This is a genomic window from Halovulum sp. GXIMD14793 (assembly GCF_054457435.1).
This window is the reverse complement of record NZ_JBTLNE010000031.1, coordinates 1-45,437: the sequence shown is the minus strand read 5'-3', so window position 1 is coordinate 45,437 and position 45,437 is coordinate 1. Positions and strand designations below refer to the sequence as shown.

44 protein-coding genes and 1 pseudogene are annotated in these 45,437 nt (G+C 61.1%); 25 read left to right on the top strand and 20 right to left on the bottom strand.

All coding sequences use genetic code 11. From position 1 onward, the window contains the following. Positions 1–118 (bottom strand): GTP-binding protein (locus ACW9UQ_RS10625; RefSeq protein ID WP_458930999.1); only part of this gene is annotated, 118 nt, incomplete at its 3' end. A 202-nt stretch (positions 119–320) separates the two neighbouring features. Between ACW9UQ_RS10625 and ACW9UQ_RS10620 the strand changes: the two genes are divergently transcribed. From ACW9UQ_RS10620 to ACW9UQ_RS10610, 3 genes are all read left to right on the top strand, one after another. Continuing rightward, the gene (locus tag ACW9UQ_RS10620; RefSeq protein WP_458930995.1) at positions 321–1,463 is read left to right on the top strand and encodes a rhodanese-like domain-containing protein; all 1,143 of its coding nucleotides are present in this window, start codon (positions 321–323) and stop codon (positions 1,461–1,463) included. A gap of 63 nt (positions 1,464–1,526) precedes the next feature. After that, positions 1,527–3,242: a methionine--tRNA ligase gene (gene metG, locus ACW9UQ_RS10615; RefSeq protein ID WP_458930994.1), complete on the top strand. Its 1,716-nt coding sequence runs from the start codon at positions 1,527–1,529 to the stop codon at positions 3,240–3,242. Then, positions 3,226–3,759, top strand: coding sequence for an RNA 2'-phosphotransferase (locus tag ACW9UQ_RS10610; protein WP_458930993.1), 534 nt, complete (start codon positions 3,226–3,228; stop codon positions 3,757–3,759). Before metG ends, ACW9UQ_RS10610 begins: the two co-directional genes overlap by 17 nt. A 316-nt stretch (positions 3,760–4,075) precedes the next feature. Here the strand turns inward: ACW9UQ_RS10610 and ACW9UQ_RS10605 are convergent, their stop codons facing one another. From ACW9UQ_RS10605 to ACW9UQ_RS10595, 3 genes are all read right to left on the bottom strand, one after another. Continuing rightward, positions 4,076–5,128 (bottom strand): GGDEF domain-containing protein, encoded by a 1,053-nt coding sequence (locus ACW9UQ_RS10605; RefSeq protein ID WP_458930992.1) that lies wholly within the window; start codon positions 5,126–5,128, stop codon positions 4,076–4,078. A 105-nt stretch (positions 5,129–5,233) separates the two neighbouring features. After that, positions 5,234–6,163, bottom strand: a complete 930-nt coding sequence (gene argF / locus ACW9UQ_RS10600; RefSeq protein WP_458930991.1) for an ornithine carbamoyltransferase — start codon at positions 6,161–6,163, stop codon at positions 5,234–5,236. Then, positions 6,160–7,335, bottom strand: a complete 1,176-nt coding sequence (locus tag ACW9UQ_RS10595) for an acetylornithine transaminase (protein ID WP_458930990.1) — start codon at positions 7,333–7,335, stop codon at positions 6,160–6,162. The genes argF and ACW9UQ_RS10595 overlap by 4 nt, the downstream gene beginning before the upstream one ends. A 175-nt stretch (positions 7,336–7,510) precedes the next feature. On the opposite strand from ACW9UQ_RS10595, the gene ACW9UQ_RS10590 reads away from it, so the two are divergent. The 6 genes from ACW9UQ_RS10590 (at position 7,511) to xylB (ending at position 11,691) form a co-directional block, all read left to right on the top strand. Beyond that, complete coding sequence (locus ACW9UQ_RS10590; protein WP_458930989.1) at positions 7,511–8,146, top strand: SH3 domain-containing protein; 636 nt, start codon at positions 7,511–7,513, stop codon at positions 8,144–8,146. A 118-nt stretch (positions 8,147–8,264) separates the two neighbouring features. Further along, positions 8,265–8,861 (top strand): GcrA family cell cycle regulator, encoded by a 597-nt coding sequence (locus ACW9UQ_RS10585; RefSeq protein ID WP_458930988.1) that lies wholly within the window; start codon positions 8,265–8,267, stop codon positions 8,859–8,861. Between the two features lie 3 nt (positions 8,862–8,864). Continuing rightward, positions 8,865–9,107, top strand: coding sequence for a hypothetical protein (locus tag ACW9UQ_RS10580; RefSeq protein ID WP_458930987.1), 243 nt, complete (start codon positions 8,865–8,867; stop codon positions 9,105–9,107). 91 nt (positions 9,108–9,198) lie between these two features. After that, positions 9,199–9,672 (top strand): SsrA-binding protein SmpB, encoded by a 474-nt coding sequence (gene smpB, locus ACW9UQ_RS10575; protein WP_458930986.1) that lies wholly within the window; start codon positions 9,199–9,201, stop codon positions 9,670–9,672. Between the two features lie 240 nt (positions 9,673–9,912). After that, positions 9,913–10,197, top strand: a complete 285-nt coding sequence (locus ACW9UQ_RS10570; RefSeq protein WP_458930985.1) for a hypothetical protein — start codon at positions 9,913–9,915, stop codon at positions 10,195–10,197. Between the two features lie 54 nt (positions 10,198–10,251). Next, on the top strand, positions 10,252–11,691 hold the full coding sequence (gene xylB, locus ACW9UQ_RS10565) for a xylulokinase (protein ID WP_458930984.1): 1,440 nt from the start codon (positions 10,252–10,254) through the stop codon (positions 11,689–11,691). A 242-nt stretch (positions 11,692–11,933) separates the two neighbouring features. Here the strand turns inward: xylB and ACW9UQ_RS10560 are convergent, their stop codons facing one another. Next, a complete protein-coding gene (locus ACW9UQ_RS10560) occupies positions 11,934–13,019 on the bottom strand; it encodes a hypothetical protein (RefSeq protein WP_458930983.1) in 1,086 nt (361 codons plus the stop codon). A 180-nt stretch (positions 13,020–13,199) separates the two neighbouring features. On the opposite strand from ACW9UQ_RS10560, the gene ACW9UQ_RS10555 reads away from it, so the two are divergent. Beyond that, positions 13,200–14,873, top strand: a complete 1,674-nt coding sequence (locus ACW9UQ_RS10555) for a hypothetical protein (protein WP_458930982.1) — start codon at positions 13,200–13,202, stop codon at positions 14,871–14,873. Here the strand turns inward: ACW9UQ_RS10555 and pcaB are convergent. Both pcaB and pcaD read right to left on the bottom strand, forming a co-directional pair. Beyond that, entirely contained in the window at positions 14,858–16,186 is a 1,329-nt protein-coding gene (pcaB, locus tag ACW9UQ_RS10550) for a 3-carboxy-cis,cis-muconate cycloisomerase (protein ID WP_458930981.1), read from the bottom strand. The two genes, ACW9UQ_RS10555 and pcaB, sit on opposite strands and share 16 nt — an antisense overlap. A gap of 1 nt (position 16,187) precedes the next feature. Continuing rightward, entirely contained in the window at positions 16,188–16,973 is a 786-nt protein-coding gene (gene pcaD / locus ACW9UQ_RS10545; protein WP_458930980.1) for a 3-oxoadipate enol-lactonase, read from the bottom strand. A gap of 80 nt (positions 16,974–17,053) precedes the next feature. Between pcaD and ACW9UQ_RS10540 the strand changes: the two genes are divergently transcribed. Further along, positions 17,054–17,953, top strand: coding sequence for a DMT family transporter (locus ACW9UQ_RS10540; RefSeq protein ID WP_458930979.1), 900 nt, complete (start codon positions 17,054–17,056; stop codon positions 17,951–17,953). Positions 17,954–17,978: 25 nt separating this feature from the next. Here ACW9UQ_RS10540 and truA read toward each other — a convergent pair whose 3' ends face one another. After that, positions 17,979–18,758, bottom strand: coding sequence for a tRNA pseudouridine(38-40) synthase TruA (truA, locus tag ACW9UQ_RS10535; RefSeq protein ID WP_458930978.1), 780 nt, complete (start codon positions 18,756–18,758; stop codon positions 17,979–17,981). A 77-nt stretch (positions 18,759–18,835) separates the two neighbouring features. Here truA and ACW9UQ_RS10530 point away from each other — a divergent pair, with 77 nt between their 5' ends. The 8 genes from ACW9UQ_RS10530 to ACW9UQ_RS10495 all read left to right on the top strand — a co-directional run bounded on the left by ACW9UQ_RS10530 (position 18,836) and on the right by ACW9UQ_RS10495 (position 29,497). Further along, entirely contained in the window at positions 18,836–20,257 is a 1,422-nt protein-coding gene (locus tag ACW9UQ_RS10530) for a YcjX family GTP-binding protein (protein WP_458930998.1), read from the top strand. Continuing rightward, on the top strand, positions 20,254–20,697 hold the full coding sequence (locus tag ACW9UQ_RS10525) for a GNAT family N-acetyltransferase (protein WP_458930977.1): 444 nt from the start codon (positions 20,254–20,256) through the stop codon (positions 20,695–20,697). Before ACW9UQ_RS10530 ends, ACW9UQ_RS10525 begins: the two co-directional genes overlap by 4 nt. Then, positions 20,694–21,677, top strand: a complete 984-nt coding sequence (locus ACW9UQ_RS10520) for a YcjF family protein (RefSeq protein ID WP_458930976.1) — start codon at positions 20,694–20,696, stop codon at positions 21,675–21,677. Before ACW9UQ_RS10525 ends, ACW9UQ_RS10520 begins: the two co-directional genes overlap by 4 nt. A 108-nt stretch (positions 21,678–21,785) precedes the next feature. Next, complete coding sequence (locus ACW9UQ_RS10515; protein ID WP_458930975.1) at positions 21,786–24,497, top strand: DUF2339 domain-containing protein; 2,712 nt, start codon at positions 21,786–21,788, stop codon at positions 24,495–24,497. A gap of 145 nt (positions 24,498–24,642) precedes the next feature. Further along, positions 24,643–27,675 carry an isoleucine--tRNA ligase gene (gene ileS / locus ACW9UQ_RS10510; RefSeq protein WP_458930974.1) on the top strand — a complete coding sequence of 1,011 codons (3,033 nt, stop codon included), beginning with the start codon at positions 24,643–24,645 and terminating at the stop codon, positions 27,673–27,675. Further along, positions 27,672–28,127, top strand: a complete 456-nt coding sequence (locus tag ACW9UQ_RS10505; RefSeq protein ID WP_458930973.1) for a methylated-DNA--[protein]-cysteine S-methyltransferase — start codon at positions 27,672–27,674, stop codon at positions 28,125–28,127. Before ileS ends, ACW9UQ_RS10505 begins: the two co-directional genes overlap by 4 nt. Positions 28,128–28,454: 327 nt before the next feature. Further along, positions 28,455–28,868 carry a hypothetical protein gene (locus ACW9UQ_RS10500; protein ID WP_458930972.1) on the top strand — a complete coding sequence of 138 codons (414 nt, stop codon included), beginning with the start codon at positions 28,455–28,457 and terminating at the stop codon, positions 28,866–28,868. After that, positions 28,865–29,497, top strand: a complete 633-nt coding sequence (locus ACW9UQ_RS10495) for a TIR domain-containing protein (RefSeq protein ID WP_458930971.1) — start codon at positions 28,865–28,867, stop codon at positions 29,495–29,497. Before ACW9UQ_RS10500 ends, ACW9UQ_RS10495 begins: the two co-directional genes overlap by 4 nt. 426 nt (positions 29,498–29,923) lie before the next feature. On the opposite strand, the gene ACW9UQ_RS10490 is transcribed toward ACW9UQ_RS10495, so the two are convergent. Continuing rightward, complete coding sequence (locus tag ACW9UQ_RS10490) at positions 29,924–30,619, bottom strand: CDP-alcohol phosphatidyltransferase family protein (protein ID WP_458930970.1); 696 nt, start codon at positions 30,617–30,619, stop codon at positions 29,924–29,926. 22 nt (positions 30,620–30,641) lie between these two features. Further along, a complete protein-coding gene (locus tag ACW9UQ_RS10485) occupies positions 30,642–31,457 on the bottom strand; it encodes an amino acid ABC transporter permease (protein WP_458930969.1) in 816 nt (271 codons plus the stop codon). A gap of 66 nt (positions 31,458–31,523) precedes the next feature. On the opposite strand from ACW9UQ_RS10485, the gene ACW9UQ_RS10480 reads away from it, so the two are divergent. After that, on the top strand, positions 31,524–32,024 hold the full coding sequence (locus ACW9UQ_RS10480) for an AAA family ATPase (protein ID WP_458930968.1): 501 nt from the start codon (positions 31,524–31,526) through the stop codon (positions 32,022–32,024). Positions 32,025–32,030: 6 nt separating this feature from the next. Here ACW9UQ_RS10480 and ACW9UQ_RS10475 read toward each other — a convergent pair whose 3' ends face one another. Beyond that, on the bottom strand, positions 32,031–32,813 hold the full coding sequence (locus tag ACW9UQ_RS10475) for a transporter substrate-binding domain-containing protein (protein WP_458930967.1): 783 nt from the start codon (positions 32,811–32,813) through the stop codon (positions 32,031–32,033). Positions 32,814–33,242: 429 nt separating this feature from the next. Here ACW9UQ_RS10475 and ACW9UQ_RS10470 point away from each other — a divergent pair. After that, a pseudogene (locus ACW9UQ_RS10470) lies at positions 33,243–33,656 on the top strand (IS5 family transposase); the annotation flags it as partial. Here the strand turns inward: ACW9UQ_RS10470 and ACW9UQ_RS10465 are convergent. From ACW9UQ_RS10465 to fsa, 4 genes are all read right to left on the bottom strand, one after another. Next, positions 33,653–34,219, bottom strand: a complete 567-nt coding sequence (locus ACW9UQ_RS10465) for a cytochrome P460 family protein (protein WP_458930966.1) — start codon at positions 34,217–34,219, stop codon at positions 33,653–33,655. The pseudogene ACW9UQ_RS10470 and the gene ACW9UQ_RS10465 sit on opposite strands and share 4 nt — an antisense overlap. A 113-nt stretch (positions 34,220–34,332) precedes the next feature. After that, positions 34,333–35,223: a tyrosine recombinase XerC gene (locus ACW9UQ_RS10460; protein WP_458930997.1), complete on the bottom strand. Its 891-nt coding sequence runs from the start codon at positions 35,221–35,223 to the stop codon at positions 34,333–34,335. Positions 35,224–35,258: 35 nt separating this feature from the next. Beyond that, entirely contained in the window at positions 35,259–35,990 is a 732-nt protein-coding gene (locus ACW9UQ_RS10455; protein WP_458930965.1) for a DUF484 family protein, read from the bottom strand. Further along, positions 35,983–36,636, bottom strand: coding sequence for a fructose-6-phosphate aldolase (fsa, locus tag ACW9UQ_RS10450; RefSeq protein WP_458930964.1), 654 nt, complete (start codon positions 36,634–36,636; stop codon positions 35,983–35,985). Before fsa ends, ACW9UQ_RS10455 begins: the two co-directional genes overlap by 8 nt. Before the next feature lie 81 nt (positions 36,637–36,717). Here fsa and ACW9UQ_RS10445 point away from each other — a divergent pair, with 81 nt between their 5' ends. Next, positions 36,718–38,913, top strand: a complete 2,196-nt coding sequence (locus ACW9UQ_RS10445; RefSeq protein WP_458930963.1) for a primosomal protein N' — start codon at positions 36,718–36,720, stop codon at positions 38,911–38,913. A gap of 36 nt (positions 38,914–38,949) precedes the next feature. After that, a complete protein-coding gene (locus ACW9UQ_RS10440; protein ID WP_458930962.1) occupies positions 38,950–39,453 on the top strand; it encodes a hypothetical protein in 504 nt (167 codons plus the stop codon). Between the two features lie 46 nt (positions 39,454–39,499). Here the strand turns inward: ACW9UQ_RS10440 and hisG are convergent, their stop codons facing one another. The 3 genes from hisG to hisS are packed head-to-tail and all read right to left on the bottom strand — an operon-like array spanning position 39,500 to position 42,779. After that, positions 39,500–40,165, bottom strand: a complete 666-nt coding sequence (gene hisG, locus ACW9UQ_RS10435) for an ATP phosphoribosyltransferase (RefSeq protein ID WP_458930996.1) — start codon at positions 40,163–40,165, stop codon at positions 39,500–39,502. Beyond that, positions 40,156–41,253, bottom strand: coding sequence for an ATP phosphoribosyltransferase regulatory subunit (locus ACW9UQ_RS10430; RefSeq protein WP_458930961.1), 1,098 nt, complete (start codon positions 41,251–41,253; stop codon positions 40,156–40,158). Before ACW9UQ_RS10430 ends, hisG begins: the two co-directional genes overlap by 10 nt. Beyond that, a complete protein-coding gene (hisS, locus tag ACW9UQ_RS10425; protein WP_458930960.1) occupies positions 41,253–42,779 on the bottom strand; it encodes a histidine--tRNA ligase in 1,527 nt (508 codons plus the stop codon). The genes ACW9UQ_RS10430 and hisS overlap by 1 nt, the downstream gene beginning before the upstream one ends. Positions 42,780–42,927: 148 nt before the next feature. Here hisS and ACW9UQ_RS10420 point away from each other — a divergent pair, with 148 nt between their 5' ends. Further along, complete coding sequence (locus tag ACW9UQ_RS10420; protein ID WP_458930959.1) at positions 42,928–43,413, top strand: cell wall hydrolase; 486 nt, start codon at positions 42,928–42,930, stop codon at positions 43,411–43,413. After that, positions 43,406–43,615: a SlyX family protein gene (locus ACW9UQ_RS10415; RefSeq protein WP_458930958.1), complete on the top strand. Its 210-nt coding sequence runs from the start codon at positions 43,406–43,408 to the stop codon at positions 43,613–43,615. Before ACW9UQ_RS10420 ends, ACW9UQ_RS10415 begins: the two co-directional genes overlap by 8 nt. A gap of 58 nt (positions 43,616–43,673) precedes the next feature. On the opposite strand, the gene ACW9UQ_RS10410 is transcribed toward ACW9UQ_RS10415, so the two are convergent. Both ACW9UQ_RS10410 and ACW9UQ_RS10405 read right to left on the bottom strand, forming a co-directional pair. After that, a complete protein-coding gene (locus tag ACW9UQ_RS10410) occupies positions 43,674–44,543 on the bottom strand; it encodes a 50S ribosomal protein L11 methyltransferase (protein ID WP_458930957.1) in 870 nt (289 codons plus the stop codon). A gap of 123 nt (positions 44,544–44,666) precedes the next feature. After that, positions 44,667–45,233 (bottom strand): hypothetical protein, encoded by a 567-nt coding sequence (locus ACW9UQ_RS10405; protein ID WP_458930956.1) that lies wholly within the window; start codon positions 45,231–45,233, stop codon positions 44,667–44,669. Positions 45,234–45,437: the final 204 nt, after the last annotated feature.

Here is a 45,437-nt window from a genome sequence, read left to right as displayed (position 1 = left end):
GAAACTCGCCAAACTGCTTCGTGATCGCCGCCGTCAGCGTCGTCTTCCCGTGGTCAACGTGACCAATCGTGCCGATGTTGCAATGCGGCTTTGACCGCTCAAACTTTTCCTTTGCCATGTCTTAACGTCCTTAGATGCCTTTGGCGGTTTGATTTTCCGGCGCTAATTAGGGAAGGCCAGCCCCAAAAGCAAGAGGTTTGGCACCTGATGGCACAAGCTAATGTGACCAGATGTGTGACAAGGCCGACAGACTCAACCCAAATGCTGGTGTAGAGTTGTCGACAGTAGAGTGACGATTGCAAGTTTATCGGAGGATGAAAGTGCTTGATTTGTCATTGCGCCTTTGCGGCGTTGCGTTGCTTATTTCATGCGGGACCGGCGCTGGAGCGCAGGACTGCAACAGTGTCTATACGGTGCGCGAAGGCGACACGTTAAGCAAGATCGCCGGAACGGTTTACGGCGATGTGCTGGCCTGGGACACACTTTATCAATCAAATCGCTCCACCGTCGGCGACGATCCCTCCCGCATCCGGGCAGGCCAGAAATTGGTCATCACCTGTGATCAGGATCTGCCCGAGGCGATGAACGATTTGCAATATGTGTCCGTCACGCCAATCGCTCAGCCCTGGGATTTGCAGCCCAGCCCGGCTGCCTTGTCCGATCTGCTGACAGTGCGAGGCACCCAGGTCGTCGATATCCGCTCTGAAAAACAACAGGCTGAGGGCCTGATCCCCGGTGCGCTTTCGATGCCCTTCTCACGCTGGCGCGGACCGCAATCCAATCCGGGCCAACCCGCCGATGACGCAAAACTGTCCCAACTGATCGGCGAGGCGGGTCTGCGGCTGGACCAACCTATTGTTATCGTTCACGCAAAAGGGGATGCGTTTGACACCGGTCGTGGGGCCTATGTCTATTGGGTCCTCAAATCCGCCGGGGCGCAGAAACTGGCCCTGCTTGATGGTGGGCACAAATCCTGGGTCAGCGCGGGACTGCCCCTTGATCCCGCCCCCGCCCAGCAACGCCCATATGCCGCCAAGATCAGCCTAAGCGAAACCTGGCTGGCCACCACCGGCGATGTTCAGGATATCGTCGATGGCGCGACACCCGGCATCCTTATAGATGCGCGCCCCAGCAGCATCTGGAACAAACACGACAAGTCAGGTGCCCAGGTCGCATCGACCCTCCCCGGTGCCAGCAATATAGCCGTACCGGCCTCCCACAAGCTTATGCAGGGCAGCGACAATGACGTCGTCCCGCTGTTGCAGCGGCTCAAAAACCAAGGCATCAACTGGGAAAACGAGCCTGTGGTTCATTTCTGCAATACAGGCGAACTGGCCGCGCTGAACTGGTTCCATGCATCCGAAGTTAGCGGCATCAGCAACGTCAAGCTATACCCCGATTCCTCGCATGGCTGGAAAGCCGGCGGCGGCGCACTGGCCTCACCACCCGAAGCTTTGGAATAACGCCGTCTGGCCAAGCCCGGATGCCTGCGTTATAGGCATTCGGCGCATGAAAAGGCTTGGACAATGGCACGGATTCTGATCACCTCTGCCCTTCCCTATATCAACGGGATCAAACATCTTGGCACGCTGGTCGGCTCTCAGCTGCCCTCGGACGTCTATGCCCGCTACATGCGGGGGCGCGGGCATGAGGTTTTGCATATCTGCGCGACGGACGAACATGGCGCCCCGGCCGAGATTGCGGCCGCCAAGGCAGGCCAACCGGTCGAGGCGTTCTGCGCCGATATGTGGCAGACGCAAAAGGATCTGGCAGACGGGTTTCGCCTTGGATTTGATTTCTATGGCCGCTCCTCATCGGACAGGAACCACAAGCTGACCCAGCATTTCGCAGGCAAACTGGCCGAGGCCGGGCTGATCCGCGAAGTCGCCAACAAGATGATCTATTCCAAGGCGGATGGCCGCTTCCTGCCGGACCGCTATGTCGAAGGCACCTGCCCGAATTGCGGCTATGACAGCGCGCGCGGCGATCAGTGCGAGAATTGCACCAAGCTGCTGGACCCAACCGATCTGCTCAATCCCCGCTCGGCGATATCCGGGTCCAGCGATCTGGAACTGCGCGAGACCCGGCATCTTTACCTGTGCCAGTCGACGCTGAAGGATCAGCTGGATACCTGGATCGACGCCCAGGCCGACTGGCCGGTGCTGACCACCTCCATCGCCAAGAAATGGCTGCATGATGGGGATGGATTGCAGGATCGCGGCATCACCCGCGATCTGGACTGGGGCATTCCGGTAAAGAAGGGCGATGAGGATTGGCCGGGCATGGAAGGCAAGGTCTTCTATGTCTGGTTCGATGCGCCTATCGAATATATCGCGGCCACTGCCGAATGGGCCGATGCCGAGGGGCTGGACGATACCGCCTGGCAGCGCTGGTGGCGCACGGATCAGGGTGCGGACGATGTGCGCTATGTCCAGTTCATGGGCAAGGATAACGTGCCGTTCCACACGCTCAGCTTCCCCGCGACGCTGATGGGCTCGGGCGAGCCGTGGAAGCTGGTCGATTACATCAAGTCCTTCAACTACCTGAACTATCAGGGCGGGCAATTCTCCACCTCTAAGGGACGGGGCGTGTTTCTGGATCAGGCGCTGGAGATCCTGCCCGCCGATTACTGGCGCTGGTGGCTGATGGCCAATTGTCCGGAAAGCAACGATACCGATTTCACGTGGGAACTGTTTCAGTCTGGCGTGAATAAGGATCTGGCGGACGTCTTGGGCAATTTCGTGTCCCGCGTGACCAAATTCTGCCGCTCGAAATTCGGCGAAGTGGTGCCCGAAGGCGGGACCTATGGCCCGGTCGAAGAGGCCCTGACCGCAGAACTGCAGACCCGCTTTGCCACCTATCAGGCGCATATGGACGCGATGGAGTTCCGCAAAGCCGCGGGGGAATTGCGGGCGATCTGGGTTGCGGGCAACGAGTATCTGCAATCCGCCGCCCCCTGGGCCGTGTTCAAAGAGGACGAAGACCGCGCCGCCGCCATCGTGCGTTTTGCGCTGAACCTCGCCCGGCTTTATGGCGTGCTGTCCGCGCCTTTCATCCCGGATGCCGCATCTGCGATCCTGACGGCGATGGGGGCATCGGATGCGGACTGGCCGGATGATATTGCAAAGGCCCTGACGGCCCTGCCCGGCGGCCATGCCTTTGCCGTGCCGGACAATCTTTTTGCCAAGATCACCGACGAGCAGCGCGAGGGCTGGGAGGCGCGCTTTGCCGGGGCCGGATGACAAGCAGATATCGAAATACCTGAGCCTTGTGTTGCGACATGCCCCGGAAAAAGCCGGGGTTACTCTGGACGCGCAGGGCTGGGTTTCTGTTGACGCGCTTCTGGCCGGATCGACCCTGCCAATCACCCGCAGCGATCTCGACCGCGTGGTACGCGACAGCGACAAACAACGCTTCGCCATATCGCCCGACGGTTCACGCATCCGGGCCAATCAGGGCCATTCGGTGCCGGTTGAGCTGGATCTCGAAGAGGTCACACCCCCGGAGCTTCTGTATCACGGCACCGTTGCCAAAGCCCTTGAGGTGATCCGAGCCGAAGGCCTGAAGCCGATGAAGCGCCATCACGTTCACCTGTCACCGGATATCGAAACGGCACAAACCGTCGGCGCCCGCCGCGGAAAACCCGTGATCCTGACCATCCTGGCAGGACAGATGGCCGCAGATGGCCTGCGTTTCTGGCGGTCTGAAAACGGTGTCTGGCTGACCGATGCCGTCGCCGCACCCTATATCCGCTTCTAAGGCGTCATACAAAAAACCTGACGTCACGCAGCAGCCTGCGCACCTGACACCGCCTGACTTCAAACCTCTCAACACTTCAAATTGAGACCAAATGTGTCGGTCATTTCGCAGGACGCAGCTACGGCCATCTTACCAGGCGTGTCATCCGACAGCACTGCTAAAGCGTCATGCGAAGAACCTGACTCATCTAACGCTGCCTGAAATCAGAGATTCCAACGCGCCCGATGTTGCCTGATGTCTCAGGTATTTCGCGAAACACTATAGGCGCGCCATCCGACCCCCTGCCAAGCCCACGACCAGAATCGCTCCAAAGGCATCACCCGATATAGGTTTCGTCAGCCCCCTCTCGCTGCGCCTTCAAAAGCAGGTTGTCGGCGCGGCTGACCAGGTCGTCCTTGGTTTCGCTTGGTTTCAAAAGCGCACCGCCAAAGCTGATGGACAGGGTGCCGATCTCTTCACCGCTTCGCTCTGCCACCCAGTCCAGCCGTTTGAACCCCTTGCGCACGCGCTCGGCGATGGCAAACGCCTCCCTGTCGCCAGTGTCGGGCAGCAGCACGGCAAAGCGTGCACCGGCAAATCGTGCGGCGACCTGATTGCCGCGCAACTGTCGGCGCAGTTCTTCGGCAAACAGCTTCATCACATTGTCGCCCGCCGTCAGCCCGTGCCGCGCTGTCACCTCGCTCAGCCCGTCAATCGCGCCCATCATGAAGGCAAGCTTCTGCTTTTTCTGACGCGCATCAAACAGGGCGCTATCCATGAAATCATCCAGCATGCGGCGGTTTGCCAACCCCGTCAGATAGTCGGTGTTGGAGGCACGCCGCACCTCGATCAGCTCACTTTTCAGCTTTGATATCTGCGCGCGGCTTTTCTCAAGCTGCACGGTCAGTTTCTGGGAAGAGGCGACATGGTTCTGGTTCATCTTGTGCAAGCGCGTAATGACACTCGACACCTCCTGCTTGGAGGTGCCTAACGCCAGCGACTGCTTTACGGATCGCAACGACCCGGAATACTCGGTCTGATCTTTCAGGTTTTTCTCAACCGCATCCGTGACCGAGCCGATCGTCGTCTGCAGGTCCTCGCCGATATCACTCAACTGATCATTCATGGATCGCGTCGACAGATGATCGTGGTACAGCGTCGTCAGCATGTCCGAGGTCATCGGCGCACCGGTATTCATCGCCGTGTCCAACGCGGTGTTGATCTCTTGCGATTCGCGGGCGCAGTAGGTGTACCAGACCTCAAACACCTGTGGCGTCAGTGGCGTGTTGTTCTTTTGTGCAAAGGCTATTGCCCGTGCGGCGACCGCGTCTCCGGCCACCGTGGCCTCGACCATTTCGCTGCCGTCCTGTCCCGTCCGCATATGCTGCATTGATACACCCGATTGTCTTGCTACCCCGGATGCCATTGATAGGCGGCCCGCCTTACCGAAGTGTAAAGCGGGCCGCGTTTTGGTGCCGAATTTCAGTCGGATTTTTTACAATGCGCCGATGCACCAGCGCATGATGGCCTTTTGCGCGTGCAGGCGGTTCTCGGCCTCGTCAAAAATCACCGATTGCGGGCCGTCCATCACCTCGGATGTCACCTCTTCCTCGCGATGTGCGGGAAGGCAGTGCATGAACAAGGCCTGCTCGCCCGCCTCGCGCATCAACTCGGCATTCACCTGATAGGGTTTCAGCAGGTTGTGACGGCGCGCGCGGGTGCTTTCGCCATCGTGCATCGACACCCATGTATCGGCCACCACCAGATCAGCCCCGGCCGCCGCCTTGGCCGGGTCACGCTCAATCGTCACCTGTGCGCCCATATTGCGCGCAACGCCAATCGCCTCTGCCGACGGGTCCAGTTGCTGCGGCCCGCTGAAGGTCACGTCAAAGCCAAACGGACCAGCGGCATGCAGGAACGACGCGCAGACATTGTTGCCATCGCCCATCCAGACCACCTTTTTGCCGCGCATATCGCCGCGATGCTCTTCGAAGGTCTGGATATCGGCCATGATTTGGCAGGGATGGCTCTGATTGGTCAGGCCATTGACCACTGGGACGCTGGCATGGTCGGCCAGTTCGGTCAGCGTTTCCTCCTCAAAGGTGCGGATCATGATCATGTCGACATATCGCGACATGACACGCGCCGTATCTGCCACCGACTCGCCATGGCCCAACTGCATCTCGGCCCCAGTCAGCACCATGGTTTCCCCACCCATCTGGCGCACACCAACATCGAACGAGGTGCGCGTGCGGGTCGAGGGCTTTTCGAAGATCAGTGCGACCATCTTGCCCGCCAAAGGCTGCGCGGCATCCTTTTCCGCGCGCCCCTTGCCTAGACGGGCCTGCTTGACGGATTTGGCATCGTCGATGATCGCCCGCAGAACCTCGGGCGGGGTGGTGTGGATATCAAGAAAATGGTTCATGATGCCTCCAATGCCTGGGCCGCGGCGTCCAGCCGCTTCAGACCTTCGGTAATTTCGTCCTCGGTGATGTTCAGTGGCGGCATGACACGCACGACATTATCCGCCGCCGGAACGACGATAACCTCAGCATCAAACCCCGCCTTGACCACATCAGGCACCGGCTTTCGGCACATCAGGCCCAGCATCAACCCCTCGCCCCGGACACCTTCAAAGACATCCGGATGGGCCGCAACCAGCCCCTCAAGCCCCTGACGTAAACGCCCCGACAGGCGGGAGACGTTGTCAAGGAACCCGTCCTCCGTCACCGCCTTCATCACCTCCAGCCCCACGGCACAGGCCAGAGGATTGCCGCCATAGGTGGAGCCATGGGTGCCGACGGTCATGCCATCCGCCGCCGCCTCGGTCGCCAGCGCAGCGCCAAGGGGGAAGCCGCCGCCAATACCCTTGGCGACCGTCATGATATCCGGCGCGATCCCGGCCCATTCATGGGCGAACAACCGGCCGGTCCGGCCCATGCCGCACTGAACCTCATCCAGGATCAGCAAGGCACCCGCCTCATCACATATCCGGCGCAACGCCTGCAGGTCCTCAGCCGGCAAAGGACGGATCCCCCCCTCGCCCTGAATAGGCTCCAGCATGATCGCCGCAGTGCAATCACTAACCGCCGTGCGCACCGCATCCATGTCGCCCCAGTCCAGATGCACGAAACCGGGCATCATCGGACCGAAACCGCCGACCATCTTTTCAGACCCCTGCGCGGCAATCGCACCGGTGGAGCGCCCGTGGAACGACCCGGAAAACGTGATGATCTCCAACCGTTCGGGCTGATCATTCTGGCTGAAATGCTTGCGCGCCATCTTGATCGCCAGTTCGACAGCCTCAGTCCCCGAATTAGTGAAGAACACCGTATCGGCAAAACTCGCCTCTACCAAGGCCTCGGCCAGCGCCTGCTGATTGGGAATCTGATACAGGTTAGAGGTATGCCAAAGTCGTCGTGCCTGCCCTTCCAATGCGGCGACGAGACGGGGGTTCGCATGGCCCAGGATGGTCACGGCAATGCCGCTGCCCAGGTCCAGAAAACGCTCACCAGTCTCGGTTATCAGCCAGGGGCCCTCACCTTCCACAAAGGAAAGAGGTGCCCGCGCATAGGTTGGCAATACGGGCGAAATCACGACGATCTCCTTTCTTGCGGCCAAAAAACAAAACGCCCCACCTGCGGCCGCACAGATGGGGAAAGATGTTTGTGACGCAGGGCTGGGGGATTTGTCAAACTTTAAGCATCGAATCGCTCGAACAGCGCGCAGTACGGCGGTAACGTAGGGACAACTGTCTTATTAAGGGGATGCCATGCGCCGTCATATCTGGTCCGCAATCGCCGCAACAATTCTTTTGCCCACGTCCCTTGCCGCGCAGACGCTGAAGGCCCCACCGGTTGATGAGGCCACGCTGAACCCCGCATTTGCCAGCTACCGCGCGCAGCTGATCCAGGCCGTTGATAGCCGCGATCCTGATGGGGTCGTGGCGGCCAGCTGCCCTGATATCAAGCTAAGCTTTGGCGGGGCCAGCGGTCATGCGGAACTGCGCAAGATGTTGGCGGATCCGAACAACCCGCTCTGGCAGGAGTTGCAGCAGGTTCTTGTCCTCGGCGGCCGCTTCGAAGGCACAGATGTGTTCACCGCACCGCATATGTGGAGCTTTGAACTGCCCGAGCAATACGATCCCTATCTCACCTATTTCGTGACCGGCACCGATGTGCTTATGCGCAATGGGCCCAGCAGCGATGCGGTTGCGATTGATGCCCTTTCCCATGATGTCGTTCTGGTGCCGGACTATTCCCAGGACGCCTATCTGCCCGTCACGCTGGCCGATGGCCGCAAAGGGTTTGTCAGCCGGGACTTTCTGCGCAGCGCGATTGATTACCGCGCAATCTTCACGCTTGAAGGCGGGCGTTGGCAGATGTGTGTCTTTATTGCAGGCGACTGAACGCCTCGGACCAGCCGTGTTACACACACGTCAGGTTCAGCAATTCTACACTCTCCCCTTGTAACCCCCCAGCGCAAGCGTCATATTGTGGCCTTGCCCGTGAGAGCCGGAGAAACAGATGTCCTGGACAGACGAACGCGTCGAAACCCTGAAAACCATGTGGAATGAAGGCAAATCCGCCAGCCAGATCGCGAAAGAGCTGGGCGGCGTGACCCGCAATGCCGTGATCGGCAAGGTGCATCGTCTCGGGCTGTCGAACCGGACAACAGCCGCCAAGGCCCCGGCAAAAGAACCTGCCAAGGCGAAGCCAGCCCCAAAGGCCAAGGCGAAACCGGCCAAGCCAGCCGCCGCCAAGACCAAGGCCGAGGCCAAACCAGCCCCCAAAGCCGAAGCGCCCGAGCCGGAGGTGAAACAACCGGTTCGCGCCAAGCCGCCCATCGTGGCCGGTCAACCGCTGCCGCCCCAGCCCTCGAATTCGGAAATCTCGCCCGAGACGCTGAAATCAATGGAGGAGCTGGAGAAAAAGGCCAAGAAGCTGACCTTGATGCAGCTGACCGAACGCACCTGCAAATGGCCCATCGGCGACCCCGCGACCGAAGATTTCTGGTTCTGCGGTCACCCCAGCGTGCCAGGCAAACCCTATTGCGAAACCCATGTGCAGGTTGCCTTCCAGCCGATGTCCAGCCGCCGCGACCGCCGCAGTTCCAGCCGCTGACCGATGTTCACCAACGAACACGGCTTTGACGCAAGTGTCATCACCCTGATCGACGAAGGCACCGGTGCCCTGCGCGAGGATGTCAGCATCACCATCTATGATGATCAGGTCACGATTGAACAGCTGGACCCGCGAACCGAAGCGACGCAAAGCATCACCCTGTCCATGGCCCAATTGCAGGATTTGCGCATTGCGCTCGACCTGCCCGAAGGCATCTATCGCCGCCCGGAGCGGCAGGAACCTTAGGACTGCGCCTCTATTCTAAGCAAGGTACCGCGCGCCCGGTCCGTGCGAACCCACTGGACTTTGACCCCACCCGGGCTTAGATCACGCCGTCATGGCCAGGAAACCGAAATCCAGCACCAATACCATCGCCGCGAACCGCAAGGCGCGCTACAACTATGCCATCGAGAATGACATCGAATGCGGCATCGTTCTGGAAGGCTCCGAGGTCAAATCGCTGCGCGAGGGCAAGGCCCAGATCACCGAAAGCTATGCCGAGGTGAAGGATGGGGAGTTGTGGCTGGTGAATGCCCAGATCGAGCAATACAACAAAGCCAAGACCTTCGGACACGAGGAACGCCGCCGCCGCAAATTGCTGGCCACCAAACGCGAAATCTCCCGCCTGTGGCAGGGCGTTAGCCGTCAGGGCATGACTTTGGTGCCGCTGGCAATCTATTTCAACGACAAGGGCCTGGCGAAGGTCAAACTGGGCCTCGCCAAAGGCAAGAAAACGGTCGACAAGCGTGATACGGAAAAATCGCGCGACTGGAATCGGCAGAAGCAACGGCTTCTGAAGGCGCAGGGTTAGCCTGCGCGCGGACATTCCGCCTTAGATAAAGCAGCTTATCCTGTAACAAAAAGCGATTGCGGTCCCACATACACGAAAATCGCAACTGTTGGCCATCGAACACAACTTTAACTTGTTTTGACAACGCTTTGACAAAACGCGATGATTTTACTTGTTACGCTACGGAAATCTGACTAGATATCGCGCTGGGATCATTGCTTTGTGATCATATCTAGTACTACGAGTTTGGAGACTGCGCCAATGAAATTCACCGTTCGATTGACAGCAGTTCTAGCAGCCGCAACACTTCTATCGGGCTGCCTGGAACGTAACCGCAATCCGGATGTGATCGTTGATACCGGTGCCGAAACCTATCCGCTCAAGGACCGGCACGCCAATATCTGGATTGATCCTGATGGATGCCAGCACTGGTGGATCGATGACGGTATCGAAGGCTACATGACCCCGCGCCTGAACCGCGATGGCACGCCGGTATGCGAAGGTCAGCTGAAAACCAAAGACGGCACGGTCATTTCTGACACCTGACCTCTCCGTCGGGCGCCGCCAAACCGGCGCCCCACTATGTCCAAGGGATGACACATGTTTCTCGGGATTGATCTTGGCACCTCCGGCGTCAAATCGGTCCTGATAGATGAAGCGCAGACCGTTATCGGTCAGGCGCAATCCCCCCTATCCGTTAGCCGCCCCCAACCAAGCTGGTCCGAGCAGGCCCCGGCTGACTGGATCACCGCGGTTGAGGCGTCTTTGGACAGCCTCACCTCGGATCATCCAACAGAAATGGCTGCGCTCAGCGGCATCGGCCTGTCCGGCCAGATGCATGGTGCGGTGCTGCTCGACACCGCAGATCGCCCCCTGCGGCCTGCCATCCTTTGGAATGACGGACGGTCCGCCCAGGAATGCGCAACGCTGGAAGCGCGCGCCGATTTTCGCGGCATCGGCGGCAATATCGTGATGCCGGGCTTTACCGCGCCCAAGCTGGAATGGGTGCGGCAGCACGAACCCGATACCTTCCATCAGATCGCCAAGGTATTGCTGCCGAAAGACTATGTCCGGCTCTGGCTGACCGGCGGGCATGTTTCGGAAATGTCCGACAGCGCCGGGACCCTGTGGCTGGATGCTGCCCGGCGGCAGTGGTCCACCGAATTGCTAAGCGCCACGGGGCTGACCGATCAGCAAATGCCCGATCTGGTTGAGGGGACAGAGGCTTCCGGCACGCTTCGGCCCAAATTAGCCAAGCGCTGGGGCATTCAACGCAGCGTCACCGTGGCCGGCGGCGGCGGGGACAACGCGGCCTCCGCCTGCGGCGTCGGGGCCGTCACCCCGGGGTCCGGGTTCCTGTCGCTCGGCAGTTCCGGCGTGCTGTTTGTGACCACCGCAGGGTTTGCGCCAAACACGGAACAGGCCGTCCACAGCTTCTGTCATGCTGTGCCCCGCACCTGGCACCAGATGGGCGTGATCCTGTCCGCCGCCGACAGTCTGAACTGGCTGTCGCGGATCACCGGCCAGCCCCCTGCCGCGCTGACGCAAGCTGCGGCCCGGATCGACAAAACCCCCGTCACCTTCCTGCCCTACCTGTCGGGGGAACGCACACCTCATAACAACGCAGCCGCAACCGGAGCGTTTGACGGCCTGACCCAATCCACCGATATCGCCGATCTGGCCCGCGCCTTACTGGAAGGCGTCGCCTTTGCGCTGGCGGACAATGTCGCAGCCCTCAACACAGCAGGAACTGAACCCGGAACCGTCTTTGCCATCGGCGGCGGCAGCCGCTCTGACCTTTGGCTACAGATCATCTCTGACGTCACCGGGCTGTCACTGGCCGTCCCAAAGGCAGGCGATGTCGGCGCCGCATTCGGGGCCGCAAGGCTGGCGATTTGCGCCGCAACAGGCGCAGACCCGCAATCCGTCTGCATGGCCCCTGAAGCCCAGCGCCAGATTACACCGAACCCAGACCATCGCAGCTATTACGAAACACGGCTCTCCCGGTTCCGCGCGCTTTACCCCGCCCTCAATCGCTGATTTCAGCCAGCGCTGAAGCGCCATATGAAAGCTGTATCACCCAAGGCTGCCTGAAATCAGAGATTTAAAGGCACCCGATGATGCCTGACCTCTCAGGTATTTCACGACACGCTATAGATGAGACAGGTTTCGCACGTCGCGCTACAGCATTTTGCGTTTTATCTGAAACATCATTTATTGCTTTTCGTGTTCAACCTAAGGGAGAGGTTGCAAAAAGTGATTCAGGTCAAACGCAAACTGCTCTAGGCCTGCAAAAGCCCCTCACTCTCCAGCGCGCCAACCGGTTTACGCGGCTTGGTCGACGCCGCCGGGACATAGCTGACACCCTTGCGCGCCAAAGGCTTGGCTGGACCATCGGGATCAGTATCACCCTCAGCACTAAGCACGCCGCCACCGTCCGGCAGAGGCGCGGGTTCATCAGCCACCGAAGCAGTCTGCAGATCGTCCGGCTGCTCTGAAACCCCCACTGTACTGCCCAAGTCCTCGTCAGTGTCACCAGGCAGAGCTAACGCAGCCTCGCCACTTTCCGGGCCATCACCTCCACTCACAAAACCAACATCCGCCAGATCCATTTCGGCCGCCACATCACCGGTCATGCCCGCGACAACCTGATCAACCTCCGGCAACGTATCATCCGACGCCATTTCCTGACCTTCCGCAGGGGCTGCGCCGACGGGCAACACCTCCGACCTTTCAACCAATCCTGCAAGCACCGGCTGCATCCCTGCCAGTTGCCCGGCCAGGTCCTGCACGTCTTGCCCAAGCAATGCGATCTGCGGCAACACAAGGTCCGAGATCGCCTGAATATCCGGCGCATCCGGCCGCTTGCTCAACCCATCCAGCAACTCCAGCTGGGCCGTCTGCGCGGGCGCATCGACCAGTTGCGCAGACATCGCCTCGACCTGTTCACCAAGGTCATCCAACCTGGCCAAAAGCGGCGTCAGCGCCTCAACCTTCTCAGCCAGTGGGGCAAGCGCCTGTGCGATCTGCTCCTCAATCGGGACGACGGCCTCAGCCTCCTCCTCCGTCTCGCTGGCCTCGATCATGCGCACCTGTGCCCGGGCAATTTCGCCGACGGCCTTGTGCAGCCGGGCAAACTCCGCCGTCAGATCGACCTGAGGCTCGGGCGGCGGCACTGGCTTTTGGATAACATCGTGAAAGATCGGATCATCATCCGTATCGTCCTCAACCTCTTCCGTCGCGATCTTCGCCAGACGCCGCGTCTCTGCCCAGTTGGCAATACATCGCTTAAGGCTCCAGACGGCATAGGACAGGCCCCCGCCCAAAACGGCGGCTCCTCCGATAAATGCATAGCTTAGTGCGTCCATGGCGAATCTTTTCTGCAAGCCCGGGGCCATCGGTAGCATTGCCGCCGTTACTCATTGGTTAACTGAGATGAAGCGATGCAGCCCCGGCTTTACCCTTTGATAACGCTCCCGGGTCCCGCGTTAGGGTTTTGGTAGGAAACGGCGCTTAAAACAGGCCCAAAACACCCCCGGAACCTTATCATGCCAGACGCCACACCCGACAATATGGATTTCCAGCCTGACCTCGACCGCCTGGTGGCGCTTGGCGCGGCGGATCACCTGCTGCAGATCCCCGTCAGCGATACAGGGGCGGAACACGCGATGCTGGAAAAGCTGACGGATGTTGTGCCTACGCCCGTGATCCGGCTGATGCACGGGGTTTATGCCTTCACCCTGTCCCCCGATCAGGCCGAGGCAACCTGCACCGCACTGGCAGAGTTTGACGGCATTCTCAGCGGCCTTGAGCCCACTGGGGCGGATCATCCCACGGCCTCTGAAATCACCGCACTTCTGGACGCCGCCCGGGCCTGCCAGCCGCCGGTGCTGCAGGCCGGGTTGCTGCTCAACCTCGCGCCCGCCAACCACGCGCCGCACCCGGACATGCAGGCGCTGGACGACCGGCTGACCCGGATTGAGGCAGGACTTGATCACCTGCCCGAGATGTCCGAGCAAGTGAACACGCTGCTTCAAACCATCGCAACGCCGCCATGGCTCGAAACCCTGCTGCCCGCCCACGGCAACGACGCAGGGGGCACCCCTGCCGAGGCCGATCTTTTGTGCGAACTGAAAGCCATCGCCCAGCAACTGCAAAGCGCCACCCAGACCTATCAGGACGGTCACAATGCCCTGCAGGAAAATCTGGGCGCGCTGCTGGATCAGACTAAAACGCTGGACAACCGCCTCTCGGATACCGATCACAAGGCCGAAAGACGCGATCTGCATCGGATCATTGATCGGTTGGCCAGCGCCGATACCGCCCCCATGCACCTGATCGCAGAGGGTCAACGTTTGACCCGGATCAATACCGGCCTGCAGACGGTGCTGGACCACCTGACGCGCGACATCGCTGAAAGCCCTGCGGCCGATGGCGAAAGCCGTCAGGATCTGGAACTCCAACTGACCGAAGCGCTGGCGAGCCTGCCCCACGGACAATTGCGCGACCTGGCCCTCGCCCAGACCGCCCCGATTTCCCGGCTGCTCGCCGACGCGATGGCGCCCAGCCCCGCAGATATCACGACCGAGGCCGCTCCTCCCCTCACCGAACAACTGGACGCCGGCGTGCCAACGGACGGCGAAGATCCCTTTGCGTCCAAAGAAGCTGAGCCCGACAGTCATTTCCAGGAGACAGGCGATGCAACCGACCAGACAGACCACGAGGATGATCCGTCTCATGAGGCAACGGCCATAAACCTCGGCGAGGACGTGCCAGAGACCACACTCTATGCAGAGGCCGACCCGTCAGACACTCAGCTCGGACCCGAACCGGAGTTTTGTTCGGCCACCCCAGAAGAGCCACAGGCCGACATGTCGGTGAATACCGAAACAGAAATGCCGGTTGAAACTGCGGCAGACAGCCTTGAAACGGAACCATATACCGGACCCTCACCCGACGCCCTAACGGTCGATGAGCAGGGTCCAATATGTCCGCATTGCCAGCAGCCCGCCGCAGTACAGGAGCCTTCGGCTTTTGCAGAGACGACCCTACCCGACAGGGACCCGTTGGTTGAACCGGAAGGGGCCGACCAGCCCGAGATTGACCCGGGGGCAAAGGATACCCCGGTTGCAGACTGCTATGACGCTAACGCGCCGGACACACAGCCAAAGGCAGACGCCCCGATCAACCAAGAGGCGCTCTGGCGTCAGGTCGGGTCCTGAAACCGGCTTTGCACGGCCGCAACGAAGCGATCCGCGAAAAGCGGGGCCGCGCCGAGTTGCCGGGCGGGGTCAAAGCACTCTGACCAATCCATGCCCTGAAGATCGGGCGCCGCTTCCAAAACCGCCCGCAGGCATTTGCCCTCCGTCACGGCAACGGTGACCGCTTCAGCGATCCGGGCCTGCGCCACGGGGCGGGGCTGGTGGCGGGCCAACGCGAAACTGCAGGCCTCGGCAAAAATCAGATCAGACGTGATTTCCCCCGGCTCATACCGCAGGCTGGTCACCAGATCATGTGCGCGCAGGCAAGCAAGCGCAGCCTGCGCGATCATCTGCGGCAGCAGCGCGGTTTCGGTTGCCCAGGCGGCCCCGTCCCGCTCGTCCCTGTGCTGCATCGCCTGATGCACTCCGCTGATCAGCGATGCGTTCATCTGCGCCAGATGAACCAGATGCTCCGCCACAACCGGGTTGCGCTTATGCGGCATGGTCGAGGACCCGCCCCCGTCCCCTGCATAAAACCCGCTGGCCGGATCCCGCATCGCCAGCAACATGTCGCCGCCCATCTTGCCCAGCGTGCCGGTGATCAGCGCCATCAGACCCGCCACCTCGGCCATCCCGTCCCGGGCCGTATGCCACGGCAAAGATGCGGCCTGCAGGCCCAAGTCTTCGGCCAGCACGTCAGCGATCCCGGGCCCATAGCGACCCAGCGCCGCCAATGTCCCCGACGCCCCGCCAAGGCTGACCTGCAACAGGCGCGGGCGTAACTCCTCAATCCGGTCAATATGGCGCAGCAGCGGCATACCCCAACCCGCAATCCGCGCCCCCAATGTCGTCAGCGTTGCCGGCTGACCGCGGGTGACAGCCACCATCGGGGCCTGCCGATGACGCGCCGCCTGCCCGGCCAGCGCGGTCGCCAGATCGGCCAGCCGTGCATCAAAAATATCCAGCACCCGGCGCAATCGCAGCACAAGCCCGGTATCCGCAATATCCTGCGAGGTCGTGCCCCAATGCACGTATGGCGCCGCATCCTCGCCCAGCTGGGCCCGAAACGCCTCGACCAAAGCCGGAACCGGCGTGCCCGAAGCCGCTGCACCTGCAGCTAGCGTGGCCGGGTCAATCAGCACATCCTGCGCGGCGGCAGAGATGCGGGCTGCGGCCTCTGCCGGGATCAGACCATGCGCGCCCTGCACCCGGGCCAATGCCCCCTCCACCATCAACATGGCACGTATCTGGGCGCTGTCGGAAAACAGGCGCTGGACCTCAGGGTCGCCATAGCTGCCGGACATCAAGGCGGAGTCAAAGGGGGATATGGCCACGCTACACCCTTTCGATGAAATCGCGGATGGCCCGCGCGGTTTCCGCCGGGGCCTCCACACAGGGCAGGTGGCCGACACCGGGGATCAGCTGGAACCGGCACTCAGGGATCAAAGTCGCCGTTTCGCGCACCAGATCAGGCGGGGTAGAGACATCAAGACCACCGGCCAGCGCCAGCCCCGGCAGGCACAACCGTGCCGTGCTGTCCATCAGATCGGTATCGGCAATGGCCTGACAGCACCCGATATAGCCCTCCGCCAGGGTCCGGGTCAGCATGGCGCGCCAGCCCGCCAATTCAGTGCTGCGAACCTTTCGGAAGGCGGGGGAAAACCAGCGCTCCATGACACTGTCAGCGATGCTTTCCAGACCACCTTTGCGCACCGCCTCGATCCGCTGTTGCCACATCTGCGGCGTTCCGATCTTGGCCGCTGTGTCAGCCAACACCAGGGCCTGCACCAGATCAGGGCGCTCCGCTGCCAGCCCCTGCCCGATCATCCCACCGATGGACAGTCCGACAAAAACCACATCGTGCACGTTCAGCGCATCCAGCAAGGCCGCGGCATCAGCAACCAGATCCCCCATGCCCCAAGCGTGGTTTGGCATGTCGCTCAGCCCATGGCCTCGTTTGTCGTACCGGATCAGACGCAGACCAGCGGGCAGATGCGGCAGCAGCGCATCCCAGACCCGCAGATCCGTCCCCAGAGAGTTCGCAAACACCACCGGACGGCCCTCAGGATCGCCATCCTGCTGGATGTGCAGGTTCAGGTTGTTCACATGGATCATCTGCATGGGACCGTTTTGGCCCGCGCGCCAGGTCAGGTCAACGCAAACCGCTCGACAGGCTGGCAGGCGGGACATAGCGTATCGGCATGAGCAGGCAGCTTACACACAGCGCAGGCGAGGCGCGCAAGGGCCATGCCGCGATGCTGGTCTTTTCCGGGCTGGTCGCGGGCTCCTTTGTTCTGGGCAGCCGGATCGCACCGCTGATTGATCCGGTGGCGCTGAACGCGCTGCGGTTTGTGATTGCAGCCGCGGTGATGGGGCTGGTGGCAGCACTAGGTCCGGGCCTGACACGGCAGGCCTTTGCCGCGCCCTGGCGCTATGGTCTGCTGGCGGGCATTTTCTGCAGCTATTTCGTGCTGATGTTTGTCGCCTTGCGCTATGCCAGCCCCGTCGCGACGTCGGCGGTCTTCACGCTGACGCCGCTGATGACAGCGGTGTTCGGCTGGCTGATCCTGCGCCAGCGCACCACGCCGCGCATGGCGCTTGCGCTTGCAACGGCGGCTGCGGGGGCGGTCTGGGTGATATTCGGGGCTGATATCGAGGCATTGCTGGCCTTTCGCATCGGCAACGGCGAGGCGATTTTCTTTGCCGGGTGTATCGCCCATGCCCTCTATCCGGTGCTGGTCGCGAAATTCAGCCGGGGCGAGCCGGTGGCCGTGTTTTCCTTTGGCGTTCTGGCATCAGCAGCGCTGATCCTATGCCTTGTCGGGTTTGGCGCGATACGGGACACCGACTGGGCGGGATTGCCGGGGATCGTCTGGGGCACGGTGATCTATCTGGCGGTGTTTGCATCGGCCCTGACGTTTTTCCTGATCCAGTTCGCGGCCCTTCGCCTGCCGGGCGCGAAGGTGATGGCCTATACCTATGCCGTGCCCGTCTGGGTGATCCTGTTGCAGGGCCTGACCGGACAGGGCTGGCCGCCGGTCGCGTTGCTGTTGGGGGTCGCGCTGGTCACCGCAGGCTTGCTGATGCTGTTGCGGGAGTAACGGGTAGGGTGGGTTTAAACCCACCCTACAGCATCGCCTGATCGAAGGGATCAACCGGATAAACAACATTTGCGAGGTAAAGACCTTGCGGGGGACAGACAGGCCCACATTCCGCCCGGTCACAAGCCGCCAGAGATTCGGCCACACGCCCAGCGGGCCAAGCCCCTGCACCGACCCGTTCCAGCGTGCCAACAAAGCTGCGCACCTGATTGTGCAGAAAACTGCGGGCGCGAACATCAAAGCGGAACTCGATACCATCCGGCCGCTCAATCTGCGATACATCCAGCCGATCCAGCGTGCGCGCAGGGCTGTCCGCCTGACAGATAGACGAGCGGAACGTCGTAAAATCATGCCGCCCGATCAGATGCGCCGCCCCGGCCTGCATGGCCTGCAGATCAAGCGGGTGCTTGACCTGCCAGACCTGCCCGGCCTCAAACGTCATCGGCGCACGGCGCACCAGCAGGCGGAACAGATAGTGACGCTCAACCGCATCAAACCTGGCATGAAAATCATCGGCAACCCGCGCCGCGCCCACAATCGCAACCGGCGCTGGCTTCAGATGGTAGTTCAGCGCCTCTGACAACCGAAACGCCTCCCAGTCGCGCACCAAATCCACATGCGCCACCTGACCAAACGCATGCACACCCGCATCCGTCCGCCCTGCTGCTGCGATACTGCCGGTCCCGGGCTCCAGTTTGCGCAGCGCCGCCTCCACCGCGCCCTGCACGGTCGCCGGTCCGTCCTGACGCTGCCAGCCCGCGAACGGCCCGCCGTCATATTCGATTTTCAACGCATACCGAGGCATCCCCTGCCCCTAGCGCGGCAAAGACCTGTCGCCAACCCCCTGTTTTTCATCCAAACCGCTGTTATATGAATCGAATGATCGGGATTGGGGATATCACCGACGCCGTCGCGCGCCAGATAGAGGCCGCGCAATCCGGCGTCGAGCGCGCCTTGCTGGAACCGGTGGTGCGGCTGGGCGTCACCGGCCTGTCGCGCGCGGGCAAAAGCGTCTTCATCACCTCGCTTGTCGCCAATCTGCTGAACCGGGGCCGGATGCCTCAGCTGGCCGCCGAGGCCGAGGGGCGCATTCTGTCCGCCTTTCTGCAGCCGCAGCCGAATGACGCGGTGGCGCGGTTCGACTATGAAACCCATCTGGCCGCACTGACCGGCCCCGCCCCCCACTGGCCCGACAGCACCCGAACAATCTCCCAGCTGCGGCTGTCGCTGAAACTGCGCCCGCAGGGCCTGCTCTCCGGGGTGACCGGGCCCAAAACCGTGCATCTGGACATTGTCGACTATCCCGGCGAATGGCTGCTGGACCTGCCCTTGATGTCGCAAAGCTATGCAGACTGGTCCGCAGCCACGCTGGATCAGGCGCGCGGAACCGCACGCGCCGCCCTCGCCCGGCCCTGGCTCGATACGCTTGGCGCGGCAGACCCGGCGGCGATGCTGGACGAAACCACAGCCGCCGCGCTGGCAGGCAGCTTCACCAACTATCTGCGGGCCGCGCAGGATCAGGGCCTGTCTGCCGCGGCCCCAGGGCGGTTCCTGCTGCCCGGCGATCTGGCGGGCTCTCCGGCGCTGACCTTTACGCCGCTGCCAAAACCAGCGGACCGCCCGGGCCGCAACAGCCTGTATGCGGCGTTCGAACACCGTTTCGATGCCTATAAGCGCATCGTCGTCAAACCCTTCTTTCGCGATCACTTCGCCGCGCTGGACCGCCAGATCGTTCTGGTCGATCTGCTCTCTGCCATCGCCGCCGGACCGCAGGCCCTGGAAGAGCAGCGTCAGGCGATGACCGATATTCTGGAATGCTTCCGCCCCGGTCGGAATTCCTGGCTCGCGCCCTTGCTGGGCAAACGGGTCGAAAAAATCCTCTTTGCCGCAACCAAGGCCGACCATCTGCACCATGCGCAGCACGATCGGCTGGCCGCAATCACCCAAGCCATGCTGGACGAGGCCCGCCGCCGCGCCGATTTCAAAGGCGCAAAAACACAAGGCATGGCACTGGCCGCCCTGCGCGCAACCACCGAACAGACGGTGACCCATGACGGCCAGACCCTGCAGACGGTGCGCGGCGCCCTGATGGACGGACGCAACGCCGCGATGCACGCTGGCGAGTTGCCCGATGATCCCTCACATCTGCTGACACCGGCCCGCAAAGGGGCCGAACACTGGCTGGACGCGGATTTCTCGGACATGAAATTCGCCCCGCCAAAACTGACGCTGGCCCCCGGCGAAGGCCCGCCGCATATCCGGCTGGACCGTGCCGCGCAATTCCTGCTTGGTGACAAGCTATGAGCGTCCGGCTGCGCCCCGCCCGGCCCGTGGATGCCGACCCCTGCGCCCGCATCCTTGCTGACTGGATCGCCGAGACGCCATGGATGCCGCGCCTCCACACGCCGACAGAAGACATCAACTTTATGCTGGTAAAAATCCGGACCCACCGCGTGACCATCGCCGAAAGCGATGATGTTCTGGGGTTCCTGACGCTAGAGACCGATTATGTCTCTGCGCTTTACGTCAGCAGTGCTGCGCGCAGCCAGGGGATCGGCAAACGCCTGCTGGACGACGCGAAATCCCGTGCGCCGCGCCTCAGCCTCTGGACCTTTCAGGCCAATATGCCCGCCCGCCGGTTCTATCTGCGCGAAGGCTTTGAAGAGGCCCGGCGCACCGAAGATGACAACGAGGAAAAGATGCCGGATGTTGAATATGTTTGGTCAACAGAGATAGCAGAATGAGCCGCGGACCGGTCATCATCGACGCCGACCAGCTGGACCCGGCCCCGGGCCCGGATCAGGCCCCGCCGGTTCCTGACGCGCCCCAGACCGCCGCAATGCAGCGCGGGCTGCAGCTGGCGGCCAAGCGCGCCAATCCCTTCATCAAACTTGTCTGGGCCGCGCTGACCGGGCTGATCGCCATGGCCATCGGGCTGGCAGCATGGGATTTTGTAACCAATCTCGTCAGCCGCAATCAGGTCCTCGGCTGGATCGCCCTTGTGCTTGTCGGGATCGTCGCCCTGGGTCTGATCCTATTCCTGCTGCGCGAACTGGCAGGCCTTGCCCGGCTGGCGCGGATCGACCGGCTTCAGGCCCAGGCGGCCGAGGTCCGGCGGGATGGCGACCGAACCGCCGCACTTTCCCTCTCGGGCAGGCTGGAACGCCTGTGCCGCCACCGCGACGATCTGCGTCTGGGTCTTGATGCGTTGACGGCCCGCCGCGACGAGTTGCTGGATGCCGACGCCATTCTCGATCTGACAGAACGCAGCCTGATGGCACCGCTGGATCAGATGGCCCGGGTCGAGATTGAAACAGCCGCCCGCTCGGTCGCGGCGGCCACTGCCCTTGTGCCGCTGGCGCTGGCGGATGTGATTGTGGCGCTGACCGCGAATATCCGCATGGTCCGCCGCATCGCTGAGGTCTATGGCGGCCGCGCCGGGACGCTGGGGTCGTGGCGGCTGTTGCGCGCCGTCGCGATGCACCTGCTGGCCACAGGCGCGGTGGCGGTCGGGGATGACCTGATCGGTTCGGTCGCAGGCGGCGGGGCGATCTCAAAGATCTCGCGCCGCTTTGGCGAGGGTGTGGTGAACGGCGCGCTGACCGCAAGGGTCGGCATCGCCGCGATAGAGGTCTGCCGCCCAATGCCGTTTCACACCGAAAAACGCCCCCGCGTCGGCAGCCTTGTCAAACGCGCACTAGCTGGGCTGTTTGGCAATGGCTGAACAACACAGGTCACAAAGAAACGCCGCGACCAGCTTTACAAATCTGTCGTAAACAGAGCTAACTCCTTAACTGCAAATGCAAATGTAACCCGCCAGGTGGTGAGCAGCATGTTCGGTGAATTTTTTACCCTGATTATTGTCGGTGTTCTTGTCTACCTGTTCTTCAGCCATGGCGCCCTGAAGCGCCGCGTCCGTGATCTGGAACAAGCGGCCAAAGACGCGCACCCCACCCAGCAGGACACCCGGCCCGAGACACCGCCCGCCCTTGCCGTCCAGACACCGCAGCCCGCCACCAGCGCGCCGCCGCCCCAGCCCGCCACACCGCCGCAAAACCGGCTGGAGCCCCCTGCCCCTGCCGACATCCCCGAGGCCGAGCGCCCCAACGACCTGCCCCCCCGCGCCTTCGTCTTTTCTGGGGACCGGATCACCGGCCTGATCAACTGGGCCAGGGAAAACTGGTTCCTGATAATCGCCGCCCTGACCTTCGCCATGGCCGGGGTCTATCTGGTGCAATACGGCATCGAAAAAGGCCTGCTGACCCCGCAGCTCCGCGTCCTCAGCGCCCTCGCCTTCGGTGCCATCCTGATTGCCGCCGCCGAATGGATCCGGCGCCGTGTCGGGGATGAGGACGGACCAACAGCCTTTCTCCCCTCAACCCTTGCCGGGGCGGGGCTTGTCTCGATATTTGTCGGCATTTTCGCGGCCCGGCAACTTTACGGCCTGATCGGCTCTGGCCTCGCCTTTACCGGGCTCAGCCTGACCGGATTGATGGCGCTGATATTAGGCTGGTTCTACGGCCCGTTCCTGATCGCCATCGGCCTGATCGGCGGGGCCGCCGCGCCTTTCCTTGTCGGCGGCAGCGACAGCGATGCCAACGGCCTTTACTACTACTTCGCCCTGATCGCTGCCATCGCGCTTGGCGTCGACACAGTCAAACGTACCGCCTGGATTTCCGTCCTCGGCCTGTTCCTGGCCTTCGCGGCGGCCGCCATGCTCTTCATGATCAAGGCCGGATCACCGCATTACCTCGCCTTCGCCCTGATCACACTGGTCACCACCGCCACCATCCCGGTGCGGCGGCTGGTGCCCGACCATAGCGGTGCAATGGTGCTGGAAAGCCTGGGCGGCGCAGGCATCAAAGGCATCTGGCCAGACTTCCCGACCCGCATCTGCGCCGGCGCAATGCTGGCGGCAACCGCAATCACCCTGATCGTCTGGAGCGCGTATGACGGTGGCCTGCACCTGGCCTTAATGGGCTTATGCGCCCTGTTTGCACTGGCCGCCCTCTGGCTCAAAAAAGCCGCAGCCCTCAGCGATCTGATCATCCTGCCCGCCCTCGGCTTTCTCGCCCTGATCTGCCTCGAAGCGCTGGACAACGGCCCGGCCTTTTCCGACTTCATCCGCTGGCAACGCATCAACCCCGAGGATAGCCCGCCCAACACCATAACCCTGCTGACCGCTGTCCCACTGGCAATGTCCCTGCTCGCCAGCCTGCGCGCCCTGACCGGGGTGGCCTATGCCCGGTTCTGGCTGATCGGCGCGGCAATCCTGACACCGGCAGCCATCATCCTGCTGGATCTGTTCTGGACGCCGTTTGCGATCCTTGGCGACTGGCCATGGGCGCTGCATGCGCTGGCCGGGACGGGCCTGATGACCGTTCTGGCAGAGCGCAGCGCGCGCGCCACAGGCATCGGCAACGGCCCGGTGGCCGCCTTTGTCCTAGCGGCGCTGACGCTGATCTCGCTCGCCCTAATCACAATGCTCAGCCTGACCGCCCTGACACTGGCGCTGGCCGTCATGACCCTATGCGCCGCACTTCTGGACCGGGGCTTCAACCTGCCGCCGCTGTCATGGTTCGTGCAGCTTGGGGCGCTGGCCACAGGCTGGCGGCTGGTGATCTACCCCGGCATTCCCTTTGCCGAAACCGCCTCCATCACCGAACTTCTGATCGTCTTTGGCGGTTCCACCGCCCTGCTTATCGCCGCCCGCAGCATCTTGTCCGACCTGGACCGGCCCGCCGCCCGGATGGTGCTGGAAAGCGTCGCCGTCACCGTGCTTGCCATACTTGCAAGCCTGCTGATCTATCGCTGGGTCGGGCGTTTTGACGACCGCAGCACCGACCTGACCCATTGGGAGGTCGGCCTCTACGCCACCGTCTGGCTGATCTCCTCCGCCGCACAAATCTATCGCCAGCGCATCGGCGGGCCGCTCAATGTCGTCCGCGCCATACTGGCCACCCTCTTTGCCCTGATGGGCTTTGCCCTGCTGCTGTTCAACCTGACGCTGTCCAACCCCCTGATTGACCTGTTCGCCGGGAATTGGGTCATCGGCCCGCCGGTCTTCTCCAGCCTGCTGATTGCATATGGCCTGCCAGCTTTGGTCCTGATCCTGACCGGGCTCTGGCTGCTGAGCGCACGCAAATGGCTGAAGCGCATCTATCTGGCCATCGGCGGGTTTGTCGCGGCCTGCTATATCGGCCTGTCCATCCGCCATTTCTGGCATGGGCCGAAACTGTCGACCTGGAAGATCATGGACGCAGAGCAATACAGCTACACCGTCGCGCTCTTGCTGGCCTCCGTCACCCTGATCCTGCTGGCCTATCTGCGCCGCTCCTCGGCCCTGCGCAAACTGGGCATTACCGGGATCGTCCTGACAATCGCCAAGGTCTACCTGATCGACGCCAGCGACCTGACCGGTCTGACGCGCTTCTTCTCCTTCCTGCTGCTGGGGGTGGTTCTGATCGGACTGTATTGGCTGAACCGGGTGATCCAATCGGCAGAAAAACCGCATGACAAGCCGCTGGACGATGCGGACCCATAGGTCTATACACCGACCCATGTGGACACAGTTCGGCATCATCATTCGAATTACCGTCCCGGCGCTCAATAACTGAGCCGCCGGGCAAAGGCGTATGGATGCCCGCGCCGACCTTCCCAGTTCTGATATTCCCTGACGGAGAGCACCCATGTGCGCCGATACGCCCGACTACAAAGACACCCTGAACCTGCCCGAGACCGAGTTTCCGATGCGCGCAGGCCTGCCAAAACGTGAACCCGAGTGGCTGGAGCGTTGGGCAAAGATCGGCATCTATGACCGCCTGCGCGAAAAACAGGGGCGCAAACCCTTCATCCTGCATGACGGGCCTCCCTATGCGAACGGCAATCTGCATATCGGCCACGGGCTGAACAAAATCCTCAAGGATATGGTGGTGCGCTCGCAGCAGATGCTGGGCCATGACGCCCGCTATGTCCCCGGCTGGGACTGCCACGGCCTGCCCATCGAATGGAAGATCGAGGAACAATACCGCGCCAAAGGCAAGAACAAGGACGAGGTCGACATCGTCGACTTCCGCCAGGAATGCCGCCGCTTTGCCCAGGGCTGGGTCGATATCCAGCGCGAGGAATTCAAGCGCCTCGGCATCACCGGCAAATGGGACGATCCTTACCTCACCATGAACTACCACGCCGAGGCAGTGATCGCAGCAGAGTTCCAGAAATTCCTGATGAACGGCACCCTCTATCAGGGCTCCAAACCCGTAATGTGGTCCCCGGTCGAGAAAACCGCACTGGCCGAAGCCGAGGTTGAGTATCACGACAAGGAAAGTTTCACGATCTGGGTGAAATTTCGGGTGGTGAGGGAACAGGATCTCAGTAATTTTGATCCGCAAGAAAACATTGGCTTACTTACCGACGAAAAAGTCCTTGAACTAGGTCAGGGAAAAGACGGCGAAGCTGCACCCAAGGCGGTATATGATTACCTTGAGCAAAACAAATCACTGAAAAATGCCTATGTCGTAATCTGGACGACCACCCCTTGGACCATGCCGTCCAACAAAGCGGTCGTGTTCGGGAAAGACATTTCCTACGGCCTCTATGAAGTCACCGGTACACCAGACGAATGCTGGGCCAGCGTCGGCGACAAATATCTGCTCGCCGACAACCTCGCGGCAGACGTCTTTAGCCGTGCCCGGTTGGAAGACGGTCACTACACCCGTCTGCGTGATGTGACATCTGACGAGCTTTCCGGCCTCAGCCTCTCTCACCCCCTTGCAGGCGCTGAGGGTAGCAACGGCGAATGGGACGACCCGCGTGATTTCCACGCTGCCGATTTCGTCACCGATACCGAAGGCACCGGCTTTGTCCACTGCGCCCCCTCCCACGGGATGGAGGAGTTCGAACTGTATCGTGATCTCGGCATGCTCCAGCAGGTCATCACCTACAACGTGCTAGAGGACGGCTCCTTCCGTCCCGACCTGCCGTTTTTCGGCGGCAAGTCGATCCTCAAGCCCAACGGCAAGGAAGGCAACGCCAACAAGGCCGTCATCGACAAACTGGCGGAGGTCGGCGGGCTGCTGGCACGCGGCAAGATCAAACACTCCTACCCGCATTCCTGGCGCTCCAAGGCCCCGGTGATCTACCGCAACACCCCGCAATGGTTCGCCGCCATCGACCAAAAGGTCGGCGACGGGCAGGACGAAAAGGGCGAAACCATCCGCCAGCGCGCCCTGACCGAGATCGACAACGTCAACTGGACTCCCCAGACCGGCCGCAACCGCCTCTATTCGATGATCGAGGGCCGGCCCGACTGGGTCCTCTCCCGCCAGCGTGCCTGGGGCGTTCCCCTGACCTGCTTCGTCAAGAAAGGCGCACTGCCCACCGACGCTGACTTCCTGCTGCGCAACGCAGCCGTCAATGACCGTATCGTCGAGGCCTTCGAGGCCGAAGGCGCCGATTGCTGGTACGCCGAAGGTGCCAAAGAACGCTTCCTCGGCAATGACGTCAATTCAGACGACTACGAACAGGTCTTCGACATCCTCGACGTCTGGTTCGACAGCGGCTCCACCCACGCCTTCGTGATCCGCGACCGCCAAGACGGCTCCCCCGACGGCATCGCCGATCTCTACCTCGAAGGCACCGACCAGCACCGTGGCTGGTTCCATTCCTCGCTGCTGCAATCCGTCGGCACCAAGGGCCACGCCCCCTACCGCGCCGTGGTCACCCATGCCTTCACGCTGGATGAAAAGGGCATGAAAATGTCGAAATCCCTCGGCAACACCATCGTCCCCGAAGAAGTCGTCAAACAATACGGCGCCGATATCCTGCGCCTCTGGGTCGCCCAAACCGACTATACCCACGACCACCGCATCGGCCCCGAGATCCTCAAAAACGTCGCCGACAGCTATCGCCGCCTGCGCAACACCATGCGTTTCATGCTGGGCAACCTCAACGGCTTCACCGACGCCGAACGCGTCGCCCCCGCCGATATGCCCGAACTGGAACGCTGGGTGCTGCACCGCCTGACCGAACTCGACCAGCTGGTCCGCGACGGCTACACAAAGTACGACTTCCAGGGCGTCTTCTCCGCCCTTTTCCAGTTCTGCACCGTCGACCTCTCCGCCTTCTATTTCGACATCCGCAAGGACGCCCTCTACTGCGACCCGGCCGACAGCCTGAACCGCCGCGCCGCCCGCTCCGTCCTCGACATCCTCTTCCACCGCCTCACCACCTGGCTGGCCCCCATGCTTGCCTTCACGATGGAGGATGTCTGGCTCCACCGCTTCCCCGGCGATGACAGCTCCGTCCACCTGCAGGACATCCCCGACACCCCCGCCGACTGGCACGACGCCGCGCTGGCGGGCAAATGGGCCACCATCCGCAAGGTCCGCCGCGTGGTCACCGCCGCCCTCGAAATCCAGCGCCGTGACAAGGTCATCGGTGCCTCGCTTGAGGCCGCACCAACCGTCCATATCGACGACGAGACCACCCGCTCCATCGCCCAAAGCACCGACTTCGCCGATCTCTGCATCACCTCAGCGATCAGCATCACCGGCGATCCCGGCCCGGCCGAGGCCTTCCGCCTGCCCGAGGCCGAGGGCATCAGCGTCGTCTTCGAACGCGCCGAGGGTGAAAAATGCCAACGCTGCTGGAAAATCCTCCCCGATGTCGGCACCCACGCCCACCTGGGCACCTGCGCGCGCTGCAACGCCGCTTTGGGATGAACATCACCACCATCCCCTCCCCCTTCGGTCGCCTCGGCATCGCGGCGACCGAAACGAATATCACAGCGCTCCACTGGAACGCGCAGGCATCCGGCCCCGACACCCCCCTGCTGGCCGAAGCACGGGCGCAAATGCAGGCGTACCTAAGCGGCACCCTGACCCGCTTCGACCTGCCGCTGGACCCCTCCGGCACCGCCTTCGAGAAACAAGTCTACGCCGCCATGCTCGCCATCCCGCTGGGGCAGACACGCACGTACGGAGACCTCGCCCGAGACCTCTCCGTCACCCCGCAAGCCATCGGCCAGGCCTGCGGCGCCAACCCCATCCCCATCATCATCCCCTGCCACCGCATCACGGCGACAGGAGGCCTCGGAGGCTTCTCCGGCGCCGGAGGCGTAGAGCAAAAAGTGGCCCTGCTAAAACACGAAGGCGCGTATGGGCTGCTGATTTGAAACGCTTTCGCAAATGGCTGAGAGCCAACCTTCGCTGTATGATGGAGTTACTGCGATCGCAAACCAATAAGCAGACACTAAAAAGGCCTAATGCACTTGGAAGTCTAGCGTATCAGTTTGTGGCTTCGCCGGTGTTGCAACGGCATCCTGCGAACCACATTTCGAGTCCGCCATCACGTTTAAAGCTAAGCGCGACCTTACCGGAGCAACCAAATTACAGTGAAATTAGTGTGACCCTGCCGGCACTTAGCGCACACTATGTAGTGCCAGAACGCAGTTTAGTTACTAACTGTTGAAAGCGCGCACGTCGGTAACTATCTACAATAGATGGATAGTGACGCGGAAACCCCAGCTCCTCAGAGCGTTGAGATTTATAACCAACGCTACGAAACGTTTCGCCATCTCGATAAGCTGAGATGGCAAATGTTGCAGCTACTGATAGCTGTTGCCTCAGCTACGGCACTCGTTCTGCGCTCTACTTCAGGCGATTTAGAGTGGTGGTTCTACGCGCTGCTTGGGGCAGCACTTGCTACCTTGGCCTTTGTAATGCTGCGTATCAGCGATGGAATTCGAGCGAACTCGATTGCGCTGCGGGGCGCCGGCAAGGCTATCGGAGACAACAGCCTTCCTGATGTCTCAAACAAATGGAAGTCAGTTGCGCACTGGCTCGCAATTGCAGTCATGATTCTTGGCCTCGCCATGATGGCGATGGCCGTATTTGTATCGGGAGTATTTCAATGACGAAGGCGTTCATCAGCTACCACCATAGAAACGACCAGAAATACCGGAAGCACCTTTCATCTCTTGCGAAAGTCCACAACGCGTTTGATGATCAGTCCGTGGAAGTAGGGGAGATAGACGAAAGCCATCCGCCCCAGTCAATTCGGCGTTTTATCCGCGACAACTATCTTCGCGATACGCAAGTTACGATCCTGCTCTGCGGTACAGAAACGCGTTTCCGCAAACATGTCGACTGGGAACTAAAGTCCAGCATGATAGATGGCTTGATCAATCGCCGTAGCGGTATCCTCGTCATCGATCTGCCATCAACGCGGTCGACTTCGTGGCACGCGAGCCTTCCCGACGAAAAGGAGGTTATTTACCCCGACTACCGTGGTGGGTGGGTGCATGTCGACAACAAGGCTGACTACCTCTCTCGTTATCCCGACATGCCGGAGCGGATCATCGACAATCTTGCGAAGCCGGGAGTCAAGCTTTCAGTTGTTCCTTGGGATCGTATAGAAAACCAGCCAGCCAACCTGAAGTTCTTGGTGGAGAGAACTGCACGCTTCGCACGCTCCAACGAATACGATCTTTCGCTACCGATGCGAATGCGGAACCACAATCCGCAGCCTGCATACAACTACTAGCGAGTTTCTGGGAACAATCTCGTATCGTAGCTGATCGCTGAAGGTCTGGTTCAGCCGCTCAAAATTAGCCTACTACTAGAGATTTAACTCGAAGTAATCTTTCCTTGCAGTTTCAACATTTTCAAGCAGCAATGTCTTTGAAGAAGGCTTTGCGCCGCATCCCTCTTGGGAACTTCGCCTAGATAGGATTTTGAACCTAAATAGTACTGGTTTCATCTAATCGGAAACAAATTCTGAAATATCTTGGCCGGTGTCCGCGTCCAGAAAATCCCCCAAAACCATGAATAACCGACAGTTTCAGTCGCAATACGCTTGCCATACGCATGCCATACGCTTGCTGGCACCCGGTTTTTGACGGTTTTTCTTGTATCGCAATCGCTTGTCCCGGCCCCTGTCAGGTCCCCGGCTGGCGCCGCTCTGACCGCCCTATTTTCGCAGCGGTGGCACCACCTGTTGCACGATCCCTGCCGCTCCCAGATACAGGCTGGTCGCGATCAGCCCGACCTTGGCCACCACCGGCGCGTCAAAGCTCAGCCACGCCTCCCATGCGGCAAATCCGCCCCAGGCCAGCATCACCGGAAGGCTCAGCATCCGCCAGCGTTCGGTGCGCACAGGGTGGATGAATTTCAGCGGGAAGAACTGCGCCAGCGCGATGGCCATCATCAGCAGCATCGCGCCCCAAGACCCTATATCTACTACGAAAAGTACCAGAATGACCATGTTCCAGCACCCCGGAAATCCCGAGAATGAGTTGTCCGAGGTTTTCATCCGTGTGTCCGCAAAATAGACCACACCCGTCACACAGATCATCAGCCCCGCCGCCAGCGACCACCCCTCACCGATCAGCCCCGCCTCGACCATCGCATAGGCCGGAATGATGACATAGGTCAGGTAGTCAATGATCAGATCCAGCAGCACCCCGTCCCATTGCGGCGCATTGCGTTTCACATCCACCGCCCGCGCCATCGGCCCATCAAACCCGTCCACCACCAGCGCCACCAGCAGCCACAAGAACATCATAGGCCAGTCCGCCCGCCCCGCCGCCAGCATAGCCATAAGCGCCAGCGCCGCACCAACTGCGGTAAACATGTGAACAGCAAAGGCACGCCAGAACAAAATCATGGCGGCCTTTATGACGGTTTTGTTAGCGGGGTGAAACCCTGTTATCACCAGCGGTATGGGGGGTTCGGTTCAGCCGTCGTTCCAGCGCGCGCAGGGCAAGTGACAGTGTGATGGTCATCACCAGATAGATGAAGGTGACGATGTTGTAGGTTTCCATATATCGAAAGGATCCGACGGCATAGACCTTGCCCAGCTGCGTAATATCCGCCACCCCAAGCACCGACACCAGCGAGCTGTCCTTGATCATTGCAATGAAGAAGTTCCCCAAGGGCGGCAGCATCACGCGGATCGCCTGCGGCAGGACGATCAGGTGAAACCGCCGCCAGGGGGTCAGGCCAAGGGCCTTGGCGGCCTCGATCTGGCCCTGATCGACGGATTGGATGCCCGCGCGGAACACCTCGGCGATATAGGCGGAATAGCCGATGGTCAGGGCGATGATCGCACGCCACATAAAGGACAGATCGCGGGTGCGCATCTCCTCCATCCCCAGCGGTGTGCCGGCCCAGTTGATCAGCTCAACCACCCCCGGCCATGCCACAAAGGCGATGTAGAACAAAAGGACGAGGACAGGGATGCCGCGCACAATCTCAATATAGAACCGCGCGATCTGGCGGATCAGCACGGATTTCGACAGCACCGCAACCGCAAGCACCAGCCCAAGAAGGGATGCCAGGGCAAAGGACACCACGGTCACGAACACCGTGATGCCGATCCCTTTGGCGGTGATGTTCAGAACCTGCGTCAGCAGATCATCGGTCAGGATACGCCAGATTGCCCATGCCGCCAGCAGGGCGGCGGCCACCAGCCACCAGCCACCAGGGAAAATCACGATCCGCATCTTGTCGCTTGTCAGGGCTTGTGCCGGTGGTCATGCTGTTCCCAGTTTCATCGCCCGGAGGGACGCATGCTGATCATTCTGTCCGGTCTGCCGGGCATAGGAAAATCGACCATCGCCCGCATTCTGGCCCAAAGACTTGGGGCCTTTCACCTGAGGGTCGATGCGATCGAAATGGCGCTTTGGCACTCGGAACTGAAAATCCGACACTCCGAGGATGCCGGCTATCGCGCTTGCTATGCGCTGGCCGAGGAAAACCTGCGCCTTGGCGCGACGGTCATTGGGGATACGGTCAATGCGATTGAGGTGACGCGGCGGGACTGGCGCGCGGTTGCGCAGGCGGCGGGGGTCGATTTTCTGGAGGTTGAGGTTATTTGCAGCGATCCCGCCCTGCACCGCAGCCGCGTTGAGGCGCGCCGCGACGCTGATCCGCAAGCCGGACACCCGCCATGGGACAAGGTCTGTGCCCGTCACTATGAGCCGTGGACCACGGATGTCCTGCGCATCGACAGCGCAGCGCTGGACCCGGAGGCCAGCGCAGCGCATATCATCGCACAGATCAGTCGCTGAGGGCACTTAGCCGCCCAGTTTGTAGTCGAGGAACCACTTCTTGTTCAGCGCCTCGGCCGTGCCGTCCGCCTTCATCGCGGCAATGCCCGCATTGAACGGGGTGACCAGATCGGAGCCTTTGGGGAAGATAAAACCAAAATCCTCGGTCCCCATCGCATCGCCGGTCAGTTTCAGCTTACCGGCTTCGGCATCAACATAGCCCTGCCCGGCGGTGCCATCGGTCAGCACCACATCAACATCGCCCGCTTTCAGCGCCAGTACCGTCGCCCCGAAGGTTTCGAACAGCTTGATACGGGGATTGGCTTCGTTGCCGTCCAGCATGTCATAGACCGCAACATAGAACGGTGTTGTGCCGGGCTGTGCACCAACCAGACCATCCTCGAACGCTGCAAAGCTTGCACCATCGGTAAAGCGATCCTCGTCCCCGCGGACCATCATGAACATTTCCGAGCGCATATAGGCGTCCGAGAAATCAACCTTCTCCATCCGGTCCTCGCGGATGGTGATGCCCGTCATACCCAGATCATATTGCCCCTCGGACACAGCGGGGATCATAGCGTCCCAGCTTGTGTTTTCGTAGACCGGTATAAAGTTCAGCCGCTTGGCCAGTTCGGCAATGGCGTCATATTCCCAGCCAATCGCCTCGCCCGTTTTTGGGTCAATGAATTGCAGCGGAGGATAGGCGTTTTCGGTTACGATCACCACCTCGCGCCCGCCCAGATCAGGCAGGTCCTGGGCCATCAGCGGCCCGGCAAACAGCGCGGCAAGTGCAAGAATCAGTTTTTTCATTGGAAGGCTCCCTGTCACAGAACCGCTGCACCATGGGGCAAACTGCGCAAGGGGGCAAGACTGGCGCGACAAAGGATGCCCGGTCGGGGGCGCAAAACGCCCTTCTGACGGCACTTTCAACCTATGTAGGGACCCTGTTTGGGACTTCGGGCAGGTCATATAGACCTGCCCGGGACTGTCTTTTATAGCGTCTAGCGAAATACCTGAGACATCCCGTATCATCTAACGCGTTGAAATCTTTGATTTCAGGCAGCGTTAGATGATTCAGGTTTTCCGCATGACGCTCTAGCGTTTCGGGCTTTCCCCTATATCTCGGGCTAAAGCGTTTCGAGTTTACCTTGAGACATCACATAAAATCGAAACGCGTACACCCTATCGGCTTATCACTGCGTTTCAGGATAATCTTTTGTCTCAGGTTTATCCCGAAACGCTTTAACAACAAAGATACATGCACTTACCAATCAAGACGGCCTGCCGATCCGTTACGAGCTGACGCCGGGCCAGGCCCATAACGCGCCGCCGTGCGAGCGGCTTCTGGATGGATTGCAGCCAGGACAGGACGTGCTCGCGGACAAGGCCTACGACGCCGATTGGATCCGCGAGATGACCTGGGAACAAGGCGCAATCGACGTCATCCCGCCCAAGGCCAACCGCAAATTGCCCGCAGAATTTGACGCCGAAATCTACCGCGAGCGCAACAAGATCGAGCGGGTCTTTGGGCGGCTCAAAGCCTCATTCCGCCGGATCGCAACACGCTATGAAAAAACTTCAGCCAACTTCATGGCCATGATCAAACTCGCATCTATCAGGCTATGGTGTCAGTTTTACGAGTCCGCTGCCTAGTTGGAAACCCGAACTTCTTCGGCTGGATACCCAAGGTAGTCCTGATCTTCATAGGCCGCATGGCAATCATGACAGAAGGATTGCTTGATACCCATCGGCTTGCCGTTGGGCTGGACGGCATCATAGACCCAGTCATTGGTCTCGGGCGCCTCGCCTTCGGCGACTTTGGTCATGATGAAAAGCGGGCCGACCTTGGCCTCGCCTTTGCGCATCTTGAAGCTCTCTTTCACGAGGATCGAGCCGACGGGCATCACAACGCCTTCTTCCTCGAACTTGATGTATTGCTCCGCAGCAATGTCATTGGCGAAGGTCAGCAGAAAGCGCTCGCCATGCGGGCCGGGCACGGCCGGGCGCGTCGCGGTGACGGTCCAGTTGCGATATTCCTGGGCAACGGCGTGATCTTTTTTCGTGTATCCGGCCAGCATCTTGGCTTCGATACAGGCATAAAGCGCATCAACGCCTGCGGCGTCGATGTCATAGGGATCGGTGTCGTTGCTGCATTCCTGCGCCTGAGCAACCCCGGCAAGCAGGGTCAGCGCGAATGTGGCTGCGATGGTTTTCATATGTTTTCCTTTGATAAAGGCGCGACAGCGCGGAAATCGTTATTGCATTGGGGATGACATGACCCGCCGTCATAAGTCGCGTCACTTCACCTGACAGTTTTGTCAGAAACGTTTCAACGGTTGCGCGGATGGGCGCGGTCATAGACTTCCATCAGGCGGGTCTGATCAACGCCGGTATAGACCTGCGTGGTCGACAAGGAAGCGTGGCCCAGCAATTCCTGGATCACCCGCAGATCTCCGCCCGCCTGCAACAGATGCGTGGCAAAGGAATGCCGCAGGGCATGCGGAGTGGCCGTTTCCGGCAGGCCCATCTGGGCGCGCAGATTGCGCACCAGCTTTTGCACAATGGCCGGGTTCAAAGGGCCACCGCGTGCGCCGCGAAAGATCGGGTCGGTTGGCGCGGGGGTGTAGGGACAGGCATCAATGTAAGCCTCGACCGCTGACCGGGCGGCGGGCAGGACCGGCACCAGCCGTTCCTTGCCGCCCTTGCCGAGGATGCGCAGCACATCACCCAGTGGCACATCGCTGCCGGTCAGGCCGAGGGCTTCGGATATGCGCAGACCGCATCCGTAAAGCAGGGTCAGTATGGCGGTGTCCCGCGCGGCGATCCATGGCTCCGGCGACTGAATTTCTGCAAGATCCAGCATCTTTTTCGCAGCCTCAGCCTCAAGTGGGCGGGGCAGACGGGGTTTCAGGCGCGGGCCGCGGGCGGCGATCACCGCTGGGGCCTCAAGACCTTCGGTCTCGGCCAGCCAGCGGTAGAAGGTTTTCACCGCTGACAGGGCGCGGGTCAGCGACCGGGCGGACAGGCCACGCTGTCGTTCTGCGGCCATCCAGGCGCGCATGTCGGAGGTCTGAACCTGCACCAGCGCGCGCCGCCCAGCCGGACCGCCCCAATGCTGGGCGAGAAACCCCAGAAACCCGGCAACATCACGCCGGTAGGCGGCAATCGTATGCGCGCTGGCCCCGCGCAGATCGCGCAGGCCATCCAGCCAGCGATCCATAAGCGCCAGCGCGCCGGCTGATCCGGTTATATCCGTCAAGCCAGCCAGCGGCGCAGCATGCTTTCGAACGCGCTGGCGAAAAAGCCAAGCAGATCGGTCGCTTGCTCGGGGTGGAATTTATACGGGTCCTCGGCGCCCAGAACCAGCACACCGGGGCGCTTGCCCTTGCCCAGATCGAGCCGCATTACAGCTTCGGATCGCAGACCTTTGCCATCCTCGCCAAAGAGCAGCTCCGCCGCTTCGGTCGAGGCACGCAGGATGATCTTGCGGGGTTCGGCCTCTTCGCGCGCGCCCATGAAGACATCGACACCGCCAGGTGGCAGCCCGGTGATCAAACCTGCCAGAGGCCCCTTCGGCCCCAGCGGTTTGCCTGCCTCTGCTGCCGGGGTTTCCAGTGCGATGCGCACCATATCAATGGTCAGCATGGCGGGGGCATCCTCGCCCAGCACTTTAAGGAACTCGACGAAATCTTCCGCCTCCAGCAGGGCCAGAACCGCGCGATGCACCTGATTGGTGCCCGCAAGGTTTTCATAAGCCGCTGCGACGACGGTGCGATGCGTCTCGGCCAGGTTTTCCAACCGATCTTCCAGCCTGTGGACCAGACGGCCGCGCAGATCGACGACGTTGCGGCCATCGGCTTCGGCACCATCGGCATTGATCAGGGCTTGCATGATCGAGCGGTCGCCCAGGATCAGTTCCGGGTCATCCAGGATCAGGGCGCGCAGGGCTGCGACGCCCTCGTCCTCCTTTACCGCTTCCTCAGACAATTTTCTGCCCCGTCTTGGCCCAATCGGACAGAAACGCCTCAAGCCCTTTGTCGGTCAAAGGATGATCCGCCAGTTTCTTCAGGACCGCAGGCGGTGCCGTCACCACATCCGCCCCAATCAGCGCCGACTGGCAGATATGGTTGACCGTCCGGGCCGAGGCGGCGAGTATCTGCGTCTCGAACCCATAATTGTCATAGATCGTGCGGATGTCCTCGATCAGTTCCATACCATCAAGGTTGATATCGTCCAGCCGTCCGATAAACGGGCTGATAAAGGTCGCTCCGGCCTTTGCCGCCAAAAGCGCCTGATTGGCAGAGAAACAGAGTGTCACATTGACCATGCGCCCTTCCCCCGTCAGCACCTTGCAGGCTTTCAGCCCGGCCCAGGTCAGGGGCACCTTGACGGCGATATTGTCGGCGATCTCAGCCAGTTTGCGGCCTTCGGTGATCATTTCATCGGCTTCGGTGGCCACGACTTCGGCGCTGACCGGGCCAGGGATCAGGTCACAAATCTCTTTCGTGACTTCCAGAATATCGCGGCCCGATTTCAGGATCAGCGAGGGGTTGGTGGTGACGCCGTCGACCATTCCGGTCTCGGCAAGGTCCTTGATTGCATCAATATCTGCACTGTCGACAAAGAATTTCATGGCTCATCTGCTCCGTAACGCCCGTTTTCAGCACCATACGCGAAGTGATTCGCGCAGGGAACCGCAGAACGGGGCGATGGCATGACTGACCCGGATTTCTTTGCCGAGGGTGACCTTGTTGCCATCCTGACCACCCAACCGCTGGACCGGACGCTGGATTATCGTGCGCCTGCGGGCGGGGTGCAGCGCGGGGCGTTTGTATCCGTGCCACTGGGTCCGCGCCGGGTGATGGGCGTGGTCTGGGGACCGGGCAAGGGCGATTTCGATCTGACCAAGATACGGCCTGTGAACCGCGTGCTGGATGTGCCGCCGATGTTGCCAGGCATGCAGCAATTTCTGGAGCGTGCCGCCGAATACACCCTGACCCCCTTGCCCGCGATGCTGACGCTGGCCACGCGGGTGCCGGACCTTGGTACGTCGCCAGGCCAGCGCAAGATCCTGCGCCGGGGCGAGGGCGCGCCGGACCGCATGACCGATGCCCGCCGCCGGGTGCTGGCGTTTCTGGACGACCATCCGGGGATGGGCTTTGCCCCGGGCGAGCTGGCCATGCTGGCGGGTGTATCCTCGGGCGTGTTGAAGGGGCTGGAAGCGCAGAGCGTCCTGATCCGCACCCTTGCCCCGCGCGATGCCCCCTTTGCGCGGCTGGACCCGGATGCCGCTGGCGTCGAGCTATCGCCGGATCAACACCGCGTTGCCCGCGCCCTGACCGAAGCCGTGCGCAGCCGCTGCTATGGCACAACGCTGCTGAAAGGCGTCACCGGGTCCGGCAAGACCGAGGCCTATCTGGAGGCGGTCGCTGAAGCCCTGAGGATTGGGCGTCAGGCCTTGGTGCTGCTGCCCGAGATTGCCCTGACGTCAGAATTCCTGACCCGGGTTGAGGAGCGCTTTGGCCATCGCCCTGCGGAATGGCATTCCGGTGTCACTCAGGCAGAGCGTCGCCGCGCCTGGAAAGCCATCGCCACGGGCAAGGCGCAATTGGTGGTGGGCGCGCGCTCGGCGCTGTTTCTGCCGTTTCGCGATCTGGGCCTGATCGTTGTGGATGAGGAACATGACACCTCCTACAAGCAGGAGGATGGGGCGCTGTATCATGCGCGCGATATGGCGGTTTTGCGTGCTTCGCTATGTTCTGCGACGGTTGTTCTGGCCTCGGCCACGCCATCGCTGGAAAGCTGGACCAATGCGAAGGCCGGGAAATATGCCCGGCTGGATCTGGCAGAGCGCTTTGGCACCGCCGTCATGCCGGAAATCGCCACCGTTGATCTGCGCGAAAGCGGTCCCGGTCAGGGCCGGTGGATTGCGGAACCGCTGGTCGAGGCCACGCGTCAACGGATCGAGGCTGGCGAACAGACGCTGTTTTTCCTGAACCGGCGCGGCTATGCCCCGCTGACGCAATGCCGCGCCTGCGGGCATCAGATCAGTTGTGATGATTGTGATGCCCGGATGGTGGAACACCGGTTTCTTAAGCAACTGATCTGCCATCAATGCGGCGCGTCCCGTTCCATCCCCGAGGAATGCCCTGCCTGCGGCAAATCCGGCATGATGCGCGCCATTGGCCCCGGGGTGGAACGGTTGGCCGAGGAAGCCGTGGCGTTGTTCCCCGAGGCGGTGATCACTTTGCTGTCCTCCGACATCGCCCAATCGGCCCGCGCCCTGCGCGACCGGATCGAAGAGATCGCCAGCGGTGATACCGACATCATCATCGGCACCCAGATCGTCGCCAAGGGCCATAACTTTCCCAACCTGACCCTTGTCGGGGTAATCGATGCCGATCTGGGCCTTGGCGGCGGTGATCTGCGCGCCGCCGAACGCACCTTTCAGCTGGTGCGTCAGGTCTCGGGCCGGGCGGGACGGGGCGACAAGCCCGGGGGTGCGATGGTGCAGACCTGCAACCCGGATCATCCGGTGATGCAGGCCATTGTCTCGGGCGAGGATGAAGCGTTTTGGCGGGCTGAGGCGCAGATGCGCGAGGAGGCGGGTGCGCCGCCTTATGGGCGTATGGCGGGGGTGATCGTCTCGGGTTCCGACGAGGCTGCTGTGGTATCGTTGGCCCGCGAGCTGGCCCGCGCCAGCGGCCCGCTGGCCGCAAAAGGCGCGCAAGTGTTCGGGCCTGCACCCGCGCCGATTGCGCGCATCCGGGGGCGGCATCGCTATCGGTTGCTGGTGAAGTATCCGCGCGGGGTGTTGTTGCAGGCGGAGCTGGCGGCGTGGCGCGCGGCGATTAAGCCGCCGGTGAATACGCGGGTGGTGATTGATATTGATCCGCAGAGTTTTTTCTGAAATTTGAGCATATTAGAGTTTCGGGGAAGACAAGAAATGCGCAAACTGGCTTTGACCTTTGCGGCCCTATTGGTGCTGACCGGAATGGGTGCTGCGATCTTTGCCCACGCCTTTTATACGGCGGACGGGGACATTAGCCCAAGGGCATTGACGGCCGGGCTTGTTGCCGCTGTCAGCCTTGTTATCGGCCCGATGCTGGCCATTCGCGTCACCCGCGACAAGCCTGTCGATATTTCCGGGGAAATGCCATCCTCGCTCGAAAACGCCAAGCTTGGTATCGGCTTGATCGGTCTGGGTTTGATTGCGTTGCTGCTTGTCACGCCTTTGGTCTACAGCATCATTGAGGATGAAGCAGCCTCGCCCGGGACAAGCGCCATCCTGTCAGATTTTCCGATCAAATCGCTTCAGCCCGCCTTACATTGGCTGCACGTTAAACTCGGGGCAATCGGCCCTGCATTGCCGTTTGCGATTTTGGGTCAGATCCTGATCCTTGGGGGATGGGCATCGCTGCGCTCTCGGCGCAAGGCCCAAAAACGTTGAATGATCGGCAATGCCTCCGGCGGGGATATTTGGGGAACAATGAAGGTCAGAGCGCCAGTTTGTCTGTCAGAGCGGTTATGTCAGCAGCGGGGGCGGCGAACAGGGTCGCCTGGCTTTGCAGAATCAGGCCGTCGCTGAGGATTTTCAGGTGATTGGCGCGTAAGGTATCGCCGGATGAGGTGATGTCAGCAATCGCCTCGGCGGTCAGGTTTTTGACCGTGCCTTCGGTGGCGCCCTGACTGTCAACCAGTTGGTAATCGGCAATGCCATGATCGCGGAAGAATCGGCAGGTCAGGCTGTGGTATTTGGTGGCGATGCGCAGGCGGTGGCCGTGGGCCGCGCGAAAGGCAGCGGCGGCGGCGTCGAGGTCGTCCATGGTATCGACATCGATCCAGACCTTGGGAACGGCGACGATCAGGTCGGCATGGCCGAAGCCCATCTCGGCGATCTGGCGCAGCGGCGTGTTGGTGCCGGTATATTCCGCTATAAGGTCCTGTCCGGTCACGCCAAGGTCGATCCGACCGGCGGCCAGTTCCCGGGGGATTTCACCAGCGGACAGCAGCACCAGCGACATATCATCAATGCCCCGCACGGCCCCGGCATATTCCCGGCCATCGCTGCTGCGTTCCAGCGTGATGCCGCGTGCGGCAAACCAGGCAAATGTCTGTTCCTGCAACCGGCCCTTTGAGGGCACTCCAAGTTTCAGCATGATGCCCCCCGCAGTGCCAGCAAGGCCTGTGGCCGGATGATCCCGCCCGCCGCCGGGATTTCGCGGCCACGTCCCAGCGCGCGGGTCAGCGCGTCATAGCGCCCGCCGGAGGCGATCACCGGCAGGTCGGTGCGGCCGCTGGCGATGAACCCAAAGACAAAGCCGTCATAGTATTCCAGCGTGGTGCGTCCGAAGGAGCCTTCGAAGGGCAGCGTTTCGGGGGCGATACCGCGGGCGGACAAGGCGGTAAGCCGTGCCTCGAACTGATCCACTGCGGCGGTCAGGAAGGGGGCATCGGCACGCATGTCCTGCATTTGTACCAAGGCACCGAAGCAGGTGTCCTTAAGCCCGAAAATGGTTTCGATCAGGTCAGTCTCGGCCCGGGACAGGGGGGCGGTGTCGTCCTCCTCCACCAATCGGGCAATGCGGGCTAGGATTTCATCGGCGCTGCGCAGCCCGACATGCGGGCCAGCTGATTTGATCAGATCAGCCGCCTCACCAGCGCGGGCCGCTGTCAGAAGGTCCGCCTTGTCATCCCGGGTCGTGGAAAAGCGGCTGAGCAAACGATGGAATCGGTTCGGACGCCAGACATGGCGGCGCAGGGCCGCCCGCCGCGCGGGGGTGGTTCCAAGGCCGTCAATGGCCGCCAGCACCAGCCCCATATCACCGGTTGCGACCTCAACCGGGGCGTCATCCAAAGCGGTCCGGATCAGGGCGAAAACCTCGGCATCCGACGCCGCCGGATCCGCGCCATCGAACAACTCAAACCCGGCCTGCAGATATTCCGAGGGTTTGCCCCCCTCCTGCCGCCGCCAGACCGTACCGCAATAGGCATAGCGGGCGGGTTCCGCGCCGCTTTCCATATGCTCTTCGACCACCGGCAAGGTGAAATCCGGGCGCAGCATCATTTCGGCCTGCCCGTCACTGGTGACATAGGCGCGGGCGCGAATATCCTCACCATACAAATCCAGCAGGGTCGCGGCAGGCAACAGGCTTGGCGGCTCCACGCGCACCGCACCGGCTGCGGCAAAACAGGCCAGAATGCGGTCGGTTTCGGCACCAAGGGCTGCCAGAGCGTCCCCGGTTTGCATCAGCCCTGCGCCCGGTCGATCATCTTGCAAACCTCATCCACCAGATCGGTGCGGGCGATCTCCATCTGGGCTGGCTGTGCCTTCCATTCTTCGTTGGTGGTGATGTTGGCCGCCAGACGCGCGCCAAGAGCAAGGTCCTTGATCTGCACGACGCCGCGCTCTTTCTCGTCACCGCCTTCGATCACGGCAACGGGGGAGTGGCGGGCATCGGCGTATTTAAGCTGATTGCCGAAGTTTTTCGGATTGCCCAGATAAACCTCGGCCCGGATCCCGGCGGTGCGCAGCTCACCCACCATGGCCTGATAATCGGCCATGCGGTCGCGATCCATCACGGTCACGATAACGGGGCCATGGGTTTCGGATTGCATCCGGCCCTTTTCGCGCAGGGCCGCCAGCAGCCGGTCAACACCGATGGACACACCCGTGGCGGGCACCGCCTGACCGGTGAAGCGCTTGACCAGATCGTCGTAGCGCCCGCCGCCAGCGACCGAGCCGAACTGCCGTTTGCGGCCCTTGTCATCCAGAATTTCAAAGGTCAGTTCGGCCTCATAAACCGGACCAGTGTAATAGCCGAGGCCGCGCACGACCGAAGGATCGATGACGATGCGGTCAGGGCCATAGCCTTGGGCGGCAAGAAGGGAGACAATAGCCTCAAGTTCGTCAACACCCTCGCGCCCAACTGCGGACCCCTCAACCAATTCACGCAATGCCGACAAAGTAGAGGCGTTGCTGTCTTTTCTGGCTTTCATGAAGCCAAGGACAACATCGATTTCAGCGTCAGATCGGTTCCATCCTTCGATGAATGCGCCAGATTCATCTTTGCGACCTGGCCCCAGAAGTTCACGGATACCCTGCTCGCCAACCTTGTCAAACTTATCAATCGTTCTGAGCACTGCATCGCGAACATTCTGGTCGAAAATTTCGGCAAGCTCTTTATCTTCTGCCGTCTCAGCCGCAAAGCTGCCAAAAACACGTTCCAGAATCCCATCCAAAACCTTACGGCTATTTACCCGGATCAGATAGTCGCCGCGCGCGATGCCAACCGCCTCAAGCGTATCGGCCAGCATGGCACAAATCTCGGCATCGGCGGCGACGCTTGCTGCGCCCACGGTATCGGCATCGCACTGATAGAACTGGCGAAAGCGCCCCGGCCCCGGCTTTTCGTTGCGCCAGACCGGGCCGACGGCAAAGCGGCGATAAGGTGTCGGCAGGTCGTTGCGATACTGGGCATAGACCCGGGCCAAAGGGGCCGTCAGGTCATAGCGCAGGGCCATCCAGGCCTCATCTTCGTCCTGCCAGGCGAACACGCCTTCATTGGGACGGTCGACATCGGGCAGGAACTTCCCCAGCGCCTCGACCGTTTCCACGGCGGATGTTTCCAGCGCGTCAAAGCCATAGCGGTGATAAACCTCGGTGATCTTTGACAGCATTGCGTTGCGCTCGGCCACTTCGACCCCGAGATAATCGCGGAAGCCCTTGGGCTGTATCGCCCTTGGACGGCGCTGTTTCTGTTTGTCCTTTGCCATCACCCGGCCCTTTTTCCTTTGCGCTGTGGCTTATCGCAGGCGGCTGTTATCGGCAAGTCACCACACTGCTGCATTTCCTGCCATTGCTATGCCATAATTCTGGTGTTTTGCTCCGCGCGAAGTGAAAACCAAGAAAAAGACCTGCCTGATGCGCCTTGCCCTGCCCCTGCTCTTGATCGCCGCTGTCCTTTTGTCTGCCTGCGGTCGCCCGCCCGCTGAAACGCCTTTGTCGCCTTCGACCTATTCGCAGAAGGATTTTGAGTGTCTGCGCGAAGCGATCTATTTCGAGGCCCGTGCCAGTGACCCGATGGGCCAGCACGCCGTTGCAGATGTGATCAAGAACCGGGCCGATGACGTGCGCTTTCCCAATACGATCTGCGATGTCGTTGCCGAAGGACAGGAAAAGGGCCGCTGCCAGTTTTCCTATCGCTGCGACGCGCGCCCGGAAGAGTTTCACGACCAGATCAAGTTCGCCAATGCGACCCGCATCGCGGAAGAGGCTTTGGCCTTTCCGCAGCAGGATATCACCGGCGGTGCGCTTTATTTCCATGGGGAGCGTATGGCGCCCGGCTGGTTCTCGCGGTTGGTCAGAACTGCCGTGCTGGGCGGCCATATCTTTTACCGCATTGACTGACCCGGACCGCATCACCGCGCTTGAGGAAACCGTGGCCCATCAGGCTGCGGCAATCGATGATCTGTCCGATGTCGTGCATCGGCAATCGGCCGAGATCGACCAGCTGACCCGCCGCGTGGCCCTTTTGATGCAACGCGCGGCGGAGCAGGAGGCGGACGCGGCAAACGCGCCGCCTGCAGACAGCAAGCCGCCGCATTGGTAGGCGGCGCGGGATTGGGCTGAGCTCAGTGAATTGCCATAGCAAGGTACAGGCAGGGGCGTTAACGCCTCTGCAGCACCAGCGTCGTCCATTCCCCGATCACCTGCGCGTCGATCCGGGCAAAGCCATGTCCGGCATAGACCCCGGCCACAACGGGTGCCTGCGGGTTCAGCATGCCTGACAGGATGGCAAGCCCGCCCGGCGCGATATGCCGCCCCATATCCGGTGCCATGCGCTTTAGCGGCCCGGCCAGGATATTGCCGAATACCAGATCAAACGGCGCGCGTGTGCGGATCATCGGATGGCGAAATCCCGGCGCGGTCAGGCAGGGCACCACAGCGCCGATACCATTGGCGCGCATATTCGCCCGAGCGGTGGCGGTGGCGACAGGATCGATATCCGCCGCCAGTGCCGCAGTGCGCCAGATCTTATGCGCGGCCATCGCCAAAACACCCGTGCCGCATCCGATATCCGCAATACTGGCCGCGATCCGGCCCCGCGTCACAAGCTTGTCCAGCGCAAGCAGACAGCCCTGAGTGGTCGCATGATGCCCGGTGCCAAAGGCCATCGCGGCCTCAATCTCCAGCCCGATTTTCTGCGCGGGCACGCGGTGCGCATCATGGCCGCCATAGACAACGAACCGCCCGGCCTCGACCGGCGTCAATTCCCGGCGAACCTGCGCTACCCAGTCGCGATCCTCAAGCTTTGACACCGCGAAGGGCCGGGCGTTGTGGATCGTCGCCAACAGCGCCAGACCAGCCTCATCCGGTTTTTCGGTGAAATAGCCGCCTACTTCCCAGGTGCCAGACCCATCCTCAACCTCGAACACACCAACGCCTGTCGGTTCTGGATGCAGGCGTTCCAATGCCTCGCCCAAAGCCTCAGCGTCGGGTTTTCCGGATAAGGTGGTCAGGGCGGTGTAGGTGGGCATTTATCTGCATCCTCTGATCGACCGGGCGATAGGGTAGCTTCGCCTTAATGTCCAGCACCTTCGGAAAATGCGCGTCGATCACCAGAGACCCGCTTCAGATCAAAATCGTAGCCATCCACCAAGCTAATTCGTTGCCTTAGCAACCGAGATAATCCTAAATATCTCATCCGCTTCCGTCGTGTAACTCGGAAACAAAAACGGGCTGGAGCAAGGCAGTTGCAGTACTGGCAATGGCACCGAATTGGGGTCGATGCGAACGGACTGATCTTGATCCTCTAACGTCAGCCCGGTCAATGCAATCAAATAGGAACCCGGTCTTAGACTTTCAGGCAAAGCAAAGGTTGAATTGTACCAGACGACCGAAATTCGGCCCGCAGCATTCCCCACCAAAGCTTCGTCAATCTCAAAGTCAAAGCTGGCGTAGCGGGCTGCATTGGGCCTCTCCGCTTCAAAGCTCTGTCTGAGGGATGAACCGATGTCTAGAGGCAGGGTCTCAAGCATTACTTTGTGCTGCTGCAACGCGTCAGCACCCGAAAGGACGCGATAGTTGCCCAGACGACCAAGCACAACCAGCTCTGCACCCAACACGTCTTTGGCCTGACGTGGCATCGCTACAGAACAAGCCACGGCATCTGTGTGAGCGCTGATAAAGCAGATCAATCCAATCAATAGCCCAAACAGTATTTTCATATCCGATCACCTTGGGCGCCTGGCAGGCAGTTATGGTCGGGCTAACTTAACATGAAATGAGCATTTGATGCGGTGTTCTTTGAACTAGGGCCTGTGCACACTATTGCATAGTGCTGTTTTGTACAAAGTATCTGTTATGAATGAGATAACAGAAAGCCACTACGCGCTGATCTGCCCCTACTTACCGGTTCAGCGCGGGAATGT

Coding starts and splice junctions, on each gene's coding strand:
- metG (WP_458930994.1), top strand. CDS start 1,527: ATGGCACGGATTCTGATCACCTCTGCCCTTCCCTATATCAACGGGATC.
- ACW9UQ_RS10605 (WP_458930992.1), bottom strand. CDS start 5,128: ATGCAGCATATGCGGACGGGACAGGACGGCAGCGAAATGGTCGAGGCC.
- argF (WP_458930991.1), bottom strand. CDS start 6,163: ATGAACCATTTTCTTGATATCCACACCACCCCGCCCGAGGTTCTGCGG.
- ACW9UQ_RS10590 (WP_458930989.1), top strand. CDS start 7,511: ATGCGCCGTCATATCTGGTCCGCAATCGCCGCAACAATTCTTTTGCCC.
- ACW9UQ_RS10585 (WP_458930988.1), top strand. CDS start 8,265: ATGTCCTGGACAGACGAACGCGTCGAAACCCTGAAAACCATGTGGAAT.
- ACW9UQ_RS10580 (WP_458930987.1), top strand. CDS start 8,865: ATGTTCACCAACGAACACGGCTTTGACGCAAGTGTCATCACCCTGATC.
- smpB (WP_458930986.1), top strand. CDS start 9,199: ATGGCCAGGAAACCGAAATCCAGCACCAATACCATCGCCGCGAACCGC.
- ACW9UQ_RS10570 (WP_458930985.1), top strand. CDS start 9,913: ATGAAATTCACCGTTCGATTGACAGCAGTTCTAGCAGCCGCAACACTT.
- xylB (WP_458930984.1), top strand. CDS start 10,252: ATGTTTCTCGGGATTGATCTTGGCACCTCCGGCGTCAAATCGGTCCTG.
- ACW9UQ_RS10560 (WP_458930983.1), bottom strand. CDS start 13,019: ATGGACGCACTAAGCTATGCATTTATCGGAGGAGCCGCCGTTTTGGGC.
- ACW9UQ_RS10555 (WP_458930982.1), top strand. CDS start 13,200: ATGCCAGACGCCACACCCGACAATATGGATTTCCAGCCTGACCTCGAC.
- pcaD (WP_458930980.1), bottom strand. CDS start 16,973: ATGCAGATGATCCATGTGAACAACCTGAACCTGCACATCCAGCAGGAT.
- ACW9UQ_RS10540 (WP_458930979.1), top strand. CDS start 17,054: ATGAGCAGGCAGCTTACACACAGCGCAGGCGAGGCGCGCAAGGGCCAT.
- truA (WP_458930978.1), bottom strand. CDS start 18,758: ATGCCTCGGTATGCGTTGAAAATCGAATATGACGGCGGGCCGTTCGCG.
- ACW9UQ_RS10525 (WP_458930977.1), top strand. CDS start 20,254: ATGAGCGTCCGGCTGCGCCCCGCCCGGCCCGTGGATGCCGACCCCTGC.
- ACW9UQ_RS10520 (WP_458930976.1), top strand. CDS start 20,694: ATGAGCCGCGGACCGGTCATCATCGACGCCGACCAGCTGGACCCGGCC.
- ACW9UQ_RS10515 (WP_458930975.1), top strand. CDS start 21,786: ATGTTCGGTGAATTTTTTACCCTGATTATTGTCGGTGTTCTTGTCTAC.
- ileS (WP_458930974.1), top strand. CDS start 24,643: ATGTGCGCCGATACGCCCGACTACAAAGACACCCTGAACCTGCCCGAG.
- ACW9UQ_RS10505 (WP_458930973.1), top strand. CDS start 27,672: ATGAACATCACCACCATCCCCTCCCCCTTCGGTCGCCTCGGCATCGCG.
- ACW9UQ_RS10500 (WP_458930972.1), top strand. CDS start 28,455: ATGGATAGTGACGCGGAAACCCCAGCTCCTCAGAGCGTTGAGATTTAT.
- ACW9UQ_RS10495 (WP_458930971.1), top strand. CDS start 28,865: ATGACGAAGGCGTTCATCAGCTACCACCATAGAAACGACCAGAAATAC.
- ACW9UQ_RS10490 (WP_458930970.1), bottom strand. CDS start 30,619: ATGATTTTGTTCTGGCGTGCCTTTGCTGTTCACATGTTTACCGCAGTT.
- ACW9UQ_RS10485 (WP_458930969.1), bottom strand. CDS start 31,457: ATGCGGATCGTGATTTTCCCTGGTGGCTGGTGGCTGGTGGCCGCCGCC.
- ACW9UQ_RS10480 (WP_458930968.1), top strand. CDS start 31,524: ATGCTGATCATTCTGTCCGGTCTGCCGGGCATAGGAAAATCGACCATC.
- ACW9UQ_RS10475 (WP_458930967.1), bottom strand. CDS start 32,813: ATGAAAAAACTGATTCTTGCACTTGCCGCGCTGTTTGCCGGGCCGCTG.
- ACW9UQ_RS10465 (WP_458930966.1), bottom strand. CDS start 34,219: ATGAAAACCATCGCAGCCACATTCGCGCTGACCCTGCTTGCCGGGGTT.
- ACW9UQ_RS10460 (WP_458930997.1), bottom strand. CDS start 35,223: ATGGATCGCTGGCTGGATGGCCTGCGCGATCTGCGCGGGGCCAGCGCG.
- fsa (WP_458930964.1), bottom strand. CDS start 36,636: ATGAAATTCTTTGTCGACAGTGCAGATATTGATGCAATCAAGGACCTT.
- ACW9UQ_RS10445 (WP_458930963.1), top strand. CDS start 36,718: ATGACTGACCCGGATTTCTTTGCCGAGGGTGACCTTGTTGCCATCCTG.
- ACW9UQ_RS10440 (WP_458930962.1), top strand. CDS start 38,950: ATGCGCAAACTGGCTTTGACCTTTGCGGCCCTATTGGTGCTGACCGGA.
- ACW9UQ_RS10430 (WP_458930961.1), bottom strand. CDS start 41,253: ATGCAAACCGGGGACGCTCTGGCAGCCCTTGGTGCCGAAACCGACCGC.
- hisS (WP_458930960.1), bottom strand. CDS start 42,779: ATGGCAAAGGACAAACAGAAACAGCGCCGTCCAAGGGCGATACAGCCC.
- ACW9UQ_RS10420 (WP_458930959.1), top strand. CDS start 42,928: ATGCGCCTTGCCCTGCCCCTGCTCTTGATCGCCGCTGTCCTTTTGTCT.
- ACW9UQ_RS10410 (WP_458930957.1), bottom strand. CDS start 44,543: ATGCCCACCTACACCGCCCTGACCACCTTATCCGGAAAACCCGACGCT.
- ACW9UQ_RS10405 (WP_458930956.1), bottom strand. CDS start 45,233: ATGAAAATACTGTTTGGGCTATTGATTGGATTGATCTGCTTTATCAGC.